Annotated in this window: 51 protein-coding genes (2 of these 51 running past the window's edge); 36 read left to right on the plus strand and 15 right to left on the minus strand. The window is 71.1% G+C overall.

The window, feature by feature from the left end; all coding sequences use genetic code 11:
- The 7 genes from aroC to nusB form a co-directional block, all read left to right on the plus strand.
- On the plus strand, window positions 1-459 hold the 3' end of the coding sequence (gene aroC / locus ACFV8T_RS11930; RefSeq protein WP_385326701.1) for a chorismate synthase. The gene continues 726 nt to the left of window position 1, outside the view; only the last 459 of its 1,185 coding nucleotides appear in the window; its start codon lies beyond the left edge, outside the window; the stop codon is at window positions 457-459.
- A complete protein-coding gene (aroB, locus tag ACFV8T_RS11935) occupies window positions 456-2,102 on the plus strand; it encodes a 3-dehydroquinate synthase (RefSeq protein WP_385326703.1) in 1,647 nt (548 codons plus the stop codon). Before aroC ends, aroB begins: the two co-directional genes overlap by 4 nt.
- Window positions 2,099-2,539 carry a type II 3-dehydroquinate dehydratase gene (aroQ, locus tag ACFV8T_RS11940; RefSeq protein WP_266421965.1) on the plus strand — a complete coding sequence of 147 codons (441 nt, stop codon included), beginning with the start codon at window positions 2,099-2,101 and terminating at the stop codon, window positions 2,537-2,539. The genes aroB and aroQ overlap by 4 nt, the downstream gene beginning before the upstream one ends.
- A gap of 127 nt (window positions 2,540-2,666) precedes the next feature.
- Window positions 2,667-3,488 carry a Pro-rich N-terminal domain-containing protein gene (locus ACFV8T_RS11945; protein ID WP_385326704.1) on the plus strand — a complete coding sequence of 274 codons (822 nt, stop codon included), beginning with the start codon at window positions 2,667-2,669 and terminating at the stop codon, window positions 3,486-3,488.
- 104 nt (window positions 3,489-3,592) lie between these two features.
- Complete coding sequence (locus ACFV8T_RS11950; protein ID WP_385326706.1) at window positions 3,593-4,699, plus strand: aminopeptidase P family protein; 1,107 nt, start codon at window positions 3,593-3,595, stop codon at window positions 4,697-4,699.
- A gap of 50 nt (window positions 4,700-4,749) precedes the next feature.
- Entirely contained in the window at window positions 4,750-5,316 is a 567-nt protein-coding gene (gene efp / locus ACFV8T_RS11955) for an elongation factor P (protein ID WP_266363161.1), read from the plus strand.
- A 2-nt stretch (window positions 5,317-5,318) separates the two neighbouring features.
- Window positions 5,319-5,750, plus strand: coding sequence for a transcription antitermination factor NusB (gene nusB / locus ACFV8T_RS11960; protein WP_072484538.1), 432 nt, complete (start codon window positions 5,319-5,321; stop codon window positions 5,748-5,750).
- Between the two features lie 157 nt (window positions 5,751-5,907).
- Here the strand turns inward: nusB and bldD are convergent, their stop codons facing one another.
- Window positions 5,908-6,408: a transcriptional regulator BldD gene (bldD, locus tag ACFV8T_RS11965; protein WP_014044812.1), complete on the minus strand. Its 501-nt coding sequence runs from the start codon at window positions 6,406-6,408 to the stop codon at window positions 5,908-5,910.
- A 221-nt stretch (window positions 6,409-6,629) separates the two neighbouring features.
- Between bldD and pyrR the strand changes: the two genes are divergently transcribed.
- The 14 genes from pyrR to ACFV8T_RS12035 all read left to right on the plus strand — a co-directional run bounded on the left by pyrR (window position 6,630) and on the right by ACFV8T_RS12035 (window position 23,261).
- Window positions 6,630-7,214, plus strand: coding sequence for a bifunctional pyr operon transcriptional regulator/uracil phosphoribosyltransferase PyrR (gene pyrR, locus ACFV8T_RS11970; protein ID WP_266421978.1), 585 nt, complete (start codon window positions 6,630-6,632; stop codon window positions 7,212-7,214).
- Between the two features lie 93 nt (window positions 7,215-7,307).
- On the plus strand, window positions 7,308-8,294 hold the full coding sequence (locus tag ACFV8T_RS11975; protein WP_266426060.1) for an aspartate carbamoyltransferase catalytic subunit: 987 nt from the start codon (window positions 7,308-7,310) through the stop codon (window positions 8,292-8,294).
- 2 nt (window positions 8,295-8,296) lie between these two features.
- A complete protein-coding gene (locus ACFV8T_RS11980) occupies window positions 8,297-9,583 on the plus strand; it encodes a dihydroorotase (protein WP_385326708.1) in 1,287 nt (428 codons plus the stop codon).
- Window positions 9,580-10,158, plus strand: a complete 579-nt coding sequence (locus tag ACFV8T_RS11985) for a hypothetical protein (protein ID WP_385326710.1) — start codon at window positions 9,580-9,582, stop codon at window positions 10,156-10,158. The genes ACFV8T_RS11980 and ACFV8T_RS11985 overlap by 4 nt, the downstream gene beginning before the upstream one ends.
- Window positions 10,155-11,297 (plus strand): glutamine-hydrolyzing carbamoyl-phosphate synthase small subunit, encoded by a 1,143-nt coding sequence (gene carA, locus ACFV8T_RS11990; protein ID WP_385326711.1) that lies wholly within the window; start codon window positions 10,155-10,157, stop codon window positions 11,295-11,297. Before ACFV8T_RS11985 ends, carA begins: the two co-directional genes overlap by 4 nt.
- Window positions 11,290-14,598 carry a carbamoyl-phosphate synthase large subunit gene (gene carB, locus ACFV8T_RS11995; protein ID WP_385326713.1) on the plus strand — a complete coding sequence of 1,103 codons (3,309 nt, stop codon included), beginning with the start codon at window positions 11,290-11,292 and terminating at the stop codon, window positions 14,596-14,598. Before carA ends, carB begins: the two co-directional genes overlap by 8 nt.
- A gap of 56 nt (window positions 14,599-14,654) precedes the next feature.
- Window positions 14,655-15,764 carry a quinone-dependent dihydroorotate dehydrogenase gene (locus ACFV8T_RS12000; protein ID WP_385326715.1) on the plus strand — a complete coding sequence of 370 codons (1,110 nt, stop codon included), beginning with the start codon at window positions 14,655-14,657 and terminating at the stop codon, window positions 15,762-15,764.
- On the plus strand, window positions 15,761-16,600 hold the full coding sequence (gene pyrF, locus ACFV8T_RS12005; protein WP_385326717.1) for an orotidine-5'-phosphate decarboxylase: 840 nt from the start codon (window positions 15,761-15,763) through the stop codon (window positions 16,598-16,600). Before ACFV8T_RS12000 ends, pyrF begins: the two co-directional genes overlap by 4 nt.
- Window positions 16,601-16,844: 244 nt before the next feature.
- Complete coding sequence (locus ACFV8T_RS12010; RefSeq protein ID WP_014157387.1) at window positions 16,845-17,168, plus strand: integration host factor; 324 nt, start codon at window positions 16,845-16,847, stop codon at window positions 17,166-17,168.
- Between the two features lie 38 nt (window positions 17,169-17,206).
- The gene (gene gmk, locus ACFV8T_RS12015) at window positions 17,207-17,824 is read left to right on the plus strand and encodes a guanylate kinase (RefSeq protein ID WP_266421998.1); all 618 of its coding nucleotides are present in this window, start codon (window positions 17,207-17,209) and stop codon (window positions 17,822-17,824) included.
- 107 nt (window positions 17,825-17,931) lie between these two features.
- On the plus strand, window positions 17,932-18,204 hold the full coding sequence (rpoZ, locus tag ACFV8T_RS12020) for a DNA-directed RNA polymerase subunit omega (protein WP_003970369.1): 273 nt from the start codon (window positions 17,932-17,934) through the stop codon (window positions 18,202-18,204).
- A gap of 132 nt (window positions 18,205-18,336) precedes the next feature.
- Complete coding sequence (gene coaBC / locus ACFV8T_RS12025) at window positions 18,337-19,539, plus strand: bifunctional phosphopantothenoylcysteine decarboxylase/phosphopantothenate--cysteine ligase CoaBC (protein ID WP_385326719.1); 1,203 nt, start codon at window positions 18,337-18,339, stop codon at window positions 19,537-19,539.
- Window positions 19,540-19,781: 242 nt separating this feature from the next.
- The gene (gene metK / locus ACFV8T_RS12030; protein ID WP_266422003.1) at window positions 19,782-20,990 is read left to right on the plus strand and encodes a methionine adenosyltransferase; all 1,209 of its coding nucleotides are present in this window, start codon (window positions 19,782-19,784) and stop codon (window positions 20,988-20,990) included.
- A 126-nt stretch (window positions 20,991-21,116) separates the two neighbouring features.
- Complete coding sequence (locus tag ACFV8T_RS12035; protein WP_385326721.1) at window positions 21,117-23,261, plus strand: primosomal protein N'; 2,145 nt, start codon at window positions 21,117-21,119, stop codon at window positions 23,259-23,261.
- 63 nt (window positions 23,262-23,324) lie between these two features.
- On the opposite strand, the gene ACFV8T_RS12040 is transcribed toward ACFV8T_RS12035, so the two are convergent.
- Window positions 23,325-23,873: a hypothetical protein gene (locus ACFV8T_RS12040; RefSeq protein WP_385326723.1), complete on the minus strand. Its 549-nt coding sequence runs from the start codon at window positions 23,871-23,873 to the stop codon at window positions 23,325-23,327.
- Between the two features lie 229 nt (window positions 23,874-24,102).
- Here ACFV8T_RS12040 and fmt point away from each other — a divergent pair, with 229 nt between their 5' ends.
- The 4 genes from fmt (at window position 24,103) to ACFV8T_RS12060 (ending at window position 28,586) form a co-directional block, all read left to right on the plus strand.
- Complete coding sequence (gene fmt / locus ACFV8T_RS12045) at window positions 24,103-25,035, plus strand: methionyl-tRNA formyltransferase (protein ID WP_385326724.1); 933 nt, start codon at window positions 24,103-24,105, stop codon at window positions 25,033-25,035.
- A gap of 73 nt (window positions 25,036-25,108) precedes the next feature.
- Window positions 25,109-26,542 carry an RsmB/NOP family class I SAM-dependent RNA methyltransferase gene (locus ACFV8T_RS12050; protein WP_266422014.1) on the plus strand — a complete coding sequence of 478 codons (1,434 nt, stop codon included), beginning with the start codon at window positions 25,109-25,111 and terminating at the stop codon, window positions 26,540-26,542.
- A 191-nt stretch (window positions 26,543-26,733) separates the two neighbouring features.
- Complete coding sequence (gene rpe / locus ACFV8T_RS12055) at window positions 26,734-27,417, plus strand: ribulose-phosphate 3-epimerase (RefSeq protein ID WP_385326726.1); 684 nt, start codon at window positions 26,734-26,736, stop codon at window positions 27,415-27,417.
- A 152-nt stretch (window positions 27,418-27,569) separates the two neighbouring features.
- Window positions 27,570-28,586 carry a sugar-binding transcriptional regulator gene (locus ACFV8T_RS12060; RefSeq protein WP_093541023.1) on the plus strand — a complete coding sequence of 339 codons (1,017 nt, stop codon included), beginning with the start codon at window positions 27,570-27,572 and terminating at the stop codon, window positions 28,584-28,586.
- Between the two features lie 96 nt (window positions 28,587-28,682).
- On the opposite strand, the gene ACFV8T_RS12065 is transcribed toward ACFV8T_RS12060, so the two are convergent.
- The gene (locus ACFV8T_RS12065) at window positions 28,683-29,705 is read right to left on the minus strand and encodes a terpene cyclase (protein ID WP_385326728.1); all 1,023 of its coding nucleotides are present in this window, start codon (window positions 29,703-29,705) and stop codon (window positions 28,683-28,685) included.
- A 307-nt stretch (window positions 29,706-30,012) separates the two neighbouring features.
- Here ACFV8T_RS12065 and ACFV8T_RS12070 point away from each other — a divergent pair, with 307 nt between their 5' ends.
- The 5 genes from ACFV8T_RS12070 to ACFV8T_RS12090 all read left to right on the plus strand — a co-directional run bounded on the left by ACFV8T_RS12070 (window position 30,013) and on the right by ACFV8T_RS12090 (window position 36,447).
- On the plus strand, window positions 30,013-31,479 hold the full coding sequence (locus tag ACFV8T_RS12070; RefSeq protein ID WP_385326729.1) for a GuaB1 family IMP dehydrogenase-related protein: 1,467 nt from the start codon (window positions 30,013-30,015) through the stop codon (window positions 31,477-31,479).
- Between the two features lie 197 nt (window positions 31,480-31,676).
- Entirely contained in the window at window positions 31,677-33,134 is a 1,458-nt protein-coding gene (locus ACFV8T_RS12075) for an aldehyde dehydrogenase family protein (RefSeq protein WP_266422024.1), read from the plus strand.
- Window positions 33,135-33,244: 110 nt separating this feature from the next.
- Window positions 33,245-33,700, plus strand: a complete 456-nt coding sequence (locus tag ACFV8T_RS12080) for an Lrp/AsnC family transcriptional regulator (protein WP_189543760.1) — start codon at window positions 33,245-33,247, stop codon at window positions 33,698-33,700.
- A 208-nt stretch (window positions 33,701-33,908) separates the two neighbouring features.
- Window positions 33,909-34,706 carry a carbon-nitrogen hydrolase family protein gene (locus ACFV8T_RS12085; RefSeq protein WP_385326732.1) on the plus strand — a complete coding sequence of 266 codons (798 nt, stop codon included), beginning with the start codon at window positions 33,909-33,911 and terminating at the stop codon, window positions 34,704-34,706.
- A gap of 49 nt (window positions 34,707-34,755) precedes the next feature.
- A complete protein-coding gene (locus ACFV8T_RS12090) occupies window positions 34,756-36,447 on the plus strand; it encodes a flavin monoamine oxidase family protein (protein ID WP_385326733.1) in 1,692 nt (563 codons plus the stop codon).
- Between the two features lie 18 nt (window positions 36,448-36,465).
- Here the strand turns inward: ACFV8T_RS12090 and ACFV8T_RS12095 are convergent, their stop codons facing one another.
- The 10 genes from ACFV8T_RS12095 to ACFV8T_RS12140 form a co-directional block, all read right to left on the minus strand.
- Window positions 36,466-37,314, minus strand: coding sequence for a fumarylacetoacetate hydrolase family protein (locus tag ACFV8T_RS12095; RefSeq protein ID WP_385326735.1), 849 nt, complete (start codon window positions 37,312-37,314; stop codon window positions 36,466-36,468).
- A gap of 92 nt (window positions 37,315-37,406) precedes the next feature.
- Window positions 37,407-38,429, minus strand: coding sequence for a hydroxyacid dehydrogenase (locus ACFV8T_RS12100; RefSeq protein ID WP_385326737.1), 1,023 nt, complete (start codon window positions 38,427-38,429; stop codon window positions 37,407-37,409).
- Window positions 38,413-39,468 (minus strand): dihydrodipicolinate synthase family protein, encoded by a 1,056-nt coding sequence (locus ACFV8T_RS12105; protein ID WP_385326739.1) that lies wholly within the window; start codon window positions 39,466-39,468, stop codon window positions 38,413-38,415. Before ACFV8T_RS12105 ends, ACFV8T_RS12100 begins: the two co-directional genes overlap by 17 nt.
- An 8-nt stretch (window positions 39,469-39,476) precedes the next feature.
- Window positions 39,477-40,505 carry an NAD-dependent epimerase/dehydratase family protein gene (locus tag ACFV8T_RS12110; RefSeq protein ID WP_385326741.1) on the minus strand — a complete coding sequence of 343 codons (1,029 nt, stop codon included), beginning with the start codon at window positions 40,503-40,505 and terminating at the stop codon, window positions 39,477-39,479.
- Between the two features lie 6 nt (window positions 40,506-40,511).
- Window positions 40,512-41,459: a carbohydrate ABC transporter permease gene (locus ACFV8T_RS12115; protein ID WP_385326742.1), complete on the minus strand. Its 948-nt coding sequence runs from the start codon at window positions 41,457-41,459 to the stop codon at window positions 40,512-40,514.
- Window positions 41,460-41,461: 2 nt separating this feature from the next.
- Entirely contained in the window at window positions 41,462-42,367 is a 906-nt protein-coding gene (locus ACFV8T_RS12120) for a sugar ABC transporter permease (protein ID WP_329817652.1), read from the minus strand.
- Between the two features lie 298 nt (window positions 42,368-42,665).
- Window positions 42,666-43,922 carry an ABC transporter substrate-binding protein gene (locus tag ACFV8T_RS12125; RefSeq protein WP_385326744.1) on the minus strand — a complete coding sequence of 419 codons (1,257 nt, stop codon included), beginning with the start codon at window positions 43,920-43,922 and terminating at the stop codon, window positions 42,666-42,668.
- 83 nt (window positions 43,923-44,005) lie between these two features.
- Window positions 44,006-45,262: a Gfo/Idh/MocA family protein gene (locus tag ACFV8T_RS12130; protein WP_385326746.1), complete on the minus strand. Its 1,257-nt coding sequence runs from the start codon at window positions 45,260-45,262 to the stop codon at window positions 44,006-44,008.
- A gap of 95 nt (window positions 45,263-45,357) precedes the next feature.
- Window positions 45,358-47,505, minus strand: a complete 2,148-nt coding sequence (locus tag ACFV8T_RS12135) for a peptidase C14 (protein WP_385326747.1) — start codon at window positions 47,503-47,505, stop codon at window positions 45,358-45,360.
- Window positions 47,506-47,713: 208 nt separating this feature from the next.
- Window positions 47,714-48,571 carry an IclR family transcriptional regulator gene (locus tag ACFV8T_RS12140; protein ID WP_385326749.1) on the minus strand — a complete coding sequence of 286 codons (858 nt, stop codon included), beginning with the start codon at window positions 48,569-48,571 and terminating at the stop codon, window positions 47,714-47,716.
- Between the two features lie 303 nt (window positions 48,572-48,874).
- Between ACFV8T_RS12140 and ACFV8T_RS12145 the strand changes: the two genes are divergently transcribed.
- The 6 genes from ACFV8T_RS12145 (at window position 48,875) to ACFV8T_RS12170 (ending at window position 56,484) form a co-directional block, all read left to right on the plus strand.
- Window positions 48,875-50,245 (plus strand): aspartate aminotransferase family protein, encoded by a 1,371-nt coding sequence (locus tag ACFV8T_RS12145; RefSeq protein ID WP_385326751.1) that lies wholly within the window; start codon window positions 48,875-48,877, stop codon window positions 50,243-50,245.
- Window positions 50,245-51,432 (plus strand): mandelate racemase/muconate lactonizing enzyme family protein, encoded by a 1,188-nt coding sequence (locus ACFV8T_RS12150; protein ID WP_266422063.1) that lies wholly within the window; start codon window positions 50,245-50,247, stop codon window positions 51,430-51,432. The genes ACFV8T_RS12145 and ACFV8T_RS12150 overlap by 1 nt, the downstream gene beginning before the upstream one ends.
- Window positions 51,429-52,274, plus strand: a complete 846-nt coding sequence (locus ACFV8T_RS12155; protein ID WP_385326752.1) for an amidohydrolase family protein — start codon at window positions 51,429-51,431, stop codon at window positions 52,272-52,274. The genes ACFV8T_RS12150 and ACFV8T_RS12155 overlap by 4 nt, the downstream gene beginning before the upstream one ends.
- 205 nt (window positions 52,275-52,479) lie before the next feature.
- Window positions 52,480-53,319, plus strand: a complete 840-nt coding sequence (locus tag ACFV8T_RS12160) for an SDR family NAD(P)-dependent oxidoreductase (protein WP_385326754.1) — start codon at window positions 52,480-52,482, stop codon at window positions 53,317-53,319.
- A gap of 64 nt (window positions 53,320-53,383) precedes the next feature.
- Window positions 53,384-55,555, plus strand: a complete 2,172-nt coding sequence (locus ACFV8T_RS12165) for a peptidase C14 (RefSeq protein ID WP_385326755.1) — start codon at window positions 53,384-53,386, stop codon at window positions 55,553-55,555.
- Window positions 55,552-56,484: a GNAT family N-acetyltransferase gene (locus ACFV8T_RS12170; RefSeq protein ID WP_385326757.1), complete on the plus strand. Its 933-nt coding sequence runs from the start codon at window positions 55,552-55,554 to the stop codon at window positions 56,482-56,484. Before ACFV8T_RS12165 ends, ACFV8T_RS12170 begins: the two co-directional genes overlap by 4 nt.
- An 18-nt stretch (window positions 56,485-56,502) precedes the next feature.
- On the opposite strand, the gene ACFV8T_RS12175 is transcribed toward ACFV8T_RS12170, so the two are convergent.
- Both ACFV8T_RS12175 and ACFV8T_RS12180 read right to left on the minus strand, forming a co-directional pair.
- Window positions 56,503-57,207, minus strand: coding sequence for a DUF5995 family protein (locus tag ACFV8T_RS12175; RefSeq protein ID WP_385326759.1), 705 nt, complete (start codon window positions 57,205-57,207; stop codon window positions 56,503-56,505).
- 155 nt (window positions 57,208-57,362) lie between these two features.
- On the minus strand, window positions 57,363-57,671 hold the 3' portion of the coding sequence (locus ACFV8T_RS12180; protein WP_385326760.1) for a uracil-xanthine permease family protein. 1,083 nt of this gene lie beyond the right edge of the window; 309 of the gene's 1,392 nt are visible here — the last part of the coding sequence; its start codon lies beyond the right edge, outside the window; it ends in the stop codon at window positions 57,363-57,365.

The raw sequence follows: 57,671 nt of genomic DNA on the forward strand, positions 1-57,671 counted from the left end.
GACCGCCGGCTCGACGCCCGGCTCGCCGCGGCCCTGATGGGCATCCAGGCCATCAAGGGGGTCGAGGTCGGCGACGGCTTCGACCTGGCCCGGGTCCCCGGCTCCAAGGCGCACGACGAGATCCTGGTCACCGAGGACGGCATCAAGCGCGCCTCCGGTCGCTCCGGCGGCACCGAGGGCGGTCTGACCACCGGCGAGCTGCTGCGGGTCCGTGCCGCGATGAAGCCCATCGCCACCGTGCCGCGCGCCCTCGCCACCGTGGACGTCGTCACCGGCGAACCCGCCAAGGCCCACCACCAGCGCTCCGATGTCTGTGCCGTTCCGGCCGCCGGCATCGTGGCCGAGGCGATGGTCGCCCTGGTCCTGGCCGACGCCGTCGCGGAGAAGTTCGGCGGCGACAGCGTCGCCGAGACCCACCGCAACGTGCAGTCGTACCTCGACCACCTCCAGATCCGATGAGCGGCCCGCTGATCGTCCTCGTCGGCCCGATGGGCGTCGGCAAGTCCACGGTCGGTGAGCTGCTCGCCGACCGGCTCGGCACCACCTACCGGGACACCGACGCGGACGTCGTGGCCACGGCCGGCAAGCCGATCCCGGAGATCTTCTACGACGAGGGCGAGGAGCACTTCCGGGAGCTGGAGCGGCAGGCGGTGCACACCGCCGTCGCCGAACACACGGGCGTCCTCTCCCTCGGCGGCGGCGCCGTGCTCGACGACACGACCCGCGCCCTGCTCGCCGGCCACCGCGTCGTCTATCTCTCGATGGACGTCGAGGAGGCCGTGAAGCGGGTCGGGCTGAACACCGCCCGCCCGCTGCTCGCCGTCAACCCGCGCCGGCAGTGGCGCGAGCTGATGGACGCCCGCCGCCACCTGTACACCGAGGTGGCCCGGGTGAGCGTCGCCACCGACGAGCGCACCCCCGAAGAGGTCGCCCAGGCGGTCCTCGACGCACTGGAACTGCCGGAGCGCACGGGCGACCCCGTCACCTCCGGCCGGGAGAACACACGTATGTCAGAGCAGGGCCCCACCCGTATCCCGATCGCCGGCAGCGCCGGCACCGACCCGTACGAGGTGCTGGTCGGCCGGCAGCTGCTGGGCGAGCTGCCCGCGCTCATCGGCGACCGTGCCAAGCGCGTCGCGGTGCTGCACCCCGAGGCGCTCGCCGAGACCGGTGAGGCGGTCCGCCAGGACCTCGCCGGGCAGGGCTACGAGGCCATCGCGATCCAGCTGCCGAACGCCGAGGAGGCCAAGACCGTCGAGGTCGCGGCGTACTGCTGGAAGGCGCTCGGCCAGACCGGCTTCACCCGCACCGATGTGATCGTCGGCGTCGGTGGCGGAGCCACCACCGACGTGGCCGGATTCGTCGCGGCGAGCTGGCTGCGCGGAGTGCGCTGGATCGCCGTGCCGACGACCGTGCTCGGCATGGTCGACGCGGCCGTCGGCGGCAAGACCGGCATCAACACCGCCGAGGGCAAGAACCTCGTCGGCGCCTTCCACCCGCCGGCCGGGGTCCTCTGCGACCTCGCCGCACTGGACTCGCTGCCCGTGCACGACTACGTCAGCGGCATGGCCGAGGTCATCAAGGCCGGTTTCATCGCCGACCCGGCGATCCTCGACCTCGTCGAGGCGGACCCGGAAGGCGCCCGTACGCCCGCCGGACCGCACACCGCCGAGCTGATCGAACGCGCCATCAGGGTCAAGGCCGAGGTCGTCTCCAGCGACCTGAAGGAATCCGGACTGCGCGAGATCCTCAACTACGGCCACACCCTGGCCCACGCCATCGAGAAGAACGAGCGCTACAAGTGGCGGCACGGCGCGGCCGTCTCGGTGGGCATGGTCTTCGCCGCCGAGCTGGGCCGGCTGGCCGGACGCCTCGACGACGCCACCGCCGACCGGCACCGCGCCGTCCTGGAGTCCGTCGGACTGCCGCTCACCTACCGCGGAGACCAGTGGCCCAAGCTGCTGGAGAACATGAAGGTCGACAAGAAGTCCCGCGGCGACCTGCTGCGCTTCATCGTCCTCGACGGCCTCGGCAAGCCCACCGTCCTGGAAGGACCCGACCCGGCCGTGCTGCTCGCGGCCTACGGGGAGGTGTCGGCGTGACCCGCCGGGTGCTCGTCCTCAACGGCCCGAACCTCGGCCGGCTCGGCTCCCGCGAGCCGGACGTGTACGGTGCCACGTCCTACGCCGGACTCGTCGACGCCTGCCGGGCACTCGGCAAGGAGCTCGGCTTCGACGTCGACGTCCGCGAGACCAACGACGAGGGCGAACTGATCCGCTGGCTCCACGAGGCCGCGGACGGTTCAATTCCGGTCGTTCTCAACCCGGGCGCCTTCACCCACTACTCGTACGGGATGCGGGATGCGGCGGCCCAGCGCACCGCCCCGCTGATCGAGGTGCACATCTCGAACCCGTACGCGCGGGAGGAATTCCGCCACAACTCCGTGGTCGCACCGGTCGCCACGGGGACCGTGGCCGGATTCGGCATCGGCTCCTACCGCCTCGCCCTGCGCGCCCTCGCGGACGAGCTGACCGACTGACGGACCGGATTCCCCGGCCGGCCGGGCACCGTGGCGCGTCCCCGACCGTTGTCCCAGCGGCGGCCGGGGACGGTACGGTTGCCGTTCCACCAGCGCCAGTTGCCTGTACGAGACGGAGTGGCACCGGATGCAGCACGCAGTGGGGGCCCCGCTGCCGCCGCCCCAGGGCCCCGGAAACGGACCTGTCGGCTGGACGCACCAGGCCCAGCACCCCGGCCACCCCGGTCCGCCGGGGCCGCCGCCCACCACCCCTCCCACGCCGGGCGGGTGGAACGGGCCGGCCCCGCACCATGCTCCGGGGCCTCCCGCCAGGGAGACCACGGGACACGTCCGGCTGCCGCCCGGCGGCCCCGTCCCGCTGCCCGCGCCGGCCGCCGAGCCCGGGACCGGCAGCGCGACCCTCGCCGTCCTCCTGATCGGCCCCGCGGGCGCCGGCAAGACCACCGTGGCCAAGCTCTGGGCCAGCCGCCGCCGGGTGCCCACCGCCCATGTCAGCCTCGACGACGTCCGCGAATGGGTCTGCTCCGGTTTCGCCGACCCGCAGGCCGGATGGAACGACCACTCCGAGGCGCAGTACCGCCTCGCCCGCCGCACCTGCGGCTTCGCCGCCCGCAATTTCCTTGCCAACGGCATCTCCTGCATCCTCGACGACGCCGTCTTCCCCGACCGGCCGGTCGTCGGCCTCGGCGGCTGGAAGCGCCATGTCGGCCCCGGGCTCCTGCCCGTCGTCCTGCTGCCCGGCCTGGAGATCGTGCTGGAGCGCAACGCCGCCCGCAGCGGGAACCGCCGCCTCTCGGACGAGGAGGTCGCCCGGATCCACGGCAGGATGGCCGGCTGGTACGGCTCCGGACTGCCGATCATCGACAACTCGACGTACGACGTGGAGACCACCGCCCGCGTCCTGGACGACATACTCGCCCGCTCCATAGCCAGCCCCCCGGCCTGGTGAACCGCCACCGGGCGGTGCTCCGGCCCGGCGACGGGACCGGCGGCCGCCCCCCGGTCGGATGCGCTGACCGAGCAGGCCCGTGCAACCGCTCGTAGGCTCGTGACATGTCAGAGGTGTACGCCGTCCGCCGCGGGCTGCTCCGCGACCGGTGCGCCGCCGTCGGATCCGCGGCAGCCCTGGTCTCCCGCCCCGCCAATGTCCGCTATCTCGCGGGCGGGGCGCCCCCGGGGGCCGTGCTGCTGCTCGGACCCGGTGGTGACGTCCTGCTCTCCCCCCGTGCCCCGAGCGGCGATCCCGCCGACGGGCGCACCGACGACCGGCTGCGGGTGTCCCTGCTGCCGGTCTCCGACGGCGATCCGGTGGTCGCGGCCGCCGATCTGGCCACCTCCTCGGGCGCGGAGTCCCTCGCCGTCGAGGAGCACCATCTGACGGTCTCCCGTCACCGGGCCATGGGCTCGGTGGCCCCGCGGCTCCGGCTGGCCGATCTCGGTGCCACCGTCGAACAGCTGCGGGTGGTCAAGGACGAGGAGGAGATCGCCTGTCTCCGGATCGCCGCCGAGATCACCGACCAGGCCCTGGGCGAACTCCTCGAATCCATCCTGGTGGGCCGCACCGAACGGCATCTCGCCCTGGAGCTGGAGCGCCGTCTGGTGGACCACGGCGCCGACGGCCCCGCCTTCGCCACCTCCGTCGCCACCGGACCGAACTCCGGCCAGGGCCGCCACCGCCCCTCGGACCGCAGGGTCGAGGAGGGAGATTTTCTCTCCGTCTGCCTGGGCGCGAACTATCGCGGCTACCGCTGCGAGATCGGCCGTACGTTCGTCATCGGGACGACGCCCGCCGACTGGCAGATCGAGCTCTACGACCTGGTTTTCGCCGCTCAGCGGGCCGGGCGCGAGGCCCTGGTGCCGGGCGCCGCCTACCGCGACGTGGACCGCGCGGCCCGGTATCTCCTGGACTCCGCGGGGCACGGCGGGGGCCTGGCACCCTGGACCGGGCACGGGGTGGGACTGGAAATCGACGAGGACCCGCAGTTGGCACCTGCGGCCATGGGTAAACTGGACGCTTGTGTGCCGGTCACCGTCGAACCGGGGGTCCACCTCCCGGGCCGGGGCGGGGTCCGGATCGATGACACGCTCGTCGTGCGCCCCGAGGCGGACGGCGGACCCGAGCTACTCACCATTACGACCAAGGAGCTGCTCGCGCTCTAGCGCGCATCCTCGGTCGTTCCACCAGCTTCAGTCCAGGAGATTCCGCAACCGTGGCTTCCACGAACGACCTCAAGAACGGCCTGGTGCTCAAGCTCGACGGAGGCCAGCTCTGGTCCGTCGTCGAGTTCCAGCACGTCAAGCCCGGCAAGGGCCCGGCCTTCGTGCGCACCAAGCTCAAGAACGTGCTCTCCGGCAAGGTCGTCGACAAGACGTTCAACGCCGGCGTGAAGGTCGAAACGGCCACCATCGACCGTCGCGACATGCAGTTCTCGTACATGGACGGCGAGTACTTCGTCTTCATGGACATGGACACCTACGACCAGCTCATGGTCGACCGCAAGGCCGTCGGCAACGCCGCCAACTTCCTGATCGAGGGCTTCACCGCCTCCGTCGCCCAGCACGAGGGCGAGGTGCTCTACGTCGAGCTGCCCGCCGCCGTCGAGCTGACCGTCAAGCACACCGACCCGGGCGTCCAGGGCGACCGCTCCACCGGTGGCACCAAGCCCGCCACGCTGGAGACCGACTACGAGATCGGCGTCCCGCTCTTCATCACCACGGGTGAGAAGATCAAGGTCGACACCCGCACGGGCGACTACCTCGGCCGGGTGAACAGCTAACCGTGGCTGCCCGGAACAAGGCCCGCAAGCGCGCCTTCCAGATCCTCTTCGAGGCCGACCAGCGCGGCGAGTCCGTGCAGACGGTCCTCGCGGACTGGGTGCGGCACTCGCGGGCCGACAACCGTCAGCCGCCGGTCACCGAGTACACGATGGAGCTCGTCGAGGGGTACGCGCAGTACGCGGACCGGATCGACGACCTCATCGTGACCTACGCGGTGGACTGGGAGATCGACCGTATGCCGGTCGTCGACCGGAACATCCTGCGGCTCGGTGCGTACGAGCTGATCTGGGTGGACGGCACCCCGGACGCGGTGGTGATCGACGAGGCGGTCCAGCTCGCCAAGGAGTTCTCCACCGACGACTCCCCGTCCTTCGTGAACGGGCTGCTGGCCCGCTTCAAGGACCTCAAGCCGAACCTCCGCCGGGAGCAGTAGCCTCCGGCGGCGTTCAGCCAACGAAGGGCCCACGGTCGGCCGACCGTGGGCCCTTCGGCGTGCGGCGGACTGTCGCGCACGAAAAAGCCGTGCCGGCGCGGGCACCCGAAGGAGTGAACCCGCGCCGAACACGGCGGTACGTTTCTTCAGTGGGGCGTCAGCCCTCTTCGTGGGCCACGGCGCGACGCGCGTCCGCGTCCAGCACACCCCAGCTGATCAGCTGCTCCGTGAGCACGGACGGCGACTGGTCGTAGATCACGGCCAGTGTGCGCAGGTCGTCCTGGCGGATCGAGAGCACCTTGCCGTTGTAGTCACCGCGCTGGCTCTGGATCGTCGCCGCGTAGCGCTGCAGCGGACCGGCCTTCTCCGGCGGGACGTGGGCGAGACGCTCCAGGTCCAGGACCAGCTTCGGCGGCGGCTCGGCGGCTCCTCCGGGCGTCGTACCGGGCAGCAGCTCCTGCACCGGGACCCCGTAGAAGTCCGCGAGCTCAGCGAGGCGCTGCACGGTCACGGCGCGGTCGCCGCGCTCGTACGAACCGACGACAACGGCCTTCCAGCGGCCCTGGGACTTCTCCTCCACGCCATGGAGGGAGAGGCCCTGCTGGGTGCGGATGGCACGGAGTTTGGCCCCGAGCTGTTTTGCGTATTCGCTGGACATAAGGCTCCCCGGACGCTGGGACATTTCGCGGCTCCGCCGCGTTGCTGGTAACTCACTGTGAGGTTACGCAGCGTTACTTGGATGCGTCAAGCCGAATGGTCCGGACCGGCACCACCCGGGGGTGCGATCAGGGGCCGACGCAAGCCCTGGTAACGTGGATGACGCAATTTCGACGTCCTTTAAGGTCCGTCCCGTGAGGCGGAGAAGGAGGTCCGTTTCTTATGGACGCACAGCACGAAGCCCCCGGCAATGCGGCACGCCCCGTTCTGGAGGCTCCCGACATCGCCCGGGTACTGACCCGGATCGCCCACGAGATCGTCGAACGCGCCAAGGGTGCCGACGACGTGGTGCTCCTGGGCATTCCGACGCGAGGCGTGTTCCTCGCCCGTCGGCTCGCCGAAAAACTCGAAGAGATCACCGGCGGGAAGATGCCGGTCGGCTCCCTCGACATCACCATGTACCGCGACGACCTGCGGCTGCGCCCGGCGCGCGCCCTGGCCCGCACCGAGATCCCCGGCGAGGGCATCGAGGGCCGCCTGGTCGTCCTCGTCGACGACGTCCTCTTCTCGGGACGCACCATCCGTGCCGCGCTCGACGCCCTGGGCGACATCGGCCGGCCCCGCGCGGTGCAGCTCGCGGTCCTCGTCGACCGCGGTCACCGCGAACTCCCGATCCGTGCCGACTACGTCGGCAAGAACCTCCCCACGTCGCTGCGGGAGACGGTCAAGGTCCAGCTCGCCGAGGAGGACGGCCGGGACGCCGTGCTGCTCGGTGTCGAGCGGACCGCCCCGGCGGGCGAGCAGTAGCCGCACCACACCCGTACGGCCCGACGCGAGCCCGTACGGCCGCTTCTGCACGCCCGCATGCCTGAATCCTCCAGCAACCCGGAGAACACCCAGATGAAGCGCCACCTCATCTCGGCCGCCGATCTCACCCGCGACGACGCCGTCCTGATCCTCGACACCGCCGAGGAGATGGCCAGGGTCGCGGACCGGCCGATCAAGAAGCTCCCCACCCTGCGCGGCCGTACCGTCGTCAACCTCTTCTTCGAGGACTCGACGCGTACCCGCATCTCCTTCGAGGCCGCCGCCAAGCGCCTGTCCGCCGATGTCATCAACTTCTCCGCGAAGGGCTCGTCCGTCTCCAAGGGCGAGTCGCTCAAGGACACCGCGCTGACCCTGGAGGCGATGGGCGCCGACGCCGTCGTCATCCGGCACGGCGCCTCCGGCGCCCCGTACCGCCTCGCCACCTCCGGCTGGATCGACGGCGCCGTGGTCAACGCCGGTGACGGCACCCACGAGCACCCCACCCAGGCCCTCCTGGACGCCTTCACCATGCGGCGCAGGCTGGTCGGGGCCGATGCCGGTCTCGGCCGGGACCTCGAAGGCCGCCGGATCACGATCGTCGGCGACATCCTGCACAGCCGGGTCGCCCGCTCCAACGTGCACCTGCTGCACACCCTCGGCGCCCATGTCACCCTCGTGGCCCCGCCGACCCTCGTCCCGGTCGGTGTCGAGCAGTGGCCGTGCGACGTCAGCTACGGCCTCGACGAGGTGCTGCCGAAGTCCGACGCGGTGATGATGCTGCGTGTGCAGCGTGAACGGATGAACGCCGCGTACTTCCCGACCGAGCGCGAGTACTCCCGCCGCTACGGCCTGGACGGCGACCGGATGGCGAAGATGCCCGGCCACGCCGTCGTCATGCACCCCGGCCCGATGGTGCGCGGCATGGAGATCACCGCCGAGGTCGCCGACTCCGACCGGTGCACGGCCGTCGAGCAGGTCGCCAACGGCGTCTCGATCCGCATGGCCGTCCTGTACCTGCTGCTGGGCGGGTACGAATCCGCCGCCCCTGCCGCCCCGTCCCGTACCGAGGAGAACAAGTAACCATGAGCAAGATCCTTATCCGCGGCGCGAAGATCCTCGGCGGCGAACCCCAGGACGTCCTCATCGACGGCGAGACCATCGCCGCGGTCGGCACCGGCCTCGACGCCGGTGACGCGACCGTCGTCGAGGCCGAGGGCCGGATCCTGCTGCCCGGCCTGGTCGACCTCCACACCCACCTGCGTGAGCCCGGCCGCGAGGACTCCGAGACCGTCCTCACCGGGACGAAGGCGGCGGCCGTCGGCGGCTTCACCGCCGTCCACGCCATGGCCAACACCTTCCCGGTCGCCGACACCGCCGGAGTGGTGGAGCAGGTCTGGCGGCTCGGCAAGGAGTCCGGCTACTGCGACGTGCAGCCGATCGGCGCCGTCACGGTTGGCCTGGACGGCAAGAAGCTCGCCGAACTCGGCGCCATGCACGATTCGGCCGCCGGAGTGAAGGTCTTCTCCGACGACGGCAAGTGCGTCGACGACGCGGTGATCATGCGCCGCGCGCTGGAGTACGTGAAGGCCTTCGACGGCGTCGTCGCCCAGCACGCCCAGGAGCCACGCCTCACCGAGGGCGCCCAGATGAACGAGGGCGTCGTCTCCGCCGAACTCGGTCTCGGCGGCTGGCCCGCCGTCGCCGAGGAGTCGATCATCGCCCGCGACGTCCTGCTCGCCGCCCACGTCGGCTCCCGGGTGCACATCTGCCACCTGTCGACCGCCGGTTCCGTCGAGATCGTCCGCTGGGCCAAGTCCAAGGGCTGGAGCGTCACCGCCGAGGTCACCCCGCACCACCTGCTCCTCACCGACGAGCTCGTACGGTCCTACGACCCGGTCTACAAGGTGAACCCGCCGCTGCGCACCGAGGCCGACGTCATGGCCCTGCGCGAGGCGCTGGCCGACGGCACCATCGACTGCGTCGCCACCGACCACGCCCCGCACCCGCACGAGGACAAGGACTGCGAGTGGGCCGCCGCCGCCATGGGCATGGTGGGCCTGGAGACCGCTCTGTCCGTGGTCCAGCAGACGATGGTCGACACCGGACTGATCGACTGGGCGGGGGTCGCCGACCGGATGTCGTTCCGCCCGGCCGCCATCGGCCGCCTCGACGGACACGGCCGGCCGGTCTCGGCGGGCGAACCCGCCAACCTCACCCTGGTCGATCCGGCTTACCGTGGTGTCGTGGACCCCGCGGGCTTCGCCTCCCGCAGCCGCAACACTCCGTACGAGGGGCGCGAGCTGCCGGGCCGAGTCACCCACACCTTCCTGCGGGGCCGTGCAACGGTCGTCGACGGGAAGCTCGCGTGACATCACTCATCCCCCTGTACCAGCTCGCTGCCGAGCAGAAGTCGGCCGAGGTGACCGACTGGTCCGCCCGGATCAGCTGGGTCGTCGGACTGCTCGTCCTGATCGCCTTCGTCTACTGGCTGATGCGCCAGGGATGGAAGTGGCGGGGCAGCCTCCAGTCCGACCTGCCGGAACTCGACTCCACCCCCGAAGGGTTCGCGGACGGCGAGAAGCTGCTCACGCTGACCGGCCGGTACCACGCCTCGACCACCGCCGGGCAGTGGCTCGACCGGATCGTCGCCCACGGCCTCGGCACCCGCAGCCGCGTCGAGCTCACCCTGACCGGTGAGGGCCTCGACGTCGTACGCCCCGGGGCGGCCGACTTCTTCGTGCCGGCCGCCGCACTGCGCGAGGCCCGGCTCGACAAGGGCATCGCCGGCAAGGTCCTCCCCGAGGGCGGCCTGCTGATCATCACCTGGGCGCACGGCGACAAGCTGATCGACTCCGGCTTCCGCTCCGACCGCTCGGCCGAGCACCCGGCCTGGGTCGAGGCCATCGACCAACTCACCAGAACTACGGAAGGCACCGCACGATGACGATCTCCACCCGGGGAGCCGCCAAAGCTCCCGCCGTACTCGTCCTGGAGGACGGCCGCGCCTTCCGCGGCCGCGCCTACGGGGCCGTGGGGGAGACCTTCGGCGAGGCGGTTTTCTCCACCGGTATGACCGGCTACCAGGAGACGCTGACCGACCCCTCGTACCACCGCCAGGTCGTCGTGATGACCGCCCCGCACGTCGGGAACACCGGGGTGAACGACGAGGACCCCGAGTCCGGACGGATCTGGGTCTCCGGTTACGTCGTCCGCGACCCCGCCCGGGTGCCCTCCAACTGGCGCTCCCGGCGCTCGCTGGACGAGGAGCTGGAACGCCAGGGCGTCGTCGGCATCAGCGGCATCGACACCCGCGCGCTCACCCGCCACCTGCGCGAGCGCGGCGCCATGCGCGTCGGCGTCTTCTCCGGCGACGCCGTCGCCGACGAGGCCACGCTGCTGGCCCGCGTCCAGCAGGCCCCCGAGATGGTGGGCGCCGACCTCTCCGCCGAGGTCGCCACCAAGGAGACGTACGTCGTCCCCGCGATCGGCACCAAGAAGTTCACCGTCGCCGCGATCGACCTCGGCATCAAGGGCATGACCCCGCACCGGATGGCCGAGCGCGGCATCGAGGTGCACGTACTGCCCGCCTCCGCCACCCTGGAGGAGGTGTACGCGGTCGAGCCCGACGGCGTGTTCTTCTCCAACGGCCCCGGTGACCCGGCCACCGCCGACCACCCGGTCTCCGTCATGCAGGGCGTCCTGGAGCGGAAGACCCCGCTCTTCGGCATCTGCTTCGGCAACCAGATCCTGGGCCGTGCCCTCGGCTTCGGCACCTACAAGCTGAAGTACGGCCACCGCGGCATCAACCAGCCCGTGCAGGACCGTACGACCGGCAAGGTCGAGGTCACCGCGCACAACCACGGCTTCGCCGTCGACGCCCCGCTCGACAAGGTGTCCGAGACGAAGTTCGGCCGCGCCGAGGTGTCCCACGTCTGCCTGAACGACCAGGTCGTCGAGGGGCTCCAGCTCCTCGACCAGCCGGCCTTCAGCGTCCAGTACCACCCCGAAGCAGCCGCGGGCCCGCACGACGCCGCGTACCTCTTCGACCGTTTCGTCTCCCTGATGGAGGGCCAGCGTGCCTAAGCGCTCCGATATCCAGTCCGTCCTGGTCATCGGCTCCGGCCCGATCGTCATCGGCCAGGCCGCCGAGTTCGACTACTCCGGAACCCAGGCCTGCCGCGTCCTCAAGGCCGAGGGCCTGCGCGTCATCCTGGTGAACTCCAACCCGGCGACGATCATGACCGACCCGGAGATCGCCGACGCCACGTACGTCGAGCCGATCACCCCCGAGTTCGTCGAGAAGATCATCGCCAAGGAGCGCCCCGACGCGCTGCTCCCGACCCTGGGCGGCCAGACCGCGCTCAACACCGCGATCTCCATGCACGAGAACGGTGTCCTGGAGAAGTACGGCGTCGAGCTCATCGGCGCCAACGTCGAGGCCATCAACAAGGGCGAGGACCGCGACCTCTTCAAGGGCGTCGTCGAGGCCGTCAAGGCGAAGATCGGCTACGGCGAGTCCGCCCGCTCGGTCATCTGCCACTCCATGGACGACGTCATCAAGGGCGTCGACACCCTCGGCGGCTACCCCGTCGTCGTCCGCCCGTCCTTCACCATGGGCGGCGCCGGCTCCGGCTTCGCGCACGACGAGGACGAGCTGCGCCGGATCGCCGGACAGGGCCTCACGCTCTCGCCGACCACCGAGGTGCTCCTGGAGGAGTCCATCCTCGGCTGGAAGGAGTACGAGCTGGAGCTGATGCGCGACAAGAACGACAACGTCGTGGTCGTCTGCTCCATCGAGAACTTCGACCCGATGGGCGTCCACACGGGCGACTCGATCACCGTCGCCCCGGCGATGACGCTCACCGACCGCGAGTACCAGCGGCTGCGCGACATCGGCATCGCGATCATCCGCGAGGTCGGCGTCGACACCGGCGGCTGCAACATCCAGTTCGCCATCGACCCGGCCGACGGCAGGGTCATCGTGATCGAGATGAACCCGCGCGTCTCCCGCTCCTCGGCGCTCGCCTCCAAGGCCACCGGCTTCCCGATCGCCAAGATCGCCGCCAAGCTGGCCGTCGGCTACACGCTCGACGAAATCCCCAACGACATCACCGAGAAGACCCCGGCCTCCTTCGAGCCGACCCTCGACTACGTCGTCGTCAAGGCCCCGCGGTTCGCCTTCGAGAAGTTCCCCTCCGCCGACTCCACCCTCACCACCACCATGAAGTCGGTGGGCGAGGCCATGGCGATCGGCCGGAACTTCACCGAGGCGCTCCAGAAGGCGCTGCGCTCGCTGGAGAAGAAGGGTTCGCAGTTCTCCTTCACCGGTGACCCCGGCGACAAGGCCGAGCTGCTGGCCGAGGCGGTCCGCCCGACCGACGGCCGGATCAACACCGTCATGCAGGCGATCCGGGCCGGCGCCACCCAGGAAGAGGTCTTCGACGCCACGAAGATCGACCCCTGGTTCGTCGACCAGCTCTTCCTGATCAAGGAGATCGCAGACGAGCTCGCCGCCGCCGACAAGCTCGGCCCCGAGCTGCTCGCCGAGGCCAAGCGGCACGGCTTCTCCGACGCGCAGATCGCCGACATCCGCAGCCTGCGCGAGGACGTCGTGCGCGAGGTGCGGCACGCGCTCGGTATCCGCCCGGTCTACAAGACGGTCGACACCTGCGCCGCCGAGTTCGCCGCGAAGACGCCGTACTTCTACTCCAGTTACGACGAGGAGAGCGAGGTCGCGTCCCGCACCAAACCCGCGGTGATCATCCTCGGCTCCGGCCCCAACCGCATCGGCCAGGGCATCGAGTTCGACTACTCCTGCGTCCACGCCTCCTTCGCGCTGAGCGACGCGGGCTACGAGACCGTGATGGTCAACTGCAACCCGGAGACCGTCTCCACCGACTACGACACCTCCGACCGCCTGTACTTCGAGCCGCTGACGCTTGAGGACGTGCTGGAGATCGTGCACGCGGAGACCCTCGCCGGTCCGGTCGCCGGCGTCATCGTCCAGCTCGGCGGCCAGACCCCGCTGGGCCTGTCGCAGGCGCTCAAGGACAACGGCGTGCCGGTCGTCGGCACGTCCCCGGAGGCCATCCACGCAGCCGAGGACCGCGGCGCCTTCGGCCGCGTCCTGGCCGAGGCAGGGCTCCCGGCCCCCAAGCACGGCACGGCCACCACCTTCGACGAGGCCAAGGCCATCGCCGACGAGATCGGCTACCCCGTCCTCGTGCGCCCCAGCTACGTGCTCGGCGGCCGCGGCATGGAGATCGTGTACGACGAGACGCGGCTCTCCTCGTACATCGCCGAGTCCACCGAGATCAGCCCCACCCGGCCGGTCCTGGTCGACCGCTTCCTCGACGACGCGATCGAGATCGATGTCGACGCGCTCTACGACGGCACCGAGCTCTACCTCGGCGGCGTGATGGAGCACATCGAGGAAGCCGGCATCCACTCCGGCGACTCCGCCTGCGCGCTGCCCCCGATCACGCTCGGCGGCCACGACATCAAGCGGCTGCGGGCCTCCACCGAGGGCATCGCCAAGGGCGTCGGCGTACGCGGGCTGATCAACATCCAGTTCGCGCTCTCCGGCGACATCCTCTACGTCCTGGAGGCCAACCCGCGCGCCTCGCGCACCGTCCCCTTCACCTCGAAGGCGACCGCGGTCCCGCTCGCCAAGGCCGCCGCCCGCATCTCGCTGGGCGCGACCGTCGCCGAGCTGCGCGCTGAGGGCCTGCTCCCGGCGAACGGCGACGGCGGCACCCTCCCGATGGACGCGCCGATCTCCGTGAAGGAGGCCGTCATGCCGTGGTCGCGCTTCCGCGACATCCACGGCCGCGGCGTCGACACCGTCCTCGGCCCGGAGATGCGCTCCACCGGCGAGGTCATGGGCATCGACTCGGTCTTCGGCACGGCGTACGCCAAGTCGCAGGCCGGCGCCTACGGGCCGCTGCCCACCAAGGGCCGCGCCTTCATCTCGGTCGCCAACCGCGACAAGCGCTCGATGATCTTCCCGGCGCGCGAACTCGTCGCCCACGGCTTCGAGCTGCTCGCCACCTCCGGCACCGCCGAGGTCCTCAAGCGCAACGGCATCAACGCTCGCGTCGTGCGCAAGCAGTCCGAGGGCGTGGGCCCGCAGGGCGAGCGGACCATCGTCCAGCTGATCCACGACGGCGAGGTCGACCTCATCGTCAACACGCCGTACGGAACGGGTGGCCGCCTCGACGGCTACGAGATCCGCACCGCGGCCGTGGCCCGGTCCGTGCCGTGCCTGACGACGGTCCAGGCGCTCGCCGCCGCCGTCCAGGGCATCGACGCGCTCACCCACGGAGGCGTCGGCGTCAGGTCCCTCCAGGAACACGCGGAACATCTGACCGCGGCCCGCGACTAGCAGACCGGCAGGGGGACACCGGAAACGGTGTCCCCCTCTCTGTGAGGACACTCCCGATGTACAAGTTCTTCTTCCGGCTGGTCTTCCAGCGGATGGACCCGGAGCAGGCCCACCACCTGGCCTTCCGGTGGATCCGCCTCGCCGCCCGCATCCCGGTACTGCGCACCTTCGTCGCCGCCGTGCTCGCGCCCCGGTACAAGGAGCTGCGCACCGAGGCCCTCGGCCTGCGGATGCACGGCCCCTTCGGCCTCGCCGCCGGTTTCGACAAGAACGCCGTCGCGATCGACGGCATGTCGATGCTCGGCTTCGACCACATCGAGATCGGTACGGTCACCGGCGAGCCGCAGCCCGGCAACCCCAAGAAGCGCCTCTTCCGTCTCGTCGCGGACCGCGCGCTGATCAACCGCATGGGCTTCAACAACGAGGGCTCCGCGGCCGTCGCCGCGCGGCTGGCCGCCCGCAGGCCGGTCTTCCGGACCACGGTCGGCGTCAACATCGGCAAGACGAAGGTCGTGCCGGAGGCCGAAGCGGCCGGCGACTACGTGAAGTCCACCGAGCGCCTCGCCGCCCACGCCGATTACCTGGTCGTGAACGTCTCCTCGCCCAACACCCCGGGGCTGCGCAACCTCCAGGCCACCGAGGCGCTGCGGCCCCTGCTCGGCGCCGTGCGCGAGGCGGCCGACCGGACCGTCACCGGGCGGCGGGTCCCGCTGCTCGTCAAGATCGCCCCGGACCTCGCGGACGAGGACGTCGACGCGGTCGCCGATCTCGCGGTCGAGCTGGGTCTGGACGGCATCATCGCGACCAACACCACCATCGCCCGCGACAGCCTCGGCCTGAAGTCCGCGCCGTCCCTGACCGGGGAGACCGGCGGGCTCTCCGGAGCGCCCCTCAAGGCACGCTCCCTGGAGGTCCTGAGCCGCCTCTACGCGCGGGTGGGCGACCGGATCACCCTGGTCGGCGTCGGCGGCATCGAGAACGCCGAGGACGCCTGGCAGCGCATCCTCGCGGGCGCCACGCTCGTCCAGGGCTACAGCGCCTTCATCTACGAGGGGCCGTTCTACGCCCGCGCGATCCACAAGGGCCTGGCCGCACGCCTGGCCGCCTCCCCGTACGCCACCCTCGCCGAAGCCGTCGGCGCAGAAACCAGGAAGGCCACCGCATGAGCCCGGAACCGTTCGGCGCGCGCCTGCGCCGCGCCATGGACACCCGCGGGCCGCTGTGCGTCGGCATCGACCCGCACGCCTCGCTGCTCACCGCCTGGGGCCTGAACGACGACGTCGCCGGGCTCGAACGCTTCACGCGTACGGTCGTCGAGGCACTGGCCGACCGGGTCGCCGTGCTCAAGCCGCAGTCCGCGTTCTTCGAGCGCTTCGGCTCCCGCGGCATCGCCGTCCTGGAGAAGGCGGTCGAGGAGGCGCGGGCGGCCGGCACGCTGGTGCTGATGGACGCCAAGCGCGGGGACATCGGCTCCACCATGGGCGCCTACGCGGCGACCTACCTGGAGAAGGACTCGCCGCTGTTCTCCGACGCGGTCACCGTCTCGCCGTACCTCGGCTTCGGCTCGCTGCGCCCGGCGCTCGACGCGGCGGTCCTGTCCGGCGCGGGCGTCTTCGTGCTCGCCCTCACCTCCAACCCGGAGGGCGCCGAGGTGCAGCGCGCCACCGCCGCCGACGGCCGTTCGCTGGCCCAGCTCATGCTCGACCACATGGCCGCCGAGAACGAGGGCATGACCCCGCTCGGCTCCGTCGGCGCGGTGGTCGGAGCCACGCTCGGGGACGCGGGGGCGAACCTGGCGATCAACGGCCCGCTGCTCGCTCCCGGGATCGGGGCGCAGGGCGCGACACCCGCGGATCTGCCCGGTGTGTTCGGCGCCTCGGTGGGCAATGTGGTGCCCAGCGTGAGCCGCGGCGTCCTGAGCCAGGGGCCGGACGTGGCAGGGCTGCGCGAGGCCGCCGAGCGGCTCACGGACGAGATCCGGGCAGCCGTGGCGGGTAGGTGACCATGCCACGTAACGGGGTGTTGACTCTTTCCTGACCAAAAAACTCGGTAGTTATGCCTGAAATGTCCTGGTCGGCCAAGGCTGACCAGGACTTTTCGTTGGTTCTCGCTGACTCGGGCGGCCTTGGCCGCTAGTCTCCGTCGAGAGCCGACGTACGCAAGTTGTCCGTCGCTCACCTGGTGTGGAGCGTTCAGCTTCCTCACCGGTCCGTATCCGACAGATCGACATCCGAGGTGACGTAGGCGTGGCTCTTCCGCCCCTTACCCCTGAACAGCGCGCAGCCGCGCTCGAAAAGGCCGCCGCGGCTCGCCGGGAGCGGGCCGAGGTCAAGAATCGACTCAAGCACTCCGGCGCCTCCCTCCACGAGGTCATCAAGCAGGGCCAGGAGAACGACGTCATCGGCAAGATGAAGGTCTCCGCCCTCCTGGAGTCCCTGCCGGGCGTGGGCAAGGTCCGCGCCAAGCAGATCATGGAGCGGCTCGGCATCTCCGAGAGCCGCCGGGTCCGGGGTCTCGGCTCCAACCAGATCGCATCCCTGGAGCGCGAGTTCGGCGGCAGCGCCGCCTGACGTTCTCAGGCACTCCTGAGAACCTGGATAATCGCTCCATGGCTGCAACATCCCGGGGGACGTCCCCCGTACCCCCGGACGTACGTCCGCGGCTGACCGTGCTCTCCGGCCCCTCCGGGGTCGGCAAGAGCACGGTCGTCGCTCATATGCGCAAGGTCCACCCCGAGGTCTGGCTCTCGGTGTCGGCGACGACCCGCAAGCCGCGCCCCGGCGAGCGCAACGGTGTCCACTACTTCTTCGTGGACAACGAGGAGTTCGACAAGCTGATCGCCAACGGCGAGCTGCTGGAGTGGGCCGAATTCGCGGGCAACCGCTACGGCACGCCCCGCCGCGCCGTGCTCGACCGCCTGGAGGCGGGCGAGCCGGTGCTGCTGGAGATCGATCTCCAGGGCGCCCGGCTGGTCCGGCAGTCGATGTCGGACGCACAGCTGGTCTTCCTGGCCCCGCCGAGCTGGGACGAGCTGGTCCGCCGGCTCACCGGCCGCGGGACCGAGGCGCCCGAGGTGATCGAGCGCCGGCTCGCCGCCGCCAAGATCGAACTGGCCGCCGAGTCCGAGTTCGACACGACGCTGGTCAACACCTCCGTCGAGGATGTGGCCCGTGAGCTGCTAGCCTTGATGCTGGAGGCTTGCGGCCACCGTGCCGACAGTGACTGACGCACAAGTTTGACGTGCAACGGCTGACGAAGTCGGCACGCACATCACCGCGGAACTCCGCACCGTCAAGGATCTCCTTGATCTTTACCCCCTTCGGAAGGCAGAGAGTGTCCTCTTCCATCACCACGCCCGAGGGCATCATCAACCCGCCGATTGATGAGCTCCTCGAGGCCACCGACTCGAAGTACAGCCTCGTGATCTACGCCGCCAAGCGCGCCCGTCAGATCAACGCGTACTACTCGCAGCTCGGCGAGGGTCTCCTGGAGTACGTCGGTCCGCTCGTCGACACGCACGTGCACGAGAAGCCGCTCTCGATCGCGCTCCGCGAGATCAACGCGGGCCTGCTCACCTCCGAGGCCATCGAGGGCCCCGCGCAGTAAGCAGGAATTGCACCTTCACCTCAGGCCCGGCGGCCACGGCTGCCGGGCCTGAGGTGTGTCCGGGGCGACAGCACCGGACCGGGTGCGGTGAGGCAGCATGGGGGTGTTCGTATCCGAGTGCGGGGAGACGCAGTGGACAAGCCGAAGGTCGTTCTGGGGGTCAGCGGGGGCATCGCCGCGTACAAGGCGTGCGAACTGCTGCGGCGGCTGACCGAGTCCGGTCATGACGTGCGCGTCGTGCCGACCGAGTCCTCGCTGCACTTCGTGGGAGCGGCCACCTGGTCGGCGCTCTCCGGCCACCCGGTGTCCACCGAGGTCTGGAACGACGTCCACGAGGTGCCGCACGTCAGGATCGGGCAGGGCGCCGATCTGGTGGTCGTCGCCCCCGCCACCGCCGACATGCTCGCCAAGGCGGCCCACGGTCTCGCCGACGACCTGCTCACCAACACGCTCCTCACCGCCCGCTGTCCGGTCGTCTTCGCGCCCGCCATGCACACCGAGATGTGGGAGCACCCCGCCACCCAGGAGAACGTCGCCACCCTGCGCCGCCGGGGCGCCGTCGTCATCGAGCCCGCCGTCGGCCGGCTCACCGGCGTCGACACCGGCAAGGGCCGGCTGCCCGATCCCGGGGAGATCTTCGAGGTCTGCCGCCGGGTGCTGGCCCGCGGATCCGTCGTGGCCGACCTGGCCGGCCGCCACGTGGTCATCAGCGCGGGCGGTACGCGTGAGCCGCTCGACCCGGTGCGCTACCTCGGCAACCGCTCCTCCGGCAAGCAGGGCTATGCCCTGGCCCGTACCGCGGTCGCCCGCGGCGCCCGGGTCACCCTCATCGAGGCCAACACCGGCCTGCCCGACCCGGCCGGCGCCGACGTCCTGCACGCGGGGACCGCGGTGCAGCTCCGCGAGGCCGTGCTGAAGGCCGCCGCGGACGCCGACGTGGTCGTGATGGCGGCGGCGGTCGCCGACTTCCGCCCCGCCGAGTACGCCACGGGGAAGATCAAGAAGAAGGACGGCCAGGAGCCCGCGCCCCTCACCCTCGTCCGCAACCCCGACATCCTCGCCGAGGTGGCCGGCGAACGCGCCCGGCCGGAGCAGATCGTCGTCGGATTCGCCGCCGAGACCGACGATGTCCTCGCCAACGGCCGGGAGAAGCTCCGCCGCAAGGGCTGCGATCTCCTCGTCGTCAACGAGGTGGGGGAGCGCCGGACCTTCGGCTCCGAGGAGAACGAGGCGGTCGTGCTCGCGGCCGACGGCGGTGAGACCCAGGTGCCCCACGGGCCCAAGGAGGCACTCGCCGACACGGTCTGGGATCTCGTGTCGTCGCGCCTCGGATGAAATTCTTGTGTCACGCCGATGACCGGGCCGAAACCCTTGAAATATGGGCGTAAATGGCATTCTCCAAGGGTGATCGGCCCGCGTCGGCGGGGCGTGCCGCAGGTCACAGAACTCCCAAAGGGCGAGACATGTTGTCCGCCGAACGACAGCGACGGATAAACTGGGGCCGGACCATGCCGGGCGCAGCTCCCGGCCGTCCGCCAAATGATCAGCCAGCAGCCGCTGCAACCCCAGGGAGCGATGTGTCCCGCCGTCTCTTCACCTCGGAGTCCGTCACCGAGGGTCACCCCGACAAGATCGCTGACCAGATCAGCGACACCATTCTCGACGCGCTGCTCCGCGAGGACCCCCGGTCCCGCGTCGCCGTCGAGACCTTGATCACCACCGGTCTGGTGCATGTTGCGGGTGAGGTCACGACCAAGGCCTACGCCGACATTCCGACCCTCGTACGCAACAAGGTCCTCGAGATCGGCTACGACTCCTCCAAGAAGGGCTTCGACGGCGCCTCCTGCGGTGTCTCGGTGTCCATCGGGGCGCAGTCTCCCGACATCGCGCAGGGTGTCGACACCGCGTACGAGAAGCGGGTCGAGGGCGATGAGGACGAGCTCGACAAGCAGGGCGCCGGCGACCAGGGCCTGATGTTCGGCTACGCCTGCGACGAGACGCCCGAGCTCATGCCGCTCCCGATCTACCTCGCGCACCGGCTCTCCCGCCGGCTCTCCGAGGTCCGCAAGAACGGGACCATCCCGTACCTGCGCCCCGACGGCAAGACCCAGGTCACCATCGAGTACGACGGCGACAAGGCCGTCCGCCTCGACACGGTCGTCGTCTCCTCGCAGCACGCCAGCGACATCGACCTCGACTCGCTGCTCGCGCCCGACATCCGCGAGTTCGTCGTCGAGCACGTGCTCGCGCAGCTGATCGAGGACGGCATCAAGCTGGACACCGACGGCTACCGGCTGCTGGTCAACCCGACCGGGCGCTTCGAGATCGGTGGCCCGATGGGCGACGCCGGTCTGACCGGCCGCAAGATCATCATCGACACCTACGGCGGCATGGCCCGCCACGGCGGCGGTGCCTTCTCGGGCAAGGACCCGTCGAAGGTCGACCGCTCGGCCGCGTACGCCATGCGCTGGGTCGCCAAGAACGTCGTCGCCGCGGGCCTCGCCGCCCGTTGCGAGGTGCAGGTCGCGTACGCCATCGGCAAGGCCGAGCCGGTCGGGCTCTTCGTCGAGACGTTCGGCACCGCCGCCGTCGACACCGAGAAGATCGAGCACGCCATCGGCGAGGTCTTCGACCTCCGCCCGGCCGCGATCATCCGCGACCTCGACCTGCTCCGCCCGATCTACGCCCAGACCGCGGCCTACGGCCACTTCGGCCGTGAGCTTCCCGACTTCACCTGGGAGCGCACCGACCGCGTGGACGCGCTGCGCGCGGCGGCCGGTCTGTAGGACCGCCGCCTTCCTTCTGTACGCCGGGGCCCGGACATCGCACGCGGTGTCCGGGCCCCGGCATGTCCGGCCTCCGGTGCCCCCTCGCCGGGGCCGCTGTCAGTGGTGTCTGGTAGGTATGTGGCTGTGAGCAGCGACAACGAGCGATCCGCGGACCCCGGGGACGGGGCCCCGGAGCAGCTTGCGCTGATTCGGGAGACGGTGCGCAAGGCCAAGGTGCCGCGGGCCAAGCCGCGGACCTGGCGCGGCGCCGCGCTCGCCAAGGAGCTGCCCGTCGCCCGGGTGCTGGTCAACAAGGGCGTGCTCCATCTCGACCAGTACTTCGACTACGCGGTGCCCGAGGAGCTCGACGCCGAGGCACAGCCCGGGGTCCGGGTGCGGGTGCGCTTCGGGGCCGGGGGGCGCAATGTGCGCGGCGGCCGGCGCGAGGGCGGCGGGCTGATCGACGGCTTCCTCGTCGAGCGGCGCGCCGAATCGGACTACCCGGGCGCCCTCGCGGCGCTCGCCTACGTCGTATCGCCCGAACCGGTGCTGGGCCCGGAGCTGCTCGCGCTCGCGCGCGCCGTCGCCGACCGCTACGCGGGCAGCCTCGCCGATGTGCTCCAGCTCGCCGTGCCGCCCCGGAACGGCAGGGCCGAGTCCAGATCCTCGCCCGAGCCCCTGCCGCCGCCGTCCGCACCGTCGGCGGGGAGCTGGCAGCGGTACGCACAGGGGCCGGCGTTCCTGCGGGCGCTGGCCGAGGGCGGTGCGCCCCGGGCCGTCTGGACCGCGCTGCCCGGACCCCACTGGCCCGAGGAGATCGCCAGGGCCATGGCCGCGACCCTCGCGTCCGGGCGCGGCGCCCTCGTCGTCGTCCCCGACGGCCGGGCCGCGGGGCGGGTGGACACCGCGCTCACCGAGCTGCTCGGCCCGGGGCGCCACGCGCTGCTGACCGCCGACTCCGGACCGGAGAAGCGGTACCGGGAGTGGCTCGCCGTGCGGCGCGGTTCGGTGCGGGCGGTCGTCGGGACCAGAGCGGCGATGTTCGCGCCGGTCGCCGATCTCGGCCTGGTCGCCGTCTGGGACGACGGGGACGCCAGCCACAGCGACGACAACGCCCCCTTCCCGCACGTCCGCGAGGTGCTCGAACTACGGGCCGCGCACGGCCGCTGCGCGTTCCTGCTCGGCGGTACGAACTGCACGGTGGAGGCCGCCCAGCTGGTGGAGAGCGGCTGGGCGCTGCCGCTGCGCGCGGACCGGGAGCAGCTGCGGATCGCGGCGCCCCTGGTGCGTACGGTCGGCGACGGGGAGCTGGCGCGGGACGGCGCCGCGAGGGCCGCGCGGCTGCCCAGCCTGGCCTGGCAGACGGTACGGGACGGGTTGCGCAGCGGCCCCGTCCTGGTCCAGGTGCCACGCCGCGGATACGCGCCGCGGCTGGCCTGCGAGCGCTGCCGCGAGCCCGCCCGGTGCCGGCACTGCGCGGGACCGCTCCAGGCCCCGGACCAGCGGGATCTCGACTGCGCCTGGTGCGGGCGGGCCGAGACCGCCTGGCACTGCGTCGCCTGCGGCTCCAACCGGCTGCGGGCCCAGATCGTCGGCGCCCGCCGGACGGCCGAGGAGCTGGGCCGGGCGTTTCCCGCCGTGCCGGTGCGGACGTCCGGCCGCGACCACATCCTCGACTCGGTGCCCCACGTGCCCGCGCTGGTCGTCAGCACCCCCGGCGCCGAGCCCGTCGCCGAGGGCGGCTACGCGGCCGCGCTGCTGCTGGACGGCTGGGCGATGGTCGGCCGCCCCGATCTGCGGGCGGGTGAGGAGGCGCTGCGCCGCTGGACGGCCGCGGCCTCGCTGGTGCGAGGGCAGCCGGAGGGCGGCACGGTGGTGATCGTCGCCGAGCCGACGCTGCGGCCCGTACAGGCCCTGGTGCGCTGGGACCCGGTCGGACACGCCCGCCGTGAGCTGGCGGAACGGGCCGAGCTCGGCTTCCCCCCGGTGTCCCGGATGGCCGCGGTGACCGGCACGCCGGAGGCGCTGGCCGCCTTCCTCGCGGCGGCCGAGCTGCCGCCGGAGGTCGAGGTGCTGGGCCCGGTCCCGGTGCCGGTCACCGGACCGGGCAGGCCCCGCAGACCCGGGGAAGCGCCGCCGGGGGAGTCCTGGGAGCGGGCGCTGCTCAGGGTGCCTCCGGGCAGCGGGGCGGCGCTGGCGGCGGCGTTGAAGGCCGCGCAGGCGGCGCGGATGTCCCGGGGGAGCGGTGAGCAGGTCCGGATCAGGGTGGATCCGCCGGACATCGGGTGACCGGGTGCGGAGAGGAGGCTGCCCCGCCGCGCGTCGGGCGCGGCGGGGCAGAGGGCGGGGCGGTCAGCCGTTGCGTGGGCCGGGGAAGGCGCCGGGGCGCAGGTCCTCGCGCAGCGACGGGCGGTCCGCCGACGGCTGCGGCGGCATGGAGCGTGCGGCGGGCACGGCGGGCAGCGCGGGCGCGTTGCCGGTGCCGGGCACGACGGGCAGGGAGCGCGGCACCCCGGCCTCCGCGCCGGTTTCGCCCGGCCCCGGCTGGCGGGCGTTGCGGCGCGCGCCGTAGCGGCGGTGCACGGCCTGCTTGGTGACCCCGAGCGCGGAGCCCACCGCGTCCCAGGAGAAGCCCAGCGAGCGGTCGAAGTCGACTGCGGCGGTGACCAGGGTCTCGACGCTGTCGCGCAGTTCCTGGGCCAGCCTGACGGTGGGGGCCGGGGCCCTGCCGTAGACGACGAAGCCCGTGGACGGGCCGGAGCGGCGCGGACGGTAGACGTTGCCCAGTTGGGCGGTGAGCGTGCGCAGCGCGTCCACCTGCCGCCGGACCCGCTCGATGTCGCGCACCAACAGATGCAGACTGGCCCTCGCTTGGGCGTCGTGGGTTGCGTGGTCGGCCATGAAGAAGCCTCTCGAACCGGCGTTGAAAGGGATCGGGCCGCACCGTGGCGGCTCGCTTCGGTCAATCTCTCTTGACCAACGCCTCAGCTGTGGATCTGGTCACGCTTCAGGGGCGCGTGCGCCCTTCAAAGGGGCGCACGGCCATGCGTACGCCCCCCGGCCGCCCGGCCCATAGAATTGTGCGTTGCTCGTCACCGCACGTTCCGGCCCGAGAGGCAGTCAGCCACCCATGAAGCTCGTCTTCGCAGGCACCCCCGAGGTAGCCGTACCCGCCCTGGACGCCCTGATCGCCTCCGACCGGCACGAGGTGGCCGCCGTGGTGACCCGGCCCGACGCCCCCGCCGGGCGGGGCCGCCGCCTGGTCGCCAGCCCCGTCGCCGAGCGCGCCGCGGAGGCCGGTATCGAGGTACTGAAGCCCGTCCGGCCGCGCGACGAGGACTTCCTCGCCCGGCTCCGCGAGATCGCCCCGGACTGCTGCCCGGTCGTCGCCTACGGGGCGCTGCTCCCCAAGGAGGCGCTCGGCGTCCCCGCCCGCGGCTGGGTCAACCTCCACTTCTCGCTGCTGCCCGCCTGGCGCGGCGCGGCCCCCGTGCAGCACGCGGTCATGGCCGGGGACGAGGTGACCGGCGCGTCGACCTTCCTGATCGAGGAGGGGCTCGACTCCGGACCGGTGTACGGCGTCCTCACCGAGGAGGTGCGTCCCACCGACACCAGCGGTGACCTGCTCACCCGGCTGGCGTTCGCCGGCGCTGGGCTGCTCGCCGCGACGATGGACGGCATCGAGGACGGCACCCTGCACGCCGTGCCGCAGCCGGCGGAGGGCATCACCCTCGCACCGAAGATCACCGTCGAGGACGCCCAGGTGCAGTGGTCGGCACCCGCCCTGCGGGTGGACCGCGTGGTGCGCGGCTGCACGCCCGCTCCCGGCGCGTGGACGCTGTTTCGGGGGGAGCGCCTCAAGCTGATCCAGGCGGTGCCCGTCCTGGACCGCGCCGATCTGGCTCCCGGCGAGCTGTCGGCCGCCAAGAACAACGTGTACGTGGGCACCGGATCGCACGCGGTCGAGCTGCTCTGGGTCCAGCCGCAGGGCAAGAAGCCGATGCGGGCCGCGGACTGGGCCCGCGGGGTGCGGATCGCCCACGGCGAGCTGCTGGGGAGCTGAGGCCCTCCGGGGCCGGGGCGGCGACGTAGGCTGGGAGGGTTCGTCCTCTCACCATCAGCGGAGCACCTTTCACGTGAACGACCAGCAGCGTCGCCGTCCCGCCAAGCCGCATCGCCGCCCCAAGAAGGACCCGGTCCGGTTCCTCGCCTTCGAAGCCCTCAGGGCCGTCGACGAACGGGACGCGTACGCCAACCTCGTCCTGCCCCCGCTGCTGAAGAAGGCGCGCGCCAAGGGCGACTTCGACAACCGGGACGCGGCGCTGGCGACCGAGCTGGTCTACGGCACGCTGCGCCGCCAGGGGACGTACGACGCGATCGTCGCGGCCTGCATCGACCGCCCGCTGCGCGAGGTCGACCCGCCGGTCCTGGACGTGCTCAACATGGGCGTGCACCAGCTCCTGGGCACCCGTATCCCCACCCACGCGGCGGTCTCCGCCAGCGTGGAGCTGGCCCGGGTGGTGCTCGGCGAGGGGCGGGCCAAGTTCGTCAACGCCGTGCTGCGCAAGGTCACCGCGGACGACCTCGACGGCTGGGTGGCCCGTGTGGCCCCGTCGTACGAGGAGGACGCCGAGGACCACCTCGCGGTCGTGCACTCGCATCCGCGCTGGGTCGTCTCGGCCCTGTGGGACGCGCTGGGCGGCGGCCGGGCCGGGATCGAGGACCTCCTCGAAGCGGACAACGAGCGGCCGGAGGTCACCCTGGTCGCCCGCCCCGGCCGCTCCACCACCGACGAGCTGCTCACCGCCCTCGGCGACGGGAACGGCCTGCCGGGCCGCTGGTCGCCGTACGCCGTGCGGATGGCGGAGGGCGGCGAGCCCGGCGCCCTGACCGCCGTCCAGGAGGGCCGCGCCGGGGTCCAGGACGAGGGCAGCCAGCTGGTGGCCGCCGCCCTCGCCAACGCACCGGTGGAGGGCGGCGACAACCGCTGGCTCGACGGCTGCGCGGGACCCGGCGGCAAGGCCGCCCTGCTCGCCGCACTCGCCGCCGAACGGGGCGCCGCCCTGCTCGCCGCCGAGAAGCAGCCGCACCGGGCCCGCCTCGTCGAGCGCGCGCTGGCCGGCAACCCCGGCCCGTACCAGGTGATCACCGCCGACGGCACCCGCCCGCCGTGGCGGCACGGCAGCTTCGACCGGGTCCTGATGGACGTGCCGTGCTCGGGCCTCGGCGCCCTGCGGCGCCGCCCGGAGGCGCGCTGGCGGCGCCGCAAGGAGGACCTGGAGAACTTCGCGCCGCTCCAGCGCGGCCTGCTGCGCGAGGCGTTGAAGGCCGTACGGGTCGGCGGCATCGTCGGCTACGCGACCTGCTCGCCGCACCTCGCGGAGACCCGGGTCGTCGTCGACGACGTGCTCAAGGGGCGGGGCGGTCAGCCCGTCGATGCCGAGTGGGTGGACGCCCGCCCGCTGATGCCGGGCGTGCCCGCGCTGGGCGACGGCCCCGACGTCCAGCTGTGGCCGCATCTGCACGGCACGGACGCGATGTACCTGGCCCTGCTGCGGCGCACCGCCTGAACCGGGCCGACGGGCCTCGGGGGTCCCGGCGTGTTCCGTGCACCGCCGGGGCCGCCCGAAGCGCCCGCCACGGGCCGAAACGCCCGTATCGTGCGGCCGGAGCGCCCGGATCGAGCGAACTGTAATGATCCCGTGAGGCTTTGGCCCTCACCGGGGCGGGGAAGCGGCGCGGAACATGGCAGGCTTGGGACATGGCCCAGATCAACCCCAGCATCCTGTCCGCCGACTTCGCCCGTCTCGCCGAGGAGGCGAAGGCGGTCGAAGGCGCCGACTGGCTCCACGTCGATGTGATGGACAACCACTTCGTGCCCAATCTGACCCTCGGCGTGCCGATCGTCGAATCGCTCAGCCGGGCCACGGACACCCCGCTGGACTGCCATCTGATGATCGCGGACCCGGACCGCTGGGCTCCCCAGTACGTCGAGGCCGGCGCCGGTTCCGTCACCTTCCACGCGGAGGCCGCGGCAGCCCCCGTACGGCTGGCGCGGGAGATCCGGGCCAAGGGCGCCCGCGCCTCCATGGCGCTCAAGCCCGCGACGCCCATCGAGCCCTACGAGGACCTGCTCCCCGAGCTCGACATGCTGCTGATCATGACGGTGGAGCCGGGCTTCGGCGGCCAGGCCTTCCTGGACATCATGCTGCCGAAGATCCGCCGCACCCGTGAGCTGATCTCCAAGCACGGTCTCGAACTGTGGCTCCAGGTCGACGGCGGCGTCTCCGCGGCCACCATCGAGCGGTGCGCCGAGGCCGGTGCGGATGTCTTCGTCGCGGGTTCGGCGGTGTACGGGGCGACGGACCCGGCCGAAGCGGTGCGGGCCCTGCGCGCCCAGGCCGACGGGGCCACCGCCTCGGCGGCCTGGGCGTGCGGCCACTGACACCGGCACCGACTCCCGCCGCCGATCGCGGGTCGGCCGGGCCAAGGGCAGATGAACTCGGTCCGACGGGACCGATCAGGGAACGCCGTATCTGACAGGATGAACGGCGTATCGAGAGTGTGAACAGCAGTGAGGAGATCGCGGTGTCTGCTATGTCGGCGGGCCGGTCCGCCCTGCGGATGGGGCCCGCGGAGCTGGTGCAGGCGGCGGCCATGGCCCGCCGCTTCTACCTCGAGGGAAAGTCGAAGATCCAGATCGCCGAGGAGTTCGGCGTCAGCCGCTTCAAGGTGGCCCGGGTCCTGGAGACGGCTCTTGAGCGCGACCTCGTACGGATCGAGATCCGCGTCCCCGCCGAGCTGGACGCCGAGCGCTCCGACGCGCTCCGGGCCCGCTACGGGCTGCGCCACGCGGTCGTCGTCGAATCCCCGGCCGAGGAGCAGGACGACGCACCGGACCCGGAGAACCTGGGCGAGGTCGCGGCCGATCTCCTCGGCGAACTGGTGAACGAGGGCGATGTGCTCGGTCTGGCCTGGGGCCGGTCCACCATCCACATGGCCGCGGCGCTCGACCGGCTGCCACCGTGCACGGTCGTGCAGCTCACCGGGGTGTACGACGCGGGGACGGCCGAGCGCGGCTCCGTCGAGGCGGTCCGGCGGGCCGCCCAGGTGTCCGGCGGCGAGGCCCACCCCATCTACGCGCCGATGCTGCTGCCCGACCCGGCCACGGCCGCCGCGCTGCGCCACCAGACCGGTATCGCCCGCGCCTTCGACTACTTCGACAAGGTGACGGTCGCGGCGGTCTCCATCGGCTCCTGGGAGCCGGGCATCTCGACCGTCCACGACATGCTCAGCGACGAGGAGCGGGCGCACTACGCCTCGCTCGGCGTCGCGGCGGAGATGTCGGCGCACCTCTTCGACACCGAGGGGCGGCGGGTCGGCCGGGACCTGGGGGAGCGGTGCATCACGGTCGAGGCCGACCGGCTGCGCCGGATCCCCGAGGTGGTGGCCATCGCGGGCGGGCAGCGCAAGGCCGCGGCGATCGGGGCGGTGCTGAGGTCCGGGCTCGTCACCAGCCTGGTGACGGACACGGCGGCGGCCGACTATCTGCTGACCGAGTCGGCGGCGCCGCAGCGGCCGGCGCTGGAGCGGGCCGATCCGGACGGGGACTGAGCGGTCCGGGGGCGGCCGCGGCCGCCCCCGCGGACGGCGGCCACCGAACCGCCCGGACCGCGCGTGCGCCGTCCGGGCGGGGTCCGGCCCGGTGGTTCAGTCCCGTGCCACGCCCAGGACCGTCGCCTCCAGGTACTCCTGCGGCTCCTCGTACTGACTCACGTCGGCCGGGTTGTAGCGCGGGGTCTGCCGCGACCAGTCGAGATTGCCGCGCATCCAGCTCTGCATGCCCTCCAGGTACGGCGTGAGCATCCAGGACAGCTGCGGGTACGCGGCCAGCAGCTCGGCCTCGGCGCTGAGGAAGCGCTCCGTCTCCGCCGCGATCTCCGCGCAGACGTGTTCGAGCGCCCGCCGCTCCCCGTAGCCGCGATGGTGCCGGACCAGATGGACGAGATTGTGGATCTCGCCGAGCACCTGTTCCTTCTCGTACGAGTACACGTCGTTGGCCCAGCACACGACATTGCACGAGGCTTCCAGCGCGGTGATGAACCGGGAGTCGTTGTGGATCGACTCGGGAGCCTCGATCCCGGCGACGATCTCTATCAGGTCCATGCAGACATGTATCGCACCGGTGTGGCGGCGCTTGGCGATGTACGTCTCCTCGGACGGCACCACACCGGCGGCCCGGTTCCCCGCCTCCCACGTGGTGGCCGTCGTGAGATACGTGGTGAGGTGCCAGCCGAACCGGGTGCGCCAGTGCGCGGCGGCGGTCGGCGTCGTCCGCTCCCACAGATCGGCCAGGGCGATCACGGCGGCGGGCAGCTGTCCCTCCGGCAGGGTGCCCGGGGTGTCGCCCCCGATCACGGCCCGCATCAGATCGACCACGTCCCGCACCCGCTCCGGGCTGCGGCCGAGATGGCCGTCGTCGAGCTGGTCGTCGACGAGAAACAGCCATACGAACCAGTCGGCGACGAGGTCGAGATTCTTGCTGTCCGCGGTCGGATACACCATGCCGACGAATGAGCCGAAGTCCGCCTGCGCGAAGCGGTCCCTGGCCGAATCACGGTGCACCAGGCCGGTGTTGCGCGTCCATTCGTCGAGGTGGACCCTGGTGTGCCCGACGTGCGGGTTGGTTCGCTGGGGGAACGGGCAGTAGATGTCCGGCAGTTCGCTCTCCACGGGTGGGTCGTGATCCTCTCCGGTCGTACGTGTGACGGAAGTTGTGACCCTTCCGGCTGTTCCTCCGGGGCGTAGACGAGACCCACGGGACCTGCGGCTTTGAAGCTACCCGACCCCTTGTCACCAGGTCCAGGGAAGATGATCGGGAATGATTCGAACGTCCCTCGGGTAGTGTCCGCGGGCAAGGCAGGTTCCACTTGCCCGGGACTCCCGCCCGGTTCCTTCGGAGGAACATCTGAACGCGGGTGTCCTTTGTTGTGTCTTCGTGGAAGCGACCTGCTCCGTTTCGTGTGAAAAAATGAGCGTTATGCGTTTTCTTGAGCCCGGTACTGGTCGTTACACAGAGTCCCCCTCGGTCCCGTACGACCTCACGTACGACGACGTCTTCATGGTCCCGGGCCGTTCGGCAGTCGGTTCCCGCCAGGGTGTCGATCTCTCCTCGCCCGACGGCACCGGCACCACCATCCCGCTCGTCGTCGCGAACATGACGGCCATCGCGGGCCGGCGGATGGCCGAAACGATCGCCCGCCGCGGTGGGCTCGTCGTCATCCCGCAGGACATCCCGATCGAGGTCGTCACCGACGTCATCTCCTGGGTGAAGACGCGGCACCTGGTGCTCGACACGCCGATCGTGCTGGCCCCGGGCCAGACGGTCGCCGACGCCCTGTCACTGCTGCCGAAGCGCGCGCACGGCGCGGGCGTCGTCGTCGACGAGGAGCAGCGGCCCCTCGGTGTCGTCACCGAGCACGACCTGACCGGCGTCGACCGCTTCACCCAGCTCTCCGAGGTCATGTCCAAGGACCTGGTGCTGCTCGACGCGGACATCGACCCGCGCGACGCGTTCAACAAGCTGGACGGCGCCAACCGCAAGCTCGCCCCCGCCGTCGACGCGGAGGGCCGGCTCGTCGGCATCCTCACCCGTAAGGCCGCCCTGCGCGCCACCCTGTACACCCCCGCCACCGACGCCGACGGCAGGCTGCGGATCGCCGCCGCCGTCGGGATCAACGGCGATGTCGCGGGCAAGGCCAAGCAGCTTCTCGACGCGGGCGTCGACACGCTCGTCGTGGACACCGCCCACGGCCACCAGGAGTCCATGATCAGCGCGGTCCGGGCCGTCCGCGCGCTCGACCCGCACGTCCCGATCGTCGCGGGCAACATCGTCGCCGCCGAGGGCGTGCGCGACCTCATCGAGGCCGGCGCGGACATCATCAAGGTCGGTGTCGGCCCCGGCGCCATGTGCACCACCCGGATGATGACCGGTGTGGGCCGGCCGCAGTTCTCCGCCGTTCTGGAGTGCGCCGCCGAGGCCAGGAAGTACGGCAAGCACGTCTGGGCGGACGGCGGCGTCCGGCACCCGCGCGATGTCGCCATGGCGCTCGCCGCGGGCGCGTCCAACGTGATGATCGGCTCCTGGTTCGCCGGAACGTACGAGTCGCCCGGCGACCTCCAGCAGTCCGCCGACGGCCGCTTCTACAAGGAGTCCTTCGGCATGGCGTCCGCGCGCGCCGTGAAGAACCGCACCTCGGACGAGTCCTCGTACGACCGGGCCCGCAAGGCGCTCTTCGAGGAGGGCATCTCCACCTCGCGGATGTTCCTCGACCCGGCCAGGCCCGGCGTCGAGGACCTGATCGACTCGATCATCGCGGGCGTCCGCTCCTCCTGCACCTACGCCGGTGCGGCCTCCCTGGCGGAGTTCGCCGAGAAGGCGGTCGTCGGGGTGCAGAGCGCCGCCGGCTACGCCGAGGGCAAGCCGCTGCACGCCAGCTGGAGTTGATCCCGAAGCGCCGCAACGCCGGTGCCCCTCCAGGCCGTTCGGGCCCGGAGGGGCACCGGCGTTTTCAGGTGCTTTCACCGGATGGCACGGATGTCCGGTTCCGGCCCCGGCGGACTCGGCCATCCGGTTCAACCCCATTGGAATGTAAGTAACATGAAGCCCCATCAGCTGCCCGTTCCTCCGTGGTAAGGGATCTCATGTCCTTCTTCACCGACCTGGCTCATCAGTACATCGACGGAGAGTGGAGGCCGGGCAAGGGCTCCTGGGACATCATCGACTTCAATCCGTACAACGGTGAGAAGCTGGCCTCGATCACGGTCGCCACGGCCGACGAGGTGGACCAGGCCTACCGGTCCGCGCAGGACGCCCAGCGGGCCTGGGGCGACACCAACCCGTACGCCAGGCGGATGGTGCTGGAGCGGGCGCTGCGCATCGTCGAGGAGCGCGAGTCCGAGATCGGCGACGCGATCGTCGCGGAACTGGGCGGCACCCGGCTGAAGGCGGCCTTCGAGCTGCACCTCGCCAAGGAGTTCCTGCGGGAGTCGGTCCAGCTCGCGCTGCGGCCCGCCGGGCAGATACTGCCTTCGCCGACCGAGGGCAAGGAGAACCGTGTCTACCGGGTGCCCGTCGGCGTCGTGGGCGTCATCAGCCCCTTCAACTTCCCGTTCCTGCTGTCGCTGAAGTCGGTCGCCCCCGCCCTGGCCCTCGGCAACGCGGTGGTGCTCAAGCCGCACCAGAACACCCCGGTCTGCGGCGGCACGCTGGTGGCGAAGGTGTTCGAGGAGGCCGGACTGCCGGCCGGCCTCCTGAACGTCGTGGTCACCGACATCGCCGAGATCGGTGACGCGCTGCTGGAGCACCCCGTTCCGCAGGTCATCTCCTTCACCGGCTCGGACAAGGTGGGGCGGCACGTCGCCACGGTCTGCGCGGCGAACCTCAAGCGCGCCGTGCTCGAACTCGGCGGCAACAGCGCGCTGATCGTCCTCGACGACGCCGATCTGGACTACGCCGTGGACGCGGCCGTGTTCAGCCGTTACGTGCACCAGGGCCAGGTCTGCATGGCCGCCAACCGGATCCTGGTCGACCGGGCGGTGGAGAAGGAGTTCACCGAGAAGTTCGTCGCCAAGGTCGCCTCGCTGCCGGTCGGCGACCCGGCCGACCCGGAGACCGTGATCGGCCCACTGATCAACTCCTCGCAGGCCGAGGCCATTTCCTCGCTCGTCGAGCAGACCGTGGCGGCCGGTGCGACGGCCCTGCTGCACGGCCGGGCCGACGGCAATCTGGTGAGCCCGTCCGTGCTGACCGGGCTGGCCGCCGATTCCCCCGTCCTGTCCCAGGAGATCTTCGGGCCGGTCGCGCTCCTCGTGCCGTTCGACGGCGAGGACGAGGCGGTACGGATCGCCAACGACACCCCGTACGGCCTGAGCGGTGCGGTGCACACCGGTGACATCGAGCGCGGCGTACGGGTCGGGCAGCGCATCCACACCGGCATGATCCACATCAACGACGGCACGGTCCACGACGAGCCGATCGTCCCCTTCGGCGGCGAGAAGAGCTCCGGCCTCGGCCGGCTGAACGGCGACGCGATGGTCGAGGCCTTCACCAGCCAGAAGTGGATCTCGGTGCAGCACGGCCGCTCGCGGTTCCCGTTCTGACCGGTCACGCCCTGCGGTGAGCGCGCCCGGCCGGGCGCGCCATGGTCTACTTCGGGGGCGGCCCGCGCCGCCCCCGACACCGGCCATCGCAGAGAAGTGACCCGCCCGAAGTGCGCCTGAACGACCTCGACGAACGCATCGTCCACGCCCTCGCCGAAGACGCCCGGCGCTCCTACGCCGACATCGGCGCGATGATCGGCCTGTCCGCGCCCGCCGTGAAACGCCGCGTGGACCGGCTGCGCGCCGAGGGCGCCATCACCGGCTTCACCGTCCGGGTGGACCCGGCGGCGCTGGGCTGGGAGACCGAGGGGTTCATCGAGATCTACTGCAGCCGCAACACCTCGCCGGAGGCGATCAAGCAGGGGCTCGCGCGCTATCCGGAGATCGCTTCGGCGTCCACGGTGACGGGGGAGGCCGACGCGATCGTGCAGGTCTTCGCCGCGGACATGCGCCACTTCGAGCAGGTCCTGGAGCGGATCGCGGGCGAGCCGTACGTGGAGCGGACGAAGTCCGTGCTGGTGCTGTCGCCGTTGCTGCGCCGGTACTCCTCGGGCGCGCCGGAGTAGGTGCCGGGCGGGCCGGCCGACTGTCCCGCGTGAGACCTGGGTCACCCTTTTGACCTGCGACGACGCCCCACGCAATGAATCGCCGCCGGTGGCCGTCGGCGCGCAATGGATCGACGGTGTACGCGCAACGGTCGCGCCTTGTCGGGCCCGAGCGGCGGACCGTACCGTCGATACGTCCCCGCCCCGCCCGCACCGTCCGAGGTCAGCCATGCCGCCGTTGCGCACCGCCCTGCTCCAGAGCTCCGGACGACCCGGGCACGTGGACGAGAACATCGAGACGCTCGGCGAAGCCGCACGGCGGGCGGCCGAGGCCGGGGCGCGACTGCTGGTCTGCCCCGAACTGTTCCTGACCGGATACGCCATCGGGGCCGATGTGCCCCGGCTGGCCGAGCCGGCCGACGGGCCGTCCGCCCTGGCCGTCGGCGAGATCGCCGCACGGCACGGGCTGGCCGTCCTCTACGGCTACCCGGAGCGCGCCGGCGAGCGGATCTTCAACGCCGCGCAGCTCATCGGTCCGGACGGGGCGGCGCTCGCGAACTACCGCAAGACCCACCTCTTCGGCGGCTTCGAGCAGGAGTGGTTCACCCCGGGTGAGCGGACCGTGGTCCAGGCCGAACTGGACGGCGTACGCGTCGGGATCATGATCTGCTACGACGTCGAGTTCCCGGAGAACGTCCGCGCGCACGCCCTCGCGGGCACCGATCTGCTCCTGGTGCCCACCGCGCAGATGCACCCCTTCCAGTTCGTCGCCGAGTCCGTCGTGCCGGTCCGTGCCTTCGAGAACCAGATGTACGTGGCATACGTCAACAGGACCGGCCCGGAAGGCGAGTTCGAGTTCGTCGGGCTGAGCTGTCTGGCCGGCCCCGACGGCACCGTCCGCACCCGCGCCGGACGCGGCGAGGAACTGGTCGTCGGCGAGGTCGACCCCGATTTCCTGAGCGCCTCGCGCGCCGCCAACCCGTATCTGCACGACCGCCGCCCCGGTCTGTACGGCTCCCTCGTCTGAGCCCGCACCCCACCGTTCCACCTTCATTCGCGCAAGGAGTCCCTGCCCCATGACGTCCACGGTGCCCAACGCCGTCCAGCACACCGACGCCACCGAGCCGATCACCATGTTCGGACCGGACTTCCCCTACGCGTACGACGACTTCCTGGCGCACCCGGCCGGCATCGGCCAGATTCCCGCGACCGAGCACGGCACCGAGGTCGCCGTCATCGGCGGCGGACTCTCCGGCATCGTCGCCGCGTACGAGCTGATGAAGATGGGGCTCAAGCCCGTCGTCTACGAGGCGGACGAGATCGGCGGCCGGCTGCGCACCGTCGGGTTCGACGGATGCGACCCGGAACTCACCGCCGAGATGGGCGCGATGCGGTTCCCGCCGTCCTCCACCGCGCTCCAGCACTACATCGACCTGGTCGGCCTGGAGACCAGGCCGTTCCCCAACCCGCTCTCCGCGGCCACCCCGTCGACCGTCGTCGACCTCAAGGGCGAGTCGCACTACGCGCGGACCATCGACGACCTGCCGCAGGTCTACCGCGATGTGATGGACGCCTGGAACCGGTGCCTGGAAGAGGGCGCGGACTTCTCCGACATGAACCGCGCGATGCGCGAGCGCGACGTGCCGCGCATCCGGGAGATCTGGGCGAACCTCGTCCAGAAGCTCGACAACCAGACCTTCTACGGATTCCTCTGCGACTCCGACGCCTTCAGGTCGTTCCGGCACCGGGAGATCTTCGGCCAGGTCGGCTTCGGCACCGGCGGCTGGGACACCGACTTCCCCAACTCCATCCTGGAGATCCTCCGCGTCGTCTACACCGAGGCGGACGACCACCACCGCGGCATCGTCGGCGGCAGCCAGCAGCTCCCGCTGCGGCTCTGGGACCGCGAGCCGCAGAAGATCGTCCACTGGCCGCTCGGCACGTCCCTGTCCTCGCTGCACGAGGGCGAGCCGCGCCCCGCCGTGACCCGGCTGAACCGCACCGCCGGCAACCGGATCACCGTCACCGACGCCACCGGCGACATCCGCACCTACCCGGCCGCGATCTTCACCGGGCAGTCCTGGCTGCTGCTCTCGAAGATCGACTGCGACGACGCGCTCTTCCCGATCGACCACTGGACGGCGATGGAGCGCACCCACTACATGGAGTCGTCCAAGCTCTTCGTTCCCGTCGACCGGCCGTTCTGGCTGGACAAGGACGCGGCCACGGGGCGGGACACCATGTCGATGACGCTCACCGACCGGATGACCCGGGGGACGTACCTGCTGGACGACGGCCCCGACCGGCCCGCCGTCATCTGTCTCTCGTACACCTGGTGCGACGACAGTCTGAAGTGGCTGCCGCTCTCCCCGAACGAGCGCATGGACGTCATGCTCAAGTCGCTCGGCGAGATCTATCCGGACGTCGACATCAGGAAGCACGTCATCGGCAACCCGGTGACCGTCTCCTGGGAGAACGAGCCGTGGTTCATGGGGGCGTTCAAGGCCAATCTGCCGGGCCACTACCGCTACCAGCGGCGGTTGTTCACCCACTTCATGCAGGACCGGCTGCCCGCCGACCGCCGGGGCCTGTTCCTCGCGGGCGACGACATCTCCTGGACGGCCGGATGGGCCGAGGGCGCCGTACAGACCGCGCTCAACGCCGTCTGGGGCGTGATGACCCAGTTCGGCGGCGCGACCGATGCGACGAACCCCGGCCCCGGCGACGTTTTCGACGACATCGCCCCGGTCGAACTCCCGGAGGACTGAGCCGTCTTGCGGCTTCCGTTACGCGGGCCGGCAGACGCTGCGCTGCCGGCCGAGGCCCGAGATCTCGACCTCCATCACATCGTCCGGGCCCAGGTAGGGGAAGCGGCCGGACAGCGCCACGCCCTGCGGGGTACCGGTGTTGACGATGTCACCGGGCTCCAGCACCAGGTACTGCGACAGATGGTGCACCAGATGTGCCACGCTGAAGATCATGTCCGCGGTGCTGGAGTCCTGCCGCGGCTCGCCGTTGACGTAGCTGCGCAGCCGCAGCCGCTGCGGGTCGCCGACCTCGTCGGCGGTCACCAGCACCGGGCCCAGCGGGTTGAACGTGGCGCAGCTCTTGCCCTTGGACCACTGGCCGCCCGACTCCTCCAGCTGGAAGGCGCGTTCGGAGACGTCGTTGCTGACGGCGTAGCCCGCGATGTGCGCGGCGGCGTCGGCGGGGGAGTCCAGGTAGGAGGCGCGACGGCCGATGACGACGGCCAGCTCCACCTCCCAGTCCGTCTTCTTCGAGCCGCGCGGGATCAGGACGTCGTCGTACGGGCCGACGACGGTGTTCGGCGACTTGTAGAAGAGGATCGGCTGCTCGGGCGGCTCGGCACCCGACTCCGCCGCGTGGGCGGCGTAGTTCTGGCCGATGCAGAGCAGCGCGGAGGGCCGGGCCACGGGCGCGCCGATCCGCTGACCGGTGATGTCGATCTCCGGGAGCACCGGCTCGGCGGGCACCAGGTGCGGATTGTCGGCGAGCGCGGCGAGGAACGCGCCGTCGACGTCGTCGGTGACGCCGGACAGGTCGTAGTGACGGCCCTCGGGGCAGACGAGGACCGGGCGCTCGTGGCCCGGCTCGCCGATGCGCATCAGTCGCATGAAGTGAAATCTCCTGAACGGTACGGGGGTTGGGGCTCTCTGGGGCCTTGTCGCAGCAGGGCCGGTCCGGAGGTGATCCGCCGGGACAGCCCTCAGTGCAGGCGGGCGAGGGCGTCGGCGGAGACGGCGTGGACCGGCGGGTGTCCGGCGAGCAGCCGCAGCACCTCGTCGACCGCGCCGGCGCCGAGCCGCTGCCGGCACTCGACGGTGCCCGCCGCCTGGTGCGGGGTGAGCAGCACGTTCGGCAGGGAACGGAAGGGGTGGCCGGTGGGCAGCGGCTCGTCGTCGAAGACATCGATCGCCGCGTCCAGCCGGCCCCGGGCCAGCTCGGCGAGGAGCGCGTCCTCGTCGACCAGCCACGATCTGGCGGTGTTCACCAGACCCGCCCCGTCCGGCATCAGCGCCAGCTGCGCGGCGCCGATCATCCGGTGGGTCTCCTCGGTGACCGGGGCGTGCACGGCCACGATCCTGCTGCGCGAGAGCAGCGTCTCCAGGGGTACGGACTCCACGCCGAGCGCATCGGCGTCCGCATCGGACAGGTACGGGTCGGTGACGCCCACCCGCGCCCCCATCGCCCGTACCAGGGCGATGTAGGCGCGCCCGGTGCGGGAGGCGCCGATCACGCCGATGTCGCTGCCGTGGATCTCGTGGCGCGGCGGCGCCTCGCTCGCCGCCGCCCACTCCAGCCCGCCCCGCAGCGCGTGGTCGAAGCGGTGGACGCGGTGGAGCAGCGAGAGCGTGAACGCGAGGGCCACCTCGGCGACCGGGCGGGCCATCTCGTCACCGGCCTGGGTGACCAGGATGCCCCGCCGGAACACCTCCTCGGTGACATAGGGCGCGACCGCCGAACCCGTGTGCGCCACCAACTCCAGCCGGTCGGCGTGGGACAGCAGTTCGCTGTCCACCCGGGGCGCCCGCCACGAGGTGATCAGTGCACGGGCCCCGGGCAGCGCGGCCACGACCGCCGCCCGGTCGGAGTGGTCGTCGACGACGGTGAGTTCGGCCGCCCGCTCCAGCGCCCGCCACACCTCGGCGGTGAAGAACTGGGCCCGCAGGTCCGGCGGTACGGCGACGACCACCCGGGAGCGGTCGGCAGGATCAGGAGAGCCAGGCATCGAGGTGCTCCGCAACGAAGGCGTCATCGGTCAGCCAAGGGTAGGCCGCGGCCACCCGGCTGATCTCCTCGGCCTGTCCGGGCGAGAGCGTCTCGGCCGGGTCCAGGCACCGGATGTTCGCCAACAGACCCTGCCGGCGGAGCACTTCGTGCACCCCGGCGATGCAGCCGCGGAACGCGCCGCGCACATCGAAGACCGCGCTGTTGGCATCGGTCAGCTCGGGGCGCCGGGCCAGGCAGCGCACCATCGCCTCGTGGTCCCCGCCGCGCGCCCTGCGGACGTCGTCCAGGAGCGTCACCGCGGAGCCGGTCCACACGGCCCACTGGCCGAGGAGCCCGCCCGCGAACCAGCGCGGTGTGCCGCCCGCCGTCTCGTACGGGGTGAGCAGATCACCGATGATGTCGTCGTCGTTGCCGGTGTACAGCGCCACCTCGTCGGCCCGGTCCGCGGCGGCCACGGCGCGTACGACATCGGCGGTCCGGTAGCGGTCGAACGGGGCGATCTTCACCGCGGCGGTGTTCGGCAGATCGGTGAACGACGACCAGAAGTGCGGCGACAGATACCGTCCGCCGACGGCCTCCTGGAGGTAGAAGCCGATCACCGGCAGCACTTCGCCGACCGCCCGCGCCCGCTCCAGCAGCCCCTTCTCGTCCGCACCGGGCACGGCCGGGCTGAGCAGCACCGCGTCGTAGCCGAGCTCGGCGGCGGTCTCGGCCTCCGAGACGGCCTGCGCCGTGTAGCCGCAGGCACCGGCGACCTTGATGAACGGCCGGCCGGCCTCGGCGTCGATCGTCTCGGCGGCGAGCTCCAGGACCGGCCGGAACAGGCCGACCTCCGGTTCGCGGATCTCGAACTGGGTGGTGTGCACGGCGACGGCGACGCCGCCCGCGCCCGAGGCGAGGTAGTAGCGGGTCAGCGCACGCTGCCGGCGCTCGTCGAAGGAGCCGTCGTCGTGCAGGGCGAGCGGGTGCGCGGGGATCACGGCACCGTGGGCGAGCGCGTCCAGGGCGGGGGTCGACACGAGGGAGGGAGTGGACATGGAGTGGATCAGAACCTTCCGTCACGGACCTGGAACTTGGTGGGCTTGCCGGACAGCGGCAGCCCGCGGCGCAGCCAGTCGGCCTGCCACTCGACGAGGGTGCGCAGGGCGACGTCCGGGTAGCCGAACAGCGCGTGGCAGCGGCTCGCGTCGGAGAGCAGCGCGGTGGGCGCCTCCTCGCCGGCGAGGACCGGCTCCTTGCCGAACTCCTCGCCGAACCACTGGGCGATGCGGCGCACCGAAGCGGTCTCGGGGCCGGTGAGGTTGAGGGTGAACGCCTCGCCGTCGGTGGCGTGCAGCAGCGAGCGCAGGGCGACCTCGTTGGCGTACCCCTGCCACACCACATTGGCGTGACCGGTCGTCACATCGACGGGCTCGCCCGCCTGTACGCGGTGGGCGATGTCGGCGAGGACGCCGTAGCGCAGGTCGACCGCGTAGTTGAGGCGGATGTTGGCGACCCGGGTGCCGCGGGTCAGCGCCGCGTGGCCGAAGATCCGCTCCCGGCCCAGGCACGACATGGCGTACTCGCCGACCGGGCCGACCGGGTCGCTCTCGGTGCAGCCGCCGGAGGAGACCGGCATCAGCGGGTACACATTGCCGGTGGAGAACGCGGCGATCCGCGCCCCCGACCAGCGGCGCGCCACCCGGTCCGGCATCGCGGCGTTCACCGCCCAGGCGTGCGAGGGGGCCCCGGCGGAGCCGAACTTGGCGCCGACCATGAAGACGATGTTCCCGGCGTCCGGCAGTTCGGCCAGATCGGCGGCCGGGTCCATCAGGTCGAAGGCCACGGTGGAGACCCCGGCGGCCTCCAGCTCGTCCGCGGCGGCCTTGTCGGACCAGCGGGAGACCGCGTACACGGTCACGTCCTGGCGGCCCGCGGCGTCCAGCGCCCGGCGGGCGAGCCGGCACAGGCTGGGGCCCATCTTGCCGCCGGCGCCGAGCACCAGCAGATCGCCTTCGAGGCGGCCGAGATCGGCGACGAGCGCGGGGGAGGGGGTGGCGAGCCGCTCTTCGAGTGCGGCCTCATCGGTGAACATTGGTGGCTATCCCTTGATTCCGGACGCGGTGACGCCCTCGGTGAAGTAGCGCTGGCCCACCATGTACGCGGCGAAGATGGGCACGAACGCGATGACGGAGCCGGAGAGCACCACATTGAGCGGCACGTTCTGCTGCTGGAGCGAGGCGATGCCGACGGTGAGGGTGCGCATGTCGGTGGACTGGCCGATGACCAGCGGCCACAGGAAGTCGTTCCAGTGCCACAGGAAGACGAAGACGCCGAGCGTGGCCAGGATCGGCTTCAGCAGCGGCAGCACGATCCGGTAGAAGATCTGCCACTCGTTGCAGCCGTCGAGCCGGGCCGCCTCGAAGAGTTCGTCCGGCAGCCCCTGGATGAACTGCCGCATCAGGAACACCGCCTGGGCGTTGGCCAGGGTCGGCACGATCAGACCCCAGTACGTGTCCACGCCGCCCAGCTTCGCGATCATCGCGAAGGTCGGGATCATCGTGACGTGGTAGGGGACCATCACCATCGACAGGAACGACCAGAACATCGTCTCCCGGCCCGGGAAGCGCTTCTTGGCGAAGGCGTACCCGGCGAGCGAGGCGAGCAGCAGCACGCCGACGACCGAGACGACCGAGTAGATCAGCGTGTTGAACAGCCAGCGCGGCACGTCCTGGGAGTTCATGACGGTGTCGTACGCCTCGCCGGTCAGCGGCCACGGCAGCAGACTGCCGGGGAACTCGACCGCCGCGGACGGCTTCAGGGAGAGCACGACCATCGCGTAGAACGGGAAGACCGTCACGAGCGCGGCCACCGTCAGCAGCACGGCGCGGCCGATCCGGCCGGCCCGGGTGGGCCGCATGCCGTACGGGACGGTGTCCTGCTCCGAGAGCTTGCGCAGTTTGCGTTCGGCGCGGCGTGCGGCCCGGTCGGGAGCCGCGGGGGTCTTCGGCGCGGGCGGGGTCTCGGTCTGGGCGGGTGCTGCGGTCATGGTCACTGGTCCTTCCCGATCACGAGCCGCTGGATCACCGCGACCACCACGGTCAGCGCGAAGAGCGCGACGCCGATGGCGGAGGCGTAACCCAGGTCGAAGTACTTGAAGCCCGCGTCGTAGAGCTGGAAGACGAGCGTGTAGCTGGCGTTGGCGGGGCCGCCGCCGGTCATCGTGTAGACCGCGTCGAAGACCTGGAACGACGCCGTCGTCTCGATCACGGCGAGGAAGAACAGGGCGGGCTTGAGCTGCGGCAGCACGATGTACCGGAACCGCTGCCAGGGGCCCGCGCCGTCGGTGAGTGCCGCCTCCTCCAGCTCACGCGGAATGTCCTGCATCCGGGCCAGCAGGATGAGCATCCCGTACCCGAAGCGGGACCAGACGCCGACGATCGCGAGCGCGGGCAGCACCAGCACGTCGTCGGAGAGCCAGGAGCCCTCGGACATCCCGAACCAGCTCATCAGGGTGGACCACGGCCCACCGGTCGAGAAGATCCAGACGAAGACGGTGGCGGCCAGCACCAGCGAGGTGACGACCGGCAGGAAGAACACCGACCGGAAGAACTTGGCGCCGCGGAACGCGCGGCGGGTGATCAGCGCCAGGGACACCGAGGCGATGAGCGTGCCCGGCACCGCGAGCACGGTGTAGAGGACCGTGACCTTCAGCGCCTGCCAGAACAGCGGGTCGTCCCAGAGGCGGGTGAAGTTGTCCAGCCCGATGAAGCTGCCGCCGCCCGTGAGGGTGTAGTCGGTGAAGCTCATCAGCACCCCGGCGATGCCCGGACCGAACCGGAACGCCAGGAAGAGCAGGAAGCACGGAAGGACGAAGAGCAGGCCGATCCGGGCCTCGCGGCGCGCCTGCGGCCCGCTGCGACGGCCCCGGCGGGTTGGTTCCGCGACGACTGCCACGGGGATCTCCTTGCGGTACGGGGGAATTGAGGGAGGTCGGGGGCCAGGGTCTTTCGTCTGGATCAGGCTGGATCAGGGAGCGGGGTCCGGTGCGTGCGATCACAAGGCGGAGGAGGGAGTCAGGGCGGAGCCCTGGCGACCGACGACAACGCGGAGGGGGTCCCCCCTGGCCCTTAAGGCCTTGGGGGAGTGCGTGCCGGACCCCGCGAGCCCGGCCTGATCCAGACGAGAGGCCCAGGGCCCCCGGGGAGGGCGGTTCCGGGATCCGGGTGCGGCCGGATCCCGGAACCGCGCCCGATCAGCGGCCGAGCATCGCCTGAGCGGCCTTCTGCGCGGCGTTCAGCGCCTCCTGCGGGCTCTTCTTGCCCAGCAGCGCCGCCTGGATCTCCGGCGCGAGCACGCCCTGGACCTCACGGGCCTTGTCCTGGAGCGGGCCCACGGTCATGCTCGGCAGCGTGGCGCCGACCGCCGTCTGAAGGGCGTCGCCCGGGTACAGGTCGCCGCCGGACTTGCGGGCGGGGAAGTAGCCCGCGGCCTTCTGCAGGCCGGCCGCGTTCTTCGACTCGGCGACGAAGTTCAGCCAGTCACCGGTGTTCTTCTTGTCGGCGCCCTTCAGCATCGACAGCGCGCCGACCGTGCCGTAGCCGACCGACTTCGCGTCCTTCAGCGGCGGCTGGACGACGATGTTCTCCTTGCCCCAGAAGGGCTCGACGTCCGCCGGGGTGTTCTGCCAGGTGCAGGCGACCTTGCCCTTGGCGGTCGGGGTCTGCTCCAGCTTGGGCGTGGTCGTGACCAGGTCCTTGTCGGTGTAGCCGCCGGCGACGAGCTTCTTCAGGTACGTCAGGGCCTTGACACCGGCCGCGTCGTTGAAGGTGACGTTCTTGCCGTCCTCGGAGAAGACGTCGCCGCCGGCCTGCCACAGCAGCGGGTAGAAGGTCATGTTGAGTGTCTGCTGGGTGTCACCGTAGTAGGTGGTGGCGTAGTAGCCCTTCTCCTTCAGCTTCGGGGCCAGCGCTTCCAGCTCCGCCCAGCTCGTCGGGTAGGTCTTCTCGCCGATCGCGGCGAACACCCGCTTGTCGCAGATCAGCGGGTTGGCGCTGGTCAGGATCGGGGTGGCGAGGGCCTTGCCGTCGACCGTGACGGACTTCAGGGCGAAGTCCGTGTAGTCCGACTTGGCGTCGGCCGGCATGTAGTCGTCGGCCGGGACGATGCTCTTGGCGTACTTCGGCAGCTGGTCGGGGATCAGGTAGACCGCGTCCGGGCCCTTGCCGGAGGCGATCGCGGTGGCCAGCGCGGTGTCGCGGTTGGCCCACGGGAAGGTCTCCACCTTCACCTTGACGCCCGAGTGCTCCTTCTCGAACGCCTTGATCAGGCCGTCCCAGTACGCCTTGTTCTTGGCCTCGTCGAAGATGACCGGGTAGGTCCACATGGTGACGGTGTTGCCGTCGCTGCCGCTGCCGGAACAGCCGGCCAGCACACCGGCGGCGAGCGCGGTGGCCACGACGGGGGCGGCCAGGGCGCGGACTCTGGAACGGCGGGTGAGGAGACGGGACATGAGGTGGTCCTCCGAGGACGTGAGGGTGGGGCGGGAAGAAGGGGAGCCCGGTCCGGTCCGAACGACAGGCCCTTCAGGGGGAGTCACTGCGCCGGGACCGTCTGGACGGTGCCGGTGTGCCGGGCACGTTCGGCGGCGAACGCCGCGAGATGACTGCCGAGCGAGGTGGCGGGACCGGAGCGGACCGCCCCGGCATCACCCGTGGCGACGGCGGTGACGAACGCCTCGACGAGCGCGGCGTCCCCGCCACCGTGCCCGTCGGCCGCGTTCGAACCGGACGTGCCGAGTTCATGGACGGTGGACTCGCCGGTCCGGAAGTCCTGCACCGTGACCCGCTCGCCGTCGCCGATCAGCCAGCCGTGCGAGCCGAAGATCCGGGTCTGGCGGTGCGTCTGCTCGGTGAACGCCACCATCTGGAAGGTCGCGGTCACCCCGTCCGTCAGCTGCATGGCGAGGACCTGGTGGTCGACCACGTCGTTGTCGCCGCGGTACGCGCAGACGCCGTACGGGCCCTCGCGCAGCGCCTGGACGAGACCGGCCTCGTCGGTCGCCTCGGTGACATGGGTGACCGGCCAGACCGCGCCCTTCTCGCGCAGCGTCGGCATGTACAGCTTCAGCGCGCTGTACGGGCAGTCGGCCTCGACCGCACAGTCGAGACAGCGCCCGGCGGATCCGGCCGGAGCGTTCTGCGGCCGGAAGTGCTTCAGTCCGCCGAAGCTCGACACCTGCTCGATCCGGCCGCCCATCACGTACGTGATCCAGTCCAGGTCGTGGCAGGACTTGGCGAGCAGCATCGGGGAGGAGTCCTTCTCGCTGCGCCACGGTCCGCGCACATAGCTGTGGGCGTAGTGCCACCAGCCGACCGGCTCCAGATGGTCGAGGGAGACCAGCTGACCGAGCACGCCGGAGTCCACGACCTCCTTCACCAGGTCGGTGTACGGGGTGTACCGCATGACGTGGCACACCGCGAAAAGGACCCCGGACCGCTCCACGCCCTCGACGATCCGCCGGGTCTCCTCCTCGGTCGGGGCGAGGGGCTTCTCGGCGAGGATCGCGTAACCGGCCTCGGCCAGCGCCAGCACCGGCTCCACATGGAAACGGTCCTGGGTGGCGACGACGACGGCGTCGGCGATGCGGTTCTCGACCAGCGGCCGCCAGTCGTCGAATTCGACGGGTGCGCCGGCGGCGGCCCGCGCCGCGGGGCGCGGATCGGCTACGGCGACGAGCTCGGCGCGCTCGGGGTGCGCCTTGATCCACTCGGCGTACGTCAGACCGCGGTTGCCGGCGCCGACGAGCGCGACCCGTACGGGCCGGCCGGTGATCGGGGTATGCGTGGACACGGGAATCCCTGGTGTTCGATGGGTTGGGGTCTTTCGTTGGGATCAGGCAGGACCCCGCGAGCCCGGCCTGATCCGGACGAGAGGCCCCGAGGTGGTCAGAACCGCAGCGTGGCCGCGGTGTGGGCGACGCGGTCGCCCTCGTCCGGCAGCGCGGTGCGCTCGGTGCCGTCCTCGACGCAGCCGGTGTGCAGCAGGTGGCTGTCGCCGGTGAACGCCGCGGGCCGCAGTTCGAGCCGGCCGCCGGTGAAGGTGGAGCCGGTGGCCCGGTAGCGGTTGGGGCCCTCGGTGACCAGCACATGGGCGGTGCCCTTGGGCGCGGTCGAGTCGAGGCCGGTGAGCTGCCAGCCGACGGTCCGTCCGGAGCCGGTACGGGCGAGCAGGGCGCCATCCTTGTTGGTGCCGCTCAGACGCGTTCCGTCGATGCGCAGCCGCTGGTCCTTCGCCGAGGTCAGCTTCAGTCCGGTGTCGCGGAGTTCGCCGCCGAGGACGGTGATGTCGGCGTGCGCGAGCGAGACCGGGGCGGTGTCCTTGGAACCGGTCAGCGTGCACTGGTCCAGGGTGAGCGGGCCGGTGCCGTTGAGGACCGCGCCGTCGACGCCCTTGAGGGTGCTGCGCTGGATGGTGAGCGGCGCGGTGACGTTGGCCTGGGTGATCTCCGCGCCCGCCGCGAACGCGAACGAGGAGTCGGCGATCACATTGGGGCGGGCGGAGAGGTCCGAGGCCCGGGAGACGATCAGCGGACCCGTGGCCGTACAGCCGCGCATCTGCACACCGTCGGCGTTGACCCAGAGCATTCCGGAGCCGGCAAGGGACTTCTTGCCGATGACCAGCACGTCCTCCAGGGTCAGATCGGTGATCTTGACCCGGGCCACGAACCAGGAGCAGGCGTGCCGGCGCACGGTGATCCGCTTGGCCCTGCCGCCCCAGGCGGCACCGGAGTTGGCGAAGGTCATCAGTCCGGAGTTGCCGGTGTAGACGAGGTCGTGCTCGAACTGACCGTGGGTCACGAACGGGCCCTCGTCGTCACCGTCGCCGTGGCAGTTGGTGACGTAGCAGTAGGCGGAGGCCGTGAAGTCGTTGAGGTGACGGGCGTTGGAGGTGTGACAGTCCTCCACGTGTCCGTACAGGCAGTAGATCTGCTGGGTGAGGTAGCCCGCGCCGCCGTAGGTGACGGACTTCGGGTTGGTCAGCGAGCACTGCTCGGTGCGGTAGTACGTGCACCAGCGGCGCATCACCACCGGCCAGAAGGTGCCGATGGCCTCGATCCCGGAGACGTCGCACCGCACCGCGTACTCGTAGGCGACCGGGTGCGAGCCGGTCATCTCGTCCTCGCCCCAGCCCTCGAAGACCATGTTGCGGACGTGGGCGCGGTCGACGGGCTCGACCCGGGTCCAGGTCAGCGTGCGGCCCGCCGCCAGGTCCCAGCCGATCTGGTAGTTGACCCGGACGTGCGTCGGGTCGACCACATCGGTGACCTGGACGAGACGCTGGATCTCCTTCTCGTACTTCCCCGCCAGGGCGTCGATCTCCACGGCCCACCACTGGCCGACGGCGAACTTCGACGAGTCGCCGACCTCGAAGAGGTCCGAGAGGTCCGGCATCGCCGCGCCCAGGGTGTGCCTGACGGTGGTGTCGGTGACGGTGCCGCGGAAGGAGAGGACGGCGCCGAAGGGGTTGTCGTGGGTGTTCTTCTCGATGCCTTCGGTGCGTATGCGGTGGCCGCCGAAGTCGAGTTCGATGTCGGAGCGGTTGAAGAGGTGGCGTCGGGTGAAGAGGAGGTCGGTGTGGGCTTCGATGCGGTGGACGCTGTTGTCGGCGATCATGGCGTCGAGGGCGGCGTCGGCGGGGGTCTTCGCGTCGAAGTGGCCGAAGGTGCGGAAGTCGAGGGTTCCGGTGTGGAGCTGGTGCCAGCGGCCGGTGCCGTGCTTGGCGGGGGCGATGACGGTGCCGCCGTTGTGCGCGGCGTCGGACTTCTTGTGCCAGCGCACGGCCATGGAGCCGCCGTCGCCGGGGGTGCGGTAGCCGGCGATCAGGACCTGGGTGCCGTCGTCGAGCGGCTTGGTGTTCAGGGCGCGCAGTGCGTCGACCGTGTCGACGCGGAGCACGTCGCCGGTGTGCGAGGGCGCGGCCTGCGCGGAACCGGCGGCCACGGCCGAACCGGCCATGACCAGACCGGCCAGACCCGAAGCCCGAAGAAGATTCCGGCGGGACGAGGCGGAGGTGTGGTGGTGCGGAACGCTCATGCGGACTTCGCCTTCCGAGAAGTGCGATAGGTGAGGGAGCGTTCCTGCGGGGGACTGCCATGAGGCGGATGGCTGAAAAGGGTCCGGTCGGCGGATGTCCACGGCGCGATGGGCAGGCGCCGGAACCAGGCCGGAAGGGGTAAATCGCCGGTGACCATGGAATGTCACCGCGGTTGGCAGGGAACCTACGGCGGGTTACACCGTTTGGTCAAGACCCGATTTCGTCGGAATGCGATGTGTCGGTGTCGGGCGAGGCGCCGTCCGAGTCGTCGACCCAGCCGAGCGAGAGGCTGATCCGGCGGGCCGCGTCCCGTACCTGGCCGCCCAGTTCCTGGTAGCGCCAGGCCGGCAGGCCGAGTTTGAGGCCGGTGATGGAGACCGCCCCGGCACACACCGAACGGTCGTCGAAGACCGGCGCGCCGATGCAGATGATGCCCTCGGCGTCCTCCTCGTCGTCCAGGGCGTAGCCGACCCGGGCGATGTCGCGCAGATGCGACAGGAAGGTCGCCGGGTCGGTGATCGTGCGGGAGGTGCGCCGGGGCAGCCCGAACCGCTCGACGACCGCGGCCGCCTCGCCCGGCGGCACGGCGGAGAGCAGCGCCTTGCCCAGGCCCGTGCAGTGCGGCAGCTCGCGCTGCCCCATCCGCAGATCGAGCCGGACGCGCTGGTCGAGCTCGACCTGGTCCACGACGACCGCGTGGCCGTCCTCGGGCACGGCGAGCCTGGACGCCATTCCGGTGGCCCGGGTCAGCTCGCGCAGGACCGGGTGGGCGACCCCGCGCAGGGACACCTGGGAGCGGGCCCGGTCACCGAGTCTGGCCAGGCTCATGCCGAGCCGGTAGCGGCGGTTCATGCCCTCGCCGTCGTCCGAGACGAGGCCGTAGGCGCGCAGGGTCTGGAGCATGCCGAAGGCGGCGCTCTTGGAGATGGAGCAGGCCTGGCCGACCTCCGTGACGCTCAGGCCGTTCCCCTGTGCGGGGGCGGCGAGCGCCTCAAGGATGTCCGCTGCCCTGGCCACGCTCTTGACCCAGTACTTCGGTTCTTCTGGGGCAGCACTGTTCGTCATAGCAGAACAGCGTAGTGCCTCGGAGAAGGCTCGAACGCGCTTTCTCTGTGAAGAAAGCGCGGAAACGGCCCTTCCGGGGTCCGAAAGGGTCTTGACCGGCCCCGGAGCCGCACGTAATATCCAGGCACTGTTCTGCTCTACAGAACAGTGTTCAGAAAAAGCGAACGCATCACCTGAAGCACCACCTCAAGCACCACGGATCATCCTCTTCCTGCGGCGACTGCCGGGCGGATGGCGCCAGGGATTCACGGGCCGGGCAGGGCCTGCGAAGACCGACGACTCTCGACGCAAGGAGCAAGCGATATGAGTTCAGGCCCGGTAGGCAACGAATCCGGAGCCCGACTCGCCGAGCGCGCCCGCCAGGTCGTACCCGGCGGCGTGAACAGCGGTCAGCGCAGTGTTCCCGGACTGACCGACCTGGTCGTCACGGGGACGGACGGCGCACGGTTCCGTACCGCCGACGGACGCGAGTACACCGACTTCCACTCGGCGTTCGGCCCGCCCCTGCTCGGACACAACGACCCCGACGTGGCCCGCGCCACCGCGGAGGCCGGTGCCACCCTCGGCCACATGGGCGTCGGCGTCACCGAGGGCGAGGTCCTCCTCGCCGAACAGCTCACCGAGCTGATCCCCTCGATCGAGAAGGTGCTGCTCACCAGCACCGGCAGTGAGGCGACGTTCCACGCGCTGCGCGTCTCCCGCGCCGCCACCGGCCGTCGCCTGGTCGTCAAGTTCCAGGGCTGCTACCACGGCTGGCACGACTCCGTCAGCCTCAACGTCATCTCCGCACCCGAGAAGGTCGGCGGCCACGACCCGATCTCGACCGGCATCCTGCCCGAGGTCCTCGAAGCCACCCTCGTCCTGCCGTTCAACGACAGCGAGGCCGTCCGCCGCGCCTTCGCCGAGCACGGCTCCGACATCGCCGCCGTGATCGTCGAGCCCGTCCCGCACAACGTCGGGGCGCTCCTGCCGTACCAGGAGTTCCTCACCACGCTGCGCGAGGAGACCACGAAGGCGGGCAGCGTCCTGATCTTCGACGAGGTCATCACCGGCTTCCGCCACGACATCGGCGGCTGGCAGAAGATCTCCGGCGTCACCCCCGACCTCACCACCCTCGGCAAGGCCATCGCCAACGGCGCCCCCGTCGGCGCGATCGGCGGCCGCGCCGACCTGATGGACCTCTTCTCCACCCGCCCCGGCGCCCCCGCCTTCTTCGCCGGCACGTACAACGGCCACCCGTCCGTCGTCGCCGCCGCCCTCGCCACCCTGCGCAAGCTCCGCGAGGAGCCGGTCCATGAGCACGTCTTCCGGCTCGGCGAGCGTGTCCGCACCGAACTGACCGGACTGTACGAGCGCCTCGGCGTCCCCGCGGTCGTCACCGGCTACGGCTCCGTCTTCGTCAGCTACTTCATGCCCGGCGAGGCCCCCCGCACCTACGCGGACCTGCTGAACAACGACGCCTCGCTGTTCGTCGGCTACCGCCGCAAGCTCCTCGACCACGGCCTGTTCGAGCTGCCGCTCAACCTCAAGCGCAGTCACATCAGCTACGCGCACACCGACGCGGACGTGGACCGTCTCGTCGAGGGCACCGAGGCCGCGGTCAAGGCCGTGCTCGCCGACGGCGGCGCCCGCGACCTGGAGAACACCTCCACCATGGGCGGGGCGACCCGCTGATGCTGACTGTCAACCGCACCCGCCCGGCCGGCCCCGCCGGACGGATCACCCGTGTCGAGACCCTGATGCTCGGCACCTCCTGGCGCGACTTCGGCTACGTCCGGGTCCACACCGACGAGGGCCTGTCCGGCATCGGCGAGATCACCCACCCCTACCGCGTCCGCGAGGTCTGCGCGCTGACCGAGGCGCTGGCCCGGCGCCATCTCATCGGCGCCGACCCCTTCGACATCGAGGAGCTCTGGCTCCGCGTCTACCAGGGCGACTTCCTGCGCGGCGGCGACATGGGCGGCGTCGCCCTGTCCGGCCTCGACCAGGCGATGTACGACCTGATGGGCAAGGCGCTCGGCGTCCCCGCGTACCGGCTGACCGGCGGCGCCTGCCGGGACGACGTACGGGTGTACGCCAACGGCTGGTACACCGGCGAACGCGAGCCCGAGACCTTCGCGGCCAAGGCGAAGGAGACCGTGGCGAAGGGCTTCACCGCCCTCAAGTTCGACCCCTTCGGCCCCGGACTGCACGAGCTGGAACGCGCCGAGCTGCGCCGCTCCGTCGACCTGGTCGCCGCCGTCCGCGAGGCCATCGGACCGGACGTCGACCTCTTCATCGAGGGCCACGCCCGGTTCGCCATGCCGACCGCCGCCCGACTGGTGCGGGAGCTGGAACCCTTCGACATCGGCTGGTTCGAGGAGCCGATGCCCTGGACCCACATCGAGCGCTACGCGGAACTCCGGCAGCGCGCCGCGTTCCCGATCTCCGGCGGCGAGCACTTCCACAACCGCTACGAGTACAAGCAGCTCTTCGCCACCAACGCGGTCGACATCATCCAGCCCGATCTCTCCATGGCCGGCGGCTTCACCGAGGTCAGGAAGCTCGCCGCGACCGCCGACACCCACGGCATGCTCGTGGCCCCGCACAACTCCAACTCGCCGCTCTGCACCACCGTCTCGGTGCACGCGACGCTCGGAATCCCCAACTTCAAGATCCTCGAAACCTTCGACGGACTCCTTGAGGACTACGTCTTCGACGCGCTCAAGGGCACCCTCCCGATCGTCGACGGCCGCATCGGCCTGCCGACCGCACCGGGCCTCGGTGTCGAGCTCGTCGACGAGGTCTTCGAGGAACACCCGCCCAGCCACCGCTTCTGGAACATGTTCGCGGACGGCTGGGAGAAGCGGAACCGGACATGATCGTCGACGTCCACTCGCACCTCTTCCGGCACAGCCACGACTTCACCGACCCGTTCAAGTCCGACTCCGCCCGCGCCCACGCGGGCGAGGTCGACCTCACGGTGAAGTGGGAGGAGTACGCCGCCACCGCCCCCGAGGGCACCCGCACGATCGTCGTCGGCGGCAAGGCCCGGCGCAGCGGCCTCTGGGTCGACGACGCCGCCGTCGCCTCGTACACCGCACAGCACCCCGACCGGCTCATCGGCTACCTGTCCCTCGACCCCACCCAGCCCGGCTGGCAGGACGAACTCAGGTACGGCCACCAGGAACTGGGCCTGCGCGGCATCAAACTGATGCCGATGTACGCGGGCTTCGACCCGGCCGCCGAGGAGTACGACGAGCTGTACACGTACGCCGAACGGCACGGACTCCCGCTGCTCGTGCACACCGGCACCACCTTCGTGTCGAGCGCGCCGCTGGAGTGGGCGATGCCCCGCCACCTGGACGCGGTCGCCATCCGCCACCCGGAACTGCGGATGGTCCTCGCCCACCTCGGCCACCCCTTCGAGGGCGAGTGCATCGCGGTCATCCGCAAGCACCCGCACGTGTACGCGGACATCAGCGCTCTGCACTACCGGCCCTTCCAGCTCTGGCACAGCCTCCGGCTGGTCCAGGACTACGGGGTCTTCGACAAGCTGATGTTCGGCAGCGACTACCCGTTCACGACGGTCGACGACTCGGTGAAGGGGCTGCGGGAGATCGCCCGGATCCCCGGCATCCCCGGACTGCCGCCGCTCGACGCGGACGCGGTGGAGGAGATCATCCACCGGCCGTCGCTGGACCTGCTGGGCCTGAACGGCTGACCCGGCCGTTCCCCCGAACCTGCCGGTACGGTGCCGGGGTCATCCCCCTGTCGCCCGGCACCGACCGGCAGCCGGGCCGCCGCGCCATCACCCATGTGTCCCAGCGCGGCGGCCCGGACCCTTCCGGCGATCAGGACCGGACCCGACCCACCCGCTCCGTACCTCTCCGCCTCTCCGTACCTCTCCGCCTGGAGGAACCCCCGCCATGACCGCAGCCGTTCCGCCCCGCGGAACCGACCGCTTCGATCTGACCGGCCGCACCGCGGTTGTGACCGGGGCCGCCCGGGGCCTCGGCCGGTCCTTCGCCGTGGGACTCGCGGAGGCGGGCGCCGATCTGGTCCTCGTCGACCTGCCCGGTGCCGAGGGCGTCGCCGAGACCGCGGCGGCGATCGAGGCACTCGGCCGCGGCTGCCGGACGTACGGACAGGATCTCGCGGACATCGACGCGCTGCCCGGCTTCGTCGACGCCGTACGCGCCGAGGCGGGACCGCTGCACATCCTGGTCAACAACGCGGGCACGGCGGCACTGGAACGCTTCAACGAGATCACCCCCGCGAGCTGGTCGCACATCATGCGGGTCAATGTCGACGCCGTCTTCTTCCTCAGCCAGCGCATCGCCGAACACATGACGGCGGACTCGGTCGCGGGCCGCATCATCACCATCACGTCGAAGAACGCCCTGGTCGCGGAGGCCGGCCTGGCCCACTACAACGCCTCCAAGGCCGCCGCCCAACTGCTCACCGAGACCCTGGCGGTCGAACTCGCCCCGCACGGCATCACCGCCAACACCCTCGCCCCCGGCATGGTCGAGACGCCCATCGACGGCGAATTCCCCTTCGACCGGGAGGCCTTCGAATCCGCCTACCGCGAGCGCATCCCGCTCGGCAGGTACGCGCGGCCCGACGAGTGCGTCGGTGCGCTGCTGCTGCTCGCCTCGGACGCCGGGGCGTATCTCACCGGGGCACGCATCGTCGTCGACGGGGGAGTGCTGGCCGACCAGATGCCGCGTATGCGCTTCATGCCGCCGTACCGCAACACGATCTGACCGCGACCGACCGGCAGTCGGTTCTCACCGAGCACGCATCGACAACGCGAGGAGCGCCTGCGTCATGTCCGTCAATGCTTCGTCCCCTGCTCCGTCCTCCGCCTCGTCCTCCGCCTCGTCCCGCCGGAATCTTCTTCGGGCTTCGGGTCTGGCCGGTCTGGTCATGGCCGGTTCGGCCGTGGCCGCCGGTTCCGCGCAGGCCGCGCCCTCGCACACCGGCGACGTGCTCCGCGTCGACACGGTCGACGCACTGCGCGCCCTGAACACCAAGCCGCTCGACGACGGCACCCAGGTCCTGATCGCCGGCTACCGCACCCCCGGCGACGGCGGCTCCATGGCCGTGCGCTGGCACAAGAAGTCCGACGCCGCGCACAACGGCGGCACCGTCATCGCCCCCGCCAAGCACGGCACCGGCCGCTGGCACCAGCTCCACACCGGAACCCTCGACTTCCGCACCTTCGGCCACTTCGACGCGAAGACCCCCGCCGACGCCGCCCTCGACGCCATGATCGCCGACAACAGCGTCCACCGCATCGAAGCCCACACCGACCTCCTCTTCACCCGACGCCACCTCTTCAACCGCTCCGACATCGAACTCGACTTCGGCGGCCACCGCATACGCACCGAAGGCATCGAGAAGAACACCCACGACAACCCCTTCGGCGCCGTCCTCTCCTTCCGCGGCACCGTCACCGACACCACCGTCAGGCACGCGCTCTCCGGCAAGGTCATCGAGCTCACCGACACCTTCCCGGTCCCCGACGCCAAGGCGTTCGAGGTCGGTCAGTGGTGGGCCGTGCAGGTCGACCCGGTCGCGGGCGGCGGTGGTGACGAGCGCGAACTGCAGAAGCTGGTCGAGATCACCGAGATCGTCGACGCGGGACACATCCGGATCGGCTACCTCAACGGCTGGGAACTCGCCGCGGGCCGCAACCTCACCTGGACCCGCGTCGAACCGGTCCGCAACACGCACATCCGCAACATGGTCTTCGAGGGCGCCGGCCCCGACGAGTACACCGGCTCGCACCCCGTCAGCTTCGAGTACGCGGTGGGCTGCGACGTCTCCGGGATCCATGCCACCGGCACCTTCTGGCCGGTCATCATGCGCCGCTGGTGCACCCGCTTCCGCACCGAGGAGTGCTCGCTGAAGAACCCGCCCACCGTCGAGTACGGCGGCGCGGGCTATCTCACCCAGCAGATCTACTGCCTGTACGGGCGGGTCGCGGACTGCACCACCAGCAATGTGCGCCACCTCAACGACCTCACCGCCTCCGCCTACTGCACCGTGGTGAACTGCCACGGCGACGGCGACGACGCGGGCGGCAACCCCTTCACGACGCACGGGCAGTACGAGCACGATCTGCTCTTCGACGGCAACTCCGGACTGATGGACATCGCCAACTCCGGTGCGCAGTGGGGGATTTCCGCGAAGCGGATCACCGTGCGCAGACATGTCTGCTCCTGGTTCACCGCCAACACCAAGATCACCGATCTGACCCTGGAGGACATCACGGTGATCGCGCGCCCCACCTTCGACCAGGCCGGCACCCTCACCGTCAACGCCGACGGCGCCCAGGTGCGCGGCTGCACCGCGAAGACCTTCGCCGTCGCCCAGCGTTCCGCCCGCTCCACCCGGCCGACCACCATCAGCGACTGCTCCTTCGAGCCGCCCGCGGGCGCCGTCCTCGTACAGACCCCGGTCACCGCGCCCGTGCACTTCGTACGCTGCACGTTCAAGGGCGTCGACGGCGCGATCCTGCGCGGGGCGGGGCCCGTCCACTTCACCGACTGCACCGTCACCGGCGCCGAGAACGCGGCCCCGCTCTCGGTCGGATCCGCGGATCTGCGGATCGACGGCGGCAGTTACGACAACACCGGCATCGAACTCAGCGCCGTGCGCGACCAGCGGATCACCGTCACCGGCGGCGCCCGTCTCACCGGCAGCAACAAGGCCAAGGCGCTGCTCGGCCGTGCGGCCGGTCCGGGGAAGGTGACCTGGGACATCAGCGCGCTCAGCAGCGCCGCCTCCGACGCGGACACCGCCCATGTCCGCATCGATGACGGCACCAATCACTACGCGGCCACCGGGAGCCGCTTCACCGGTGGCACGCTCCACCTCGCCCCCGGTGCGCTGGACTCGGTCCTGCACACCTCCTGCGTGGAGGACGGGACGAAGCGCCGCGCGATGCCCGCGAACAGCGACAAGGCGCGCACGGACGGGAACCTGACCCTGTGACCGCCGCCATCCGGACCGCGACGGCGGCCGACGACCCGGCCCTGGCCGCCCTGTGGCAGCGGTGCTTCGAAGCCCCGCAGATCACCGCCCTGCACGCCCTCGACCCGGACCGCCACCGGCACACCTTCGTCGCGCAGAACGCCTCGGGGGACGGGATCGACGCGGTCGTCGTCTACGTACCGAGGCTGATCCGCGACGTGGACGGCACGCCGCGGCGGGTCGGCGGCATCGGCAGCGTCGCCACCCGTCCCGAGGCGCGGGGACAGGGGCTGGTGCGGCGGCTGCTGGTGGCGGCGGAGCACACCATGAGGGCCGAACAGTGCGCCTGGTCGCTGCTGTTCACCGGGACGCCCGGGGTCTACCGGGGCTCGGGATGGCAGGAGTTCGAGAGCACGTACACCGAGGGGGCGCTCGCGCCCTCGCCCGCCGCCGGGACGTACCGGATTCGCGAGGCCACCGCGCGCGACGCCGCCGAGGTGGCCGCGCTGCACCACGCGTACAACGCGAACCGGCCGCTCAGCTCGTTGCGGGCGCCGGAGGACTGGGCGGTGCGGATGCCCGCCTGGTACGGCCCGCTCGACCGGTCGCTGGTGGCCGAGGACCCCGGATCGGGAGCGCTCGTCGGCTGGATGGTGGCCCAGCACGAGGGGGAGTGCGTGGAGGTGCGCGAATTCGCGGGCGCCCCCGCATGTCTGGGCGAGCTGTTCGCCGCCGTCGGCGAACGGGGCCGGGCGGCGGGCCTGGGCCGGGCCCGGGTCCGGCTCCCCGACGCCCCCGGGGTCCGGGCGGCGCTGCCGTTCCTGCTGGCGGACGCCCGGCCGGTGGCGGAGCAGGTGGGCATGGCACGCCCGCTGCACGCCTCCGCGGACGCCGTCCGGGCCACGGTCACGGCACCCGGTGCGGTCCACTGGTACGGCGACTGCTTCTGAGGGCCGGGCGGGGCGCCGTCAGCGATACGGAGTGAGCAGACAGCGCCCCACCAGCCCCGCTCCCGCGTCCATCCGCTTTCTGAACTCCTCGGCCAGCAGCGGCACGTCACGCAGCCGCCACAGCACCAGCGCCGCCGACCAGGCCGCCTCACGGGCCCGCTCCAGACTCCACGATCCGAGCAGATGGGTGAGCGGGTCCGCGAGTTCCAGCAGATCGGGGCCGGGCATCAGATCCTCGCGGATCCGCTCCTCCAGCATCACGAGGAGATCGCCCACCCGGTCGAACTCGTCCTCCAGGGCCGGCGGGGCGCAGCCGAGCGTGCGGCAGGCGTCCACGACGGCGAGCGGCAGATCGTGGCCGATGTGCGCGTTGATGCCGGCCAGCGCGAACTGCAGCGGCCGTACGCCGGGATGGCGCCGGTACTGGAAGAGCGGACGCCAGCAGTCGGGCGGCGGGTGTCCCGCCGCCGCGGCGTCGACCGCCGACAGGTAGCGCTCGGCGAACCGCACGTCCAGCGCGGCGGCGGCCCGCCGGTCCGGGAACGCACCGTCGTCGATCTGTTGCCGGACGGTCTCGGTGACCGTCAGATAGACGCGGTTGAAGACCTCCACCCCGTCCTCGGCGCCGTCCACCGGCGGCCAGGCGGAACGGAACGCGCGCATCCGCTCGATCACGGAGGCGATGTCGGGGACGGAGCTGTGCGACTGCTCGAACTGAGCCATGGGGGCAGCGTCCCAGCCGCGGGACCGGGACGGCGCCGACGGACCCAGGGTTCATCGGAACGGGGGAACGGCCCCGACACGCGTCGGCTGCGCGGCGGCCGAGCTCACCCTTCCGGTATGACGGGACAGCCTTTGCGCCTACTACGGGACGGCTCTTACGCCTCGTCCTTCGACGGCCGTTCGTCGTACGCCGAGGTGCCCGAGTCCAGCAGGGGCTCCTGGGTCTTGAGGTATGCCGGGGCGAAGGCGCGCAGCACGTGATAGCCGGTGATCACCACGATGGTGCCCAGCGCGATCCCGCTCAGCTCGAAGTTGTCGGTGATCTTCAGGCTGACCCCGCCGACGCCGATGATGATGCCCGCGGCGGCCGGCACCAGGTTCAGCGGGTTGCGCAGGTCGACCTTGGCGTTGAGCCAGATCTGGGCGCCGAGGAGGCCGATCATGCCGTAGAGGATGACGGTGAT

It is taken from the genome of Streptomyces sp. NPDC059832, from assembly GCF_042731715.1.
GTDB lineage: Bacteria > Actinomycetota > Actinomycetes > Streptomycetales > Streptomycetaceae > Streptomyces.

Bases quoted from the DNA above. Each gene is read 5' to 3' on its own strand.
- ACFV8T_RS12090 (WP_385326733.1), top strand. From the start codon at position 34,756: ATGACGTCCACGGTGCCCAACGCCGTCCAGCACACCGACGCCACCGAG.
- bldD (WP_014044812.1), bottom strand. From the start codon at position 6,408: ATGTCCAGCGAATACGCAAAACAGCTCGGGGCCAAACTCCGTGCCATC.
- ACFV8T_RS12075 (WP_266422024.1), top strand. From the start codon at position 31,677: ATGTCCTTCTTCACCGACCTGGCTCATCAGTACATCGACGGAGAGTGG.
- ACFV8T_RS12060 (WP_093541023.1), top strand. From the start codon at position 27,570: ATGTCGGCGGGCCGGTCCGCCCTGCGGATGGGGCCCGCGGAGCTGGTG.
- ACFV8T_RS12040 (WP_385326723.1), bottom strand. From the start codon at position 23,873: ATGGCCGACCACGCAACCCACGACGCCCAAGCGAGGGCCAGTCTGCAT.
- ACFV8T_RS12140 (WP_385326749.1), bottom strand. From the start codon at position 48,571: ATGACGAACAGTGCTGCCCCAGAAGAACCGAAGTACTGGGTCAAGAGC.
- ACFV8T_RS12145 (WP_385326751.1), top strand. From the start codon at position 48,875: ATGAGTTCAGGCCCGGTAGGCAACGAATCCGGAGCCCGACTCGCCGAG.
- rpe (WP_385326726.1), top strand. From the start codon at position 26,734: ATGGCCCAGATCAACCCCAGCATCCTGTCCGCCGACTTCGCCCGTCTC.
- pyrF (WP_385326717.1), top strand. From the start codon at position 15,761: ATGAGCCCGGAACCGTTCGGCGCGCGCCTGCGCCGCGCCATGGACACC.
- ACFV8T_RS12085 (WP_385326732.1), top strand. From the start codon at position 33,909: ATGCCGCCGTTGCGCACCGCCCTGCTCCAGAGCTCCGGACGACCCGGG.
- ACFV8T_RS11945 (WP_385326704.1), top strand. From the start codon at position 2,667: ATGCAGCACGCAGTGGGGGCCCCGCTGCCGCCGCCCCAGGGCCCCGGA.
- ACFV8T_RS12070 (WP_385326729.1), top strand. From the start codon at position 30,013: ATGCGTTTTCTTGAGCCCGGTACTGGTCGTTACACAGAGTCCCCCTCG.
- fmt (WP_385326724.1), top strand. From the start codon at position 24,103: ATGAAGCTCGTCTTCGCAGGCACCCCCGAGGTAGCCGTACCCGCCCTG.
- ACFV8T_RS12155 (WP_385326752.1), top strand. From the start codon at position 51,429: ATGATCGTCGACGTCCACTCGCACCTCTTCCGGCACAGCCACGACTTC.
- ACFV8T_RS12150 (WP_266422063.1), top strand. From the start codon at position 50,245: ATGCTGACTGTCAACCGCACCCGCCCGGCCGGCCCCGCCGGACGGATC.
- ACFV8T_RS11980 (WP_385326708.1), top strand. From the start codon at position 8,297: ATGAGCAAGATCCTTATCCGCGGCGCGAAGATCCTCGGCGGCGAACCC.
- carA (WP_385326711.1), top strand. From the start codon at position 10,155: ATGACGATCTCCACCCGGGGAGCCGCCAAAGCTCCCGCCGTACTCGTC.
- ACFV8T_RS12165 (WP_385326755.1), top strand. From the start codon at position 53,384: ATGTCCGTCAATGCTTCGTCCCCTGCTCCGTCCTCCGCCTCGTCCTCC.
- ACFV8T_RS12115 (WP_385326742.1), bottom strand. From the start codon at position 41,459: ATGACCGCAGCACCCGCCCAGACCGAGACCCCGCCCGCGCCGAAGACC.
- ACFV8T_RS12095 (WP_385326735.1), bottom strand. From the start codon at position 37,314: ATGCGACTGATGCGCATCGGCGAGCCGGGCCACGAGCGCCCGGTCCTC.
- ACFV8T_RS12000 (WP_385326715.1), top strand. From the start codon at position 14,655: ATGTACAAGTTCTTCTTCCGGCTGGTCTTCCAGCGGATGGACCCGGAG.
- ACFV8T_RS12105 (WP_385326739.1), bottom strand. From the start codon at position 39,468: ATGTCCACTCCCTCCCTCGTGTCGACCCCCGCCCTGGACGCGCTCGCC.
- ACFV8T_RS12110 (WP_385326741.1), bottom strand. From the start codon at position 40,505: ATGTTCACCGATGAGGCCGCACTCGAAGAGCGGCTCGCCACCCCCTCC.
- ACFV8T_RS12125 (WP_385326744.1), bottom strand. From the start codon at position 43,922: ATGTCCCGTCTCCTCACCCGCCGTTCCAGAGTCCGCGCCCTGGCCGCC.
- ACFV8T_RS12160 (WP_385326754.1), top strand. From the start codon at position 52,480: ATGACCGCAGCCGTTCCGCCCCGCGGAACCGACCGCTTCGATCTGACC.
- gmk (WP_266421998.1), top strand. From the start codon at position 17,207: ATGGCTGCAACATCCCGGGGGACGTCCCCCGTACCCCCGGACGTACGT.
- aroB (WP_385326703.1), top strand. From the start codon at position 456: ATGAGCGGCCCGCTGATCGTCCTCGTCGGCCCGATGGGCGTCGGCAAG.
- ACFV8T_RS12100 (WP_385326737.1), bottom strand. From the start codon at position 38,429: ATGCCTGGCTCTCCTGATCCTGCCGACCGCTCCCGGGTGGTCGTCGCC.
- ACFV8T_RS12175 (WP_385326759.1), bottom strand. From the start codon at position 57,207: ATGGCTCAGTTCGAGCAGTCGCACAGCTCCGTCCCCGACATCGCCTCC.
- ACFV8T_RS11975 (WP_266426060.1), top strand. From the start codon at position 7,308: ATGAAGCGCCACCTCATCTCGGCCGCCGATCTCACCCGCGACGACGCC.
- pyrR (WP_266421978.1), top strand. From the start codon at position 6,630: ATGGACGCACAGCACGAAGCCCCCGGCAATGCGGCACGCCCCGTTCTG.
- ACFV8T_RS12135 (WP_385326747.1), bottom strand. From the start codon at position 47,505: ATGAGCGTTCCGCACCACCACACCTCCGCCTCGTCCCGCCGGAATCTT.
- ACFV8T_RS11950 (WP_385326706.1), top strand. From the start codon at position 3,593: ATGTCAGAGGTGTACGCCGTCCGCCGCGGGCTGCTCCGCGACCGGTGC.